The sequence below is a fragment of the Bradyrhizobium sp. 41S5 genome, from assembly GCF_011516665.3.
Taxonomy (GTDB): domain Bacteria; phylum Pseudomonadota; class Alphaproteobacteria; order Rhizobiales; family Xanthobacteraceae; genus Bradyrhizobium; species Bradyrhizobium quebecense.
In genome coordinates, this window is the sequence record NZ_CP083721.1 from 3,010,633 (window position 1) to 3,068,303 (window position 57,671).

The 57,671-nt window shown below is 61.5% G+C and carries 47 protein-coding genes (1 of these 47 running past the window's edge); 43 read left to right on the plus strand and 4 right to left on the minus strand.

What is annotated here, in order from left to right:
- Nucleotides 1-397 precede the first annotated feature (397 nt).
- From HAP47_RS14165 to HAP47_RS14185, 5 genes are all read left to right on the plus strand, one after another.
- On the plus strand, nt 398-1,375 hold the full coding sequence (locus tag HAP47_RS14165; RefSeq protein ID WP_371821810.1) for a Bug family tripartite tricarboxylate transporter substrate binding protein: 978 nt from the start codon (nt 398-400) through the stop codon (nt 1,373-1,375).
- 150 nt (nt 1,376-1,525) lie between these two features.
- Entirely contained in the window at nt 1,526-2,401 is an 876-nt protein-coding gene (locus HAP47_RS14170) for an S-methyl-5'-thioadenosine phosphorylase (protein ID WP_173637715.1), read from the plus strand.
- Nucleotides 2,398-3,498, plus strand: coding sequence for an S-methyl-5-thioribose-1-phosphate isomerase (gene mtnA, locus HAP47_RS14175; protein WP_173637714.1), 1,101 nt, complete (start codon nt 2,398-2,400; stop codon nt 3,496-3,498). Before HAP47_RS14170 ends, mtnA begins: the two co-directional genes overlap by 4 nt.
- Before the next feature lie 76 nt (nt 3,499-3,574).
- Nucleotides 3,575-4,117 (plus strand): tripartite tricarboxylate transporter TctB family protein, encoded by a 543-nt coding sequence (locus tag HAP47_RS14180; protein WP_173637713.1) that lies wholly within the window; start codon nt 3,575-3,577, stop codon nt 4,115-4,117.
- 22 nt (nt 4,118-4,139) lie between these two features.
- Complete coding sequence (locus tag HAP47_RS14185) at nt 4,140-5,651, plus strand: tripartite tricarboxylate transporter permease (protein WP_173637712.1); 1,512 nt, start codon at nt 4,140-4,142, stop codon at nt 5,649-5,651.
- Between the two features lie 4 nt (nt 5,652-5,655).
- On the opposite strand, the gene HAP47_RS14190 is transcribed toward HAP47_RS14185, so the two are convergent.
- Nucleotides 5,656-6,849 (minus strand): CaiB/BaiF CoA transferase family protein, encoded by a 1,194-nt coding sequence (locus HAP47_RS14190; protein WP_173637711.1) that lies wholly within the window; start codon nt 6,847-6,849, stop codon nt 5,656-5,658.
- A gap of 304 nt (nt 6,850-7,153) precedes the next feature.
- Between HAP47_RS14190 and HAP47_RS14195 the strand changes: the two genes are divergently transcribed.
- The 8 genes from HAP47_RS14195 to HAP47_RS14230 all read left to right on the plus strand — a co-directional run bounded on the left by HAP47_RS14195 (nt 7,154) and on the right by HAP47_RS14230 (nt 16,143).
- The gene (locus HAP47_RS14195) at nt 7,154-8,707 is read left to right on the plus strand and encodes a lipopolysaccharide biosynthesis protein (protein WP_173637710.1); all 1,554 of its coding nucleotides are present in this window, start codon (nt 7,154-7,156) and stop codon (nt 8,705-8,707) included.
- A gap of 2 nt (nt 8,708-8,709) precedes the next feature.
- Nucleotides 8,710-10,548 carry an asparagine synthase (glutamine-hydrolyzing) gene (asnB, locus tag HAP47_RS14200; protein ID WP_173637709.1) on the plus strand — a complete coding sequence of 613 codons (1,839 nt, stop codon included), beginning with the start codon at nt 8,710-8,712 and terminating at the stop codon, nt 10,546-10,548.
- A gap of 3 nt (nt 10,549-10,551) precedes the next feature.
- Complete coding sequence (locus HAP47_RS14205) at nt 10,552-11,649, plus strand: glycosyltransferase family protein (protein ID WP_173637708.1); 1,098 nt, start codon at nt 10,552-10,554, stop codon at nt 11,647-11,649.
- Between the two features lie 145 nt (nt 11,650-11,794).
- Nucleotides 11,795-12,637 carry a methyltransferase domain-containing protein gene (locus tag HAP47_RS14210; protein WP_231168877.1) on the plus strand — a complete coding sequence of 281 codons (843 nt, stop codon included), beginning with the start codon at nt 11,795-11,797 and terminating at the stop codon, nt 12,635-12,637.
- Nucleotides 12,634-13,203: an acyltransferase gene (locus tag HAP47_RS14215; protein ID WP_173637706.1), complete on the plus strand. Its 570-nt coding sequence runs from the start codon at nt 12,634-12,636 to the stop codon at nt 13,201-13,203. The genes HAP47_RS14210 and HAP47_RS14215 overlap by 4 nt, the downstream gene beginning before the upstream one ends.
- The gene (locus HAP47_RS14220) at nt 13,193-14,044 is read left to right on the plus strand and encodes a class I SAM-dependent methyltransferase (protein ID WP_173637705.1); all 852 of its coding nucleotides are present in this window, start codon (nt 13,193-13,195) and stop codon (nt 14,042-14,044) included. The genes HAP47_RS14215 and HAP47_RS14220 overlap by 11 nt, the downstream gene beginning before the upstream one ends.
- A 3-nt stretch (nt 14,045-14,047) precedes the next feature.
- Nucleotides 14,048-14,980: an NAD-dependent epimerase/dehydratase family protein gene (locus HAP47_RS14225; RefSeq protein WP_173637704.1), complete on the plus strand. Its 933-nt coding sequence runs from the start codon at nt 14,048-14,050 to the stop codon at nt 14,978-14,980.
- Nucleotides 14,914-16,143 carry a glycosyltransferase family 4 protein gene (locus HAP47_RS14230; protein WP_231168878.1) on the plus strand — a complete coding sequence of 410 codons (1,230 nt, stop codon included), beginning with the start codon at nt 14,914-14,916 and terminating at the stop codon, nt 16,141-16,143. Before HAP47_RS14225 ends, HAP47_RS14230 begins: the two co-directional genes overlap by 67 nt.
- A 42-nt stretch (nt 16,144-16,185) precedes the next feature.
- Here HAP47_RS14230 and HAP47_RS14235 read toward each other — a convergent pair whose 3' ends face one another.
- Nucleotides 16,186-17,331, minus strand: coding sequence for a glycosyltransferase (locus HAP47_RS14235; protein ID WP_173637702.1), 1,146 nt, complete (start codon nt 17,329-17,331; stop codon nt 16,186-16,188).
- Between the two features lie 45 nt (nt 17,332-17,376).
- A complete protein-coding gene (locus tag HAP47_RS14240; protein WP_173637701.1) occupies nt 17,377-18,681 on the minus strand; it encodes a glycosyltransferase in 1,305 nt (434 codons plus the stop codon).
- A 286-nt stretch (nt 18,682-18,967) separates the two neighbouring features.
- Between HAP47_RS14240 and asnB (HAP47_RS14245) the strand changes: the two genes are divergently transcribed.
- The 27 genes from asnB (HAP47_RS14245) to HAP47_RS14375 all read left to right on the plus strand — a co-directional run bounded on the left by asnB (HAP47_RS14245) (nt 18,968) and on the right by HAP47_RS14375 (nt 53,388).
- Complete coding sequence (asnB, locus tag HAP47_RS14245; RefSeq protein ID WP_173637700.1) at nt 18,968-20,782, plus strand: asparagine synthase (glutamine-hydrolyzing); 1,815 nt, start codon at nt 18,968-18,970, stop codon at nt 20,780-20,782.
- A gap of 76 nt (nt 20,783-20,858) precedes the next feature.
- Entirely contained in the window at nt 20,859-22,076 is a 1,218-nt protein-coding gene (locus HAP47_RS14250; protein ID WP_173637699.1) for a glycosyltransferase family 4 protein, read from the plus strand.
- A gap of 135 nt (nt 22,077-22,211) precedes the next feature.
- Nucleotides 22,212-22,850: a winged helix-turn-helix transcriptional regulator gene (locus HAP47_RS14255; protein ID WP_173637698.1), complete on the plus strand. Its 639-nt coding sequence runs from the start codon at nt 22,212-22,214 to the stop codon at nt 22,848-22,850.
- Nucleotides 22,850-23,365, plus strand: coding sequence for a transcription termination/antitermination protein NusG (gene nusG, locus HAP47_RS14260; protein ID WP_173637697.1), 516 nt, complete (start codon nt 22,850-22,852; stop codon nt 23,363-23,365). The genes HAP47_RS14255 and nusG overlap by 1 nt, the downstream gene beginning before the upstream one ends.
- A 117-nt stretch (nt 23,366-23,482) precedes the next feature.
- A complete protein-coding gene (locus tag HAP47_RS14265) occupies nt 23,483-24,421 on the plus strand; it encodes a Gfo/Idh/MocA family oxidoreductase (RefSeq protein WP_173637696.1) in 939 nt (312 codons plus the stop codon).
- Nucleotides 24,418-25,011 (plus strand): acyltransferase, encoded by a 594-nt coding sequence (locus HAP47_RS14270; protein WP_173637695.1) that lies wholly within the window; start codon nt 24,418-24,420, stop codon nt 25,009-25,011. The genes HAP47_RS14265 and HAP47_RS14270 overlap by 4 nt, the downstream gene beginning before the upstream one ends.
- A 5-nt stretch (nt 25,012-25,016) precedes the next feature.
- Nucleotides 25,017-26,012 (plus strand): NAD-dependent epimerase/dehydratase family protein, encoded by a 996-nt coding sequence (locus HAP47_RS14275; RefSeq protein WP_173637694.1) that lies wholly within the window; start codon nt 25,017-25,019, stop codon nt 26,010-26,012.
- 54 nt (nt 26,013-26,066) lie between these two features.
- Nucleotides 26,067-27,938, plus strand: a complete 1,872-nt coding sequence (gene asnB / locus HAP47_RS14280) for an asparagine synthase (glutamine-hydrolyzing) (protein ID WP_173637693.1) — start codon at nt 26,067-26,069, stop codon at nt 27,936-27,938.
- Between the two features lie 27 nt (nt 27,939-27,965).
- A complete protein-coding gene (locus HAP47_RS14285; RefSeq protein ID WP_173637692.1) occupies nt 27,966-28,829 on the plus strand; it encodes an ABC transporter permease in 864 nt (287 codons plus the stop codon).
- Nucleotides 28,813-30,132 carry an ABC transporter ATP-binding protein gene (locus tag HAP47_RS14290; protein WP_173637691.1) on the plus strand — a complete coding sequence of 440 codons (1,320 nt, stop codon included), beginning with the start codon at nt 28,813-28,815 and terminating at the stop codon, nt 30,130-30,132. The genes HAP47_RS14285 and HAP47_RS14290 overlap by 17 nt, the downstream gene beginning before the upstream one ends.
- Nucleotides 30,132-30,959, plus strand: coding sequence for a class I SAM-dependent methyltransferase (locus HAP47_RS14295; protein WP_173637690.1), 828 nt, complete (start codon nt 30,132-30,134; stop codon nt 30,957-30,959). The genes HAP47_RS14290 and HAP47_RS14295 overlap by 1 nt, the downstream gene beginning before the upstream one ends.
- Nucleotides 30,956-33,493, plus strand: coding sequence for a GNAT family N-acetyltransferase (locus HAP47_RS14300; protein ID WP_173637689.1), 2,538 nt, complete (start codon nt 30,956-30,958; stop codon nt 33,491-33,493). The genes HAP47_RS14295 and HAP47_RS14300 overlap by 4 nt, the downstream gene beginning before the upstream one ends.
- Before the next feature lie 2 nt (nt 33,494-33,495).
- Nucleotides 33,496-34,191 (plus strand): metallophosphoesterase family protein, encoded by a 696-nt coding sequence (locus tag HAP47_RS14305; protein ID WP_173637688.1) that lies wholly within the window; start codon nt 33,496-33,498, stop codon nt 34,189-34,191.
- Nucleotides 34,155-35,255 (plus strand): ATP-grasp domain-containing protein, encoded by a 1,101-nt coding sequence (locus HAP47_RS14310; RefSeq protein ID WP_231168879.1) that lies wholly within the window; start codon nt 34,155-34,157, stop codon nt 35,253-35,255. Before HAP47_RS14305 ends, HAP47_RS14310 begins: the two co-directional genes overlap by 37 nt.
- Nucleotides 35,256-35,293: 38 nt before the next feature.
- Entirely contained in the window at nt 35,294-36,448 is a 1,155-nt protein-coding gene (locus HAP47_RS14315; RefSeq protein WP_173637686.1) for a class I SAM-dependent methyltransferase, read from the plus strand.
- 64 nt (nt 36,449-36,512) lie between these two features.
- Nucleotides 36,513-37,643, plus strand: a complete 1,131-nt coding sequence (locus HAP47_RS14320; RefSeq protein WP_173637685.1) for a DegT/DnrJ/EryC1/StrS family aminotransferase — start codon at nt 36,513-36,515, stop codon at nt 37,641-37,643.
- Nucleotides 37,643-39,271 carry a glycosyltransferase gene (locus tag HAP47_RS14325; RefSeq protein WP_173637684.1) on the plus strand — a complete coding sequence of 543 codons (1,629 nt, stop codon included), beginning with the start codon at nt 37,643-37,645 and terminating at the stop codon, nt 39,269-39,271. The genes HAP47_RS14320 and HAP47_RS14325 overlap by 1 nt, the downstream gene beginning before the upstream one ends.
- A 31-nt stretch (nt 39,272-39,302) precedes the next feature.
- On the plus strand, nt 39,303-41,282 hold the full coding sequence (locus tag HAP47_RS14330) for a glycosyltransferase (protein ID WP_176396214.1): 1,980 nt from the start codon (nt 39,303-39,305) through the stop codon (nt 41,280-41,282).
- Nucleotides 41,283-41,331: 49 nt separating this feature from the next.
- Nucleotides 41,332-42,747: a glycosyltransferase family 4 protein gene (locus HAP47_RS14335; RefSeq protein ID WP_173637682.1), complete on the plus strand. Its 1,416-nt coding sequence runs from the start codon at nt 41,332-41,334 to the stop codon at nt 42,745-42,747.
- Between the two features lie 221 nt (nt 42,748-42,968).
- Entirely contained in the window at nt 42,969-44,201 is a 1,233-nt protein-coding gene (locus HAP47_RS14340) for a glycosyltransferase (protein WP_173637681.1), read from the plus strand.
- 22 nt (nt 44,202-44,223) lie between these two features.
- On the plus strand, nt 44,224-45,771 hold the full coding sequence (locus tag HAP47_RS14345; RefSeq protein WP_173637680.1) for a glycosyltransferase family 4 protein: 1,548 nt from the start codon (nt 44,224-44,226) through the stop codon (nt 45,769-45,771).
- 57 nt (nt 45,772-45,828) lie between these two features.
- On the plus strand, nt 45,829-46,962 hold the full coding sequence (locus HAP47_RS14350) for a glycosyltransferase (protein ID WP_173637679.1): 1,134 nt from the start codon (nt 45,829-45,831) through the stop codon (nt 46,960-46,962).
- Nucleotides 46,963-46,968: 6 nt separating this feature from the next.
- Nucleotides 46,969-48,831, plus strand: coding sequence for an asparagine synthase (glutamine-hydrolyzing) (asnB, locus tag HAP47_RS14355; RefSeq protein WP_173637678.1), 1,863 nt, complete (start codon nt 46,969-46,971; stop codon nt 48,829-48,831).
- Entirely contained in the window at nt 48,792-49,979 is a 1,188-nt protein-coding gene (locus tag HAP47_RS14360) for a class I SAM-dependent methyltransferase (protein ID WP_173637677.1), read from the plus strand. Before asnB (HAP47_RS14355) ends, HAP47_RS14360 begins: the two co-directional genes overlap by 40 nt.
- 7 nt (nt 49,980-49,986) lie before the next feature.
- Nucleotides 49,987-50,898 (plus strand): NAD-dependent epimerase/dehydratase family protein, encoded by a 912-nt coding sequence (locus HAP47_RS14365; protein ID WP_173637676.1) that lies wholly within the window; start codon nt 49,987-49,989, stop codon nt 50,896-50,898.
- Nucleotides 50,899-50,906: 8 nt separating this feature from the next.
- Nucleotides 50,907-51,956, plus strand: a complete 1,050-nt coding sequence (gene wecB, locus HAP47_RS14370) for a non-hydrolyzing UDP-N-acetylglucosamine 2-epimerase (protein ID WP_173637675.1) — start codon at nt 50,907-50,909, stop codon at nt 51,954-51,956.
- Nucleotides 51,957-52,083: 127 nt separating this feature from the next.
- A complete protein-coding gene (locus HAP47_RS14375) occupies nt 52,084-53,388 on the plus strand; it encodes a nucleotide sugar dehydrogenase (protein WP_173637674.1) in 1,305 nt (434 codons plus the stop codon).
- 48 nt (nt 53,389-53,436) lie between these two features.
- On the opposite strand, the gene HAP47_RS14380 is transcribed toward HAP47_RS14375, so the two are convergent.
- Nucleotides 53,437-54,798: a hypothetical protein gene (locus tag HAP47_RS14380; protein ID WP_173637673.1), complete on the minus strand. Its 1,362-nt coding sequence runs from the start codon at nt 54,796-54,798 to the stop codon at nt 53,437-53,439.
- Nucleotides 54,799-55,167: 369 nt separating this feature from the next.
- Between HAP47_RS14380 and HAP47_RS14385 the strand changes: the two genes are divergently transcribed.
- The 3 genes in view from HAP47_RS14385 to HAP47_RS14395 are tightly spaced (at most 10 nt apart) and all read left to right on the plus strand, a layout consistent with a single transcriptional unit that may run on beyond the window.
- On the plus strand, nt 55,168-56,229 hold the full coding sequence (locus tag HAP47_RS14385; RefSeq protein ID WP_173637672.1) for a Gfo/Idh/MocA family protein: 1,062 nt from the start codon (nt 55,168-55,170) through the stop codon (nt 56,227-56,229).
- Nucleotides 56,226-56,693, plus strand: a complete 468-nt coding sequence (locus HAP47_RS14390) for an acyltransferase (RefSeq protein WP_173637671.1) — start codon at nt 56,226-56,228, stop codon at nt 56,691-56,693. The genes HAP47_RS14385 and HAP47_RS14390 overlap by 4 nt, the downstream gene beginning before the upstream one ends.
- A gap of 10 nt (nt 56,694-56,703) precedes the next feature.
- Nucleotides 56,704-57,671: the 5' portion of a DegT/DnrJ/EryC1/StrS family aminotransferase gene (locus HAP47_RS14395; protein WP_173637670.1), read on the plus strand. Its footprint extends 130 nt past the window's final position; the window shows 968 of its 1,098 coding nt (coding positions 1-968); its start codon is at nt 56,704-56,706; the stop codon falls past the right edge of the window.

Below are 57,671 nucleotides of genomic sequence, written 5' to 3' on the forward strand. Positions count from 1 at the left end.
TGGCCTGATGGATTCCGGGCTCTCGCTTCGTTGCCCGACTGCGCAAGCTCCCGCAACACAACCGGTGTCGTCCCGGCGAAGGCCGGGACCCATAACCACCGATGCGAATTGTTGAGCGCTACTGCAACGACAAGTCCCATTGGCAACACCCGCCGCGGAGTATGGGTCCCGGCCTTCGCCGGGACGACGATTGGAAAAATCGCGAGTTCAACTTCATCCTGGTCGCCGTGGCGCGTCCGATGGCTCGCAACGACACCCGCCTCATTCCAAAGTCATAGGTCATGCGGCAGTTCGGCGGCTTGCACTCACCTGCTTTCTCAGCACAATGACGCGAACCCGCCACCTCGACGGTTTTGCGAAGCCGAACAAATAGATAGGGAAGAAACACGTGGGACAGATCGTGAAAACCACGGCAGCCATCGCGACCTTGCTGCTGAGCACGCCGGCCTTTGCCGGCTGGGAGCCGAGCAAGCCGGTCGAGATCGTGGTTGCGGCCGGCGCCGGCGGCGCCTCCGACCAGATGGCGCGCATGATGCAGGCGGCGATCCAGAAGAACAATCTGATGAAGCAGCCGATGGTGGTCTCGCTGAAGGGCGGCGCGTCGGGTGCGGAAGCGCTGATGTACATGAAGTCCAGCGAGGGCGATCCCAACAAGGTGCTGATCGCCTATTCGCTGATCTACATGCTGCCACTGTCGGCCAAGATTCCCTTCAACTGGCGCGACCTCACGCCGGTGTCGGTGATCGCGCTCGACCAGTTCGTGCTGTGGGACAATGCGTCGGGCCCCAAGACCGTCAAGGATTTCATCGCGGCCGCCAAGGCCGCGAGCGCGCCGTTCAAGATGGGCGGCACGGGCTCCAAGCGTGAAGATCATGTGCTGACCGTGTTCATGGAGCAGAAGACCGGCGCGAAATTCTCCTATCTGCCGTACAAGTCCGGCGGCGAGGCCGCGACGCAACTGGTCGGCGGCCACACCGAGTCCAACGTCAACAATCCGAGCGAAAACCTCGAAGTCTGGCGCGCCGGACAGGTTCGCGCGCTCTGTGTGTTCGACAAGGAGCGCATCTCCTACAAGACCAAGGTCACCGACACGCAATCCTGGAACGACATCCCGACCTGCAAGGAGGAGGGGCTGGACGTGCAGTATCTGATGCTGCGCGCGATGTTCCTGCCCGGCAAGGTCACGCAGGAGCAGCAGGCATTCTATGCCAACCTGTTCCAGAAGGTGACGCAGACGGCGGAATACAAGGACTACATGGAGAAGCAGGCGCTGAAGCCGATCTTCCTCACCGGCAAGGACATGGTGGAATTCCTCGAGGATGACGACAAGCTCAATGCTTCGCTGATGAACGCGGCGGGCTTTGTCGCGAAGTAGCGGTCGCGGTTTGCTTACCTTCGGGCCGGAATTGGCTTGCAAGCGGCAGTGGCGCAGTGATTATTGCGCCGCAGTATGGTCAAACGTCCGGCGAGCCCGATCGGGCTGGGGCACCCCTCCGTCGTCGTTGCGGGACCGTGAGGAGCGATCATGACCAAAGCCGTTCTCGGTATCATCGGCGGATCCGGCATCTACGATCTGCCGGGCCTGGAAAATGTCCGCGAGGAAACGATCACGAGTCCCTGGGGCGAACCATCCGCGCCGCTGCGTCGTGGCGAGGCGGCGGGACTGCCGATCGTGTTCCTGCCGCGGCACGGCCAGGGACACGCGCTGTCGCCGTCCGACATCAACTATCGCGCCAATATCGACGTGCTGAAGCGGGCCGGGGTCACCGACCTGGTCGCGCTGTCTGCCTGCGGCTCGTTCAAGGAAGAGCTGCCGCCCGGGACGTTTGTGCTGGTCGATCAGTTCGTCGACCGCACGTACAAGCGCGAGAGCTCGTTTTTCGGCAAGGGCTGCGTCGCGCATGTGTCGATGGCGCATCCGGTATCGCCGCTGCTGGCGAAGCATCTCGCCGCCGCTGCCGAGGCCGAGCGCATCGCGTTCGCGCGCGGCGGCACCTATTTCTGCATGGAGGGGCCGCAATTCTCCTCGCTCGCTGAAAGCCTGACCTACAAGGCGCAGGGCTATTCGGTGATCGGCATGACCAACATGCCCGAAGCCAAGCTCGCCCGCGAGGCCGAGATCTGCTACGCCAGCGTCGCGATGGTCACCGATTTCGACTGCTGGCATCCGGCCCATGATGCCGTCACGGTGCAGGATATCATCCGTGTGCTGAATTCGAACGCCGAGAAGGCAAAGGCGCTGGTCGCGCGTCTGGCGCGGGATTTCCCGCGCGAGCACGAGCCGTGTCCGATCGGTTCGGATCGCGCGCTGGATACCGCGCTGATCACCGCGCCTGCGGCGCGCGATCCTCAGTTGTTGGCGAAGCTCGATGCCGTGGCTGGAAGGATGTTGCGCGGATGAAGGTCGATGAACGGCATTTTCGCAGTATCTGGCTCGAGCCCGACGGCTGGTCCGTCGGTGCGATCGACCAGCGGCGGCTGCCCCATGAGTTCAACGTCGCCAAACTCACGACCGCTGACGAAGCAGGCGAGGCCATCAGCTCGATGCTGGTGCGCGGCGCGCCGCTGATCGGCGCCACCGCAGCCTATGGCATGGCGCTTGCGATGCGCGCCGATTCCTCCGATGCGGCGCTCGACCGCGCCGGCAAGATGTTGGCTGCGACCCGGCCGACCGCGATCAATCTGAAGTGGGCGATCGACGAGATGCAACGCGCGCTCGCGCCGCTCGCTGCTTCGGCCCGGGCGGATGCGGCCTATACCCGCGCCCGCGAGATCGCCGATGAGGATGTCGAGATCAACCGCGAGATCGGCCGCCATGGCCTCGGCCTGATCGAAAAAATCGCCGCGACCAAGAAGCCGGGAGAGCCGGTGAACGTGCTGACGCATTGCAATGCCGGCTGGCTCGCAACCGTCGATTGGGGAACGGCGACGTCACCGATCTACCAGGCGCATGATCGAGGCATTGCGGTCCATGTCTGGGTCGACGAGACGCGGCCGCGCAATCAGGGCGCCTCGCTCACCGCGTGGGAACTCGGTCACCACGGCGTGCCGCACACCGTGATTCCCGACAACACCGGCGGCCATCTGATGCAGCATCGCATGGTCGACCTTGCGATCGTCGGGACCGACCGCGTCGCCGCCAATGGCGACGTCTGCAACAAGATAGGGACCTATCTGAAAGCGCTCGCCGCGCACGACAACGACGTGCCGTTCTACGTTGCACTGCCGTCGCCGACCATCGACTTTAGTATCGACGATGGCGTCAGGCAGATTCCGATCGAGCAGCGCGCGGCCAGCGAGGTGACGCACCTCACCGGCCGCACGGCGGATGGACGGATCGAAACCGTGCGCGTGGTTCCGGACGGCTCTTCCGTCGCCAATTTCGGCTTCGACGTCACGCCGGCGCGGCTGGTGACGGGATTGATCACCGAGCGCGGTATACTCGGCGCGAATCGTGCTGCGCTTGCGAGCGCATTTCCCGAACGTTCCGGGCGTTAGCTGAAGGCTGCATTGACGGTGATTGGTTCAGCACGCTATCCCAATCGTTGCCCTCGCAACCCAGACCGTCCAGTCCATGTCCAATACCGAACTTGAGATCGTCGTCGACGATCCGACCGCGCCTGAAGAGAATTCGCCCGCCGTCGTCAGCACCGGCGCCGTCGACGTCGTCGTCTCGCTGCTGCTGCTTGCGCTCGCCTTGGTGCTCGGCTGGGACAATTGGCGCACCGGCGCATCGTGGGATTCGACCGGGCCGCAGCCGGGCTACTTTCCGTTCTACCTCTCGGTGATTCTCGGCACCGCCAGCCTCTATGGTCTCGGCGCTGCCTTCGTCTCGCGCCGGGAAGCAGCCGAGACCTTTGTCACCCGAGCCCAGTTTCGCCGGGTGATGGCGGTGTTCGTGCCGACATTCCTGTTCTGCCTCGCTACCCAATATCTCGGCCTCTACGTCGCGAGCTTTCTCCTGATCGCAGGCTTCATGCGCCTCGTCGGCAAGATCGCGCTGTGGAAGTCGTTGCTCACCGCCTGCGTTTTCACCGCCGCGATGTTCGTGACCTTCGACGTCGCATTCGACGTCATCATGCCGAAGGGGCCGCTCGAAGCGGCCTTCGGCTACTGAGCGATCGACAGGATTTCGGGACATGGAAGCTTTCGGTCTCCTGCTGCATGGCTTTGCCGTCCTTTTGACGTGGAAGACGCTGCTGTTGATGATGGTCGGCCTCGTGCTCGGCATCTTCGTCGGCGTGCTGCCCGGGCTTGGCGGTCCCAACGGCGTTGCGATCCTGCTGCCCTTGACCTTCACGATGGATCCGACATCCGCCATCGTGATGCTGTCCTGCATCTATTGGGGCGCGCTGTTCGGCGGCGCCATCACCTCTATCCTGTTCAACATCCCCGGCGAAGCCTGGTCGGTCGCGACCACGTTCGACGGCTATCCGATGGCGCAGCAGGGCAGGGCGGCTGAAGCGCTGACAGCCGCGTTCACCTCGTCCTTCATCGGCTCGCTGGTCGCGGTGCTGCTGATCACCTTCCTGGCGCCGATGATCTCGTCGTTCGCGCTGAAGTTCGGCCCGCCGGAATTCTTCGCCGTCTATCTTCTGACCTTCTGCTCGTTCGTCGGCCTCGGCCGCGAAGCCAAGCACAAGACCGTGATCTCGATGTCGCTCGGGCTGCTGCTCGCCGGCGTCGGCATGGATACGGTGTCCGGGCAGCTGCGCATGACGTTCGGCTCTGCCGAGCTGTTGCGCGGAATCAACTTCCTCGTTGCGGTGATCGGCCTATTCGGCATCAGCGAAATCCTGCTCACGATGGAGGAGCGCCTGGCGCTGCGCGGACACGCCGCCAGTATCAGCCTGCGCGTCGTGCTGTCGGTGTGGAAGGACCTGCCGAAATATTGGGTGACGCTGCTGCGTTCGTCCGTGATCGGCTGCTGGCTCGGAATCACGCCGGGCGGTGCGATCGCGGCGTCCTTCATGGGCTACAACCTCGCCAAGCGCTTCGCCAAGGATCCGGAGAGTTTTGGCAAGGGCCGCATTGAGGGCGTGTTCGCGCCGGAGACCGCCGCCCACGCCTCGGGCACGGCGGCCTTGCTGCCGATGCTCGCGCTCGGCATTCCCGGCTCTGGGACCGCGGCGATCCTGCTTGGCGGCCTGATGGTGTGGGGCCTCAACCCCGGCCCGCTGCTGTTCGTCGAGCACAAGGATTTCGTCTGGGGCCTGATCGCCTCGATGTATCTCGGCAACGTCGTCGGCCTGGTGCTGGTGCTGACGACGGTGCCGATCTTCGCCTCGATTCTGCGCGTGCCGTTTGCGGCTGTCGCCCCGATGATCGTGGTGTCCTGCGCGATCGGCGCCTACGCCATCCAGAATGCGATGTTCGACATCTGGCTGATGCTGGGCTTCGGCGTCGTTGGCTATGTCTTCAAGAAGATCGGCATCCCGCTTGCGCCATTCACGCTCGCTTTGGTGCTCGGCAGCCGCGCCGAGGACGCGTTCCGGCTCTCGATGATCGGCTCCGGCGGCGACATGAAGGTGTTCTGGTCGAACGGCCTGGTCGGCACCATCACGACCCTGGCGATCGTGCTGCTGTTCTGGCCGGTGATCGATCGGGCCTTTGCCGGCGTCGCGCGTCTGGTGCGGCCGGCAAAGGCGTGAAGCGTCAGACGACCTTGCGCTGGCGCAGCTCGGCGATCTCGTCCTGGCCGAAGCCGAACTCGGCCAGCACTTCCTCGGTTTGCTCGCCGAATTCCGGTGGGCGCGCCGCCATCTTGCTCGGCGTCCGCGACAGCGTGACGGGCTGGCTGACCAGCTGGATGTGCCGGTTCTCATCGTTGGGAACGTGCTGGGCCATGCCGAGATGCTTGACCTGGGCATCCTCGAACATCTGGTCGATCGAGTAGATCGGCCCGCACGGCACACCGGCGGCGTTCAGCTCCTCCACCCAGGTCTCGGTCGATTTCTTCTCGGTCAGCACGTTGATTCGTGCATTCAGCGCATCGCGGTTCTTCGAGCGCGCCGGTGCGGTCGCATAATCGGGGTCGGTAATCAGCTCGGGCGCGCCGATCGCCTGTGCGCAGCGCTCCCAGATCCGCCCGCCTGTCGTGGCGATGTTGATATAGCCGTCGGTGGTCTTGAACACGCCGGTCGGGATCGAGGTCGGATGGTTGTTGCCGGCCTGCTTGGCCACTTCCTTTTCCATCAGCCAGCGCGCCGCCTGGAAATCCAGCATGAAGATCTGCGCCTGCAGCAGCGAGGTCTGCACCCATTGCCCCTCGCCGGACACGTCGCGTTCCAAGAGCGCGGTGAGGATGCCGATCGCGCAGAACAGCCCCGCGGTGAGGTCGGCGACGGGAATGCCGACCCGCATCGGGCCGCCGCCGGGCGCGCCGGTCACCGACATCAGGCCGCCCATGCCCTGCGCGATCTGATCGAAGCCCGGGCGCTTGTGATAGGGGCCGTCCTGGCCGAAGCCGGAGATGCTTCCGTAGACGATCCGCGGATTGATCTTGCGTACGCTCTCATAGTCGATGCCGAGCTTGGCCTTCACGTCGGGCCGAAAGTTCTCGACGATGACGTCGGCCTGTTCGGCGAGCCGCTTGAACACCTCGAGCCCCTTGGGGTCTTTCAGGTTCAGCGTCATGGCGCGCTTGTTGCGATGCAGGTTCTGGAAGTCCGACCCGCCGCGGGGGCCGCCCGGCTGCTCGCCGCCGCCGTCTTCCAGCAGCGCATCGATCTTGATGACGTTGGCACCCCAGTCGGCGAGCTGGCGCACGCAGGTCGGCCCCGACCGGACCCGGGTCAAATCCAGCACGGTGAACCGGGACAGGGCTTGGGATGCGCGGGGAAAGGGCATTGAGACACCTCTTGTTTGGCGGGCCGCTCTGGGGCTACTGCCTATCTGCCATAGACAATTTGGCTGACCTTTCCAACTGTTACCCGGACCACAAACCAGACTGGAAACAAACAGGCATGGTTCCGTTCAGATCGGCCTCCGCCTCGGCCGTCGTTCAGGCTTCCCAACACCTGCTTGCAGGCCCTGCCATCCGCCAACCCTCGACAATCACTGCGCCGGCTGCTAGCCCGTCGCCATCCGAATGAGTTTTGCCCTTATGGAAGAGGCACTTGAGGCGCATCAAGGCGATGGACCGAAAGCTGGCATGGCGGTGAAAAAGGGTCCATCCCATCTGCTCGGCAATTCGGCATGGAACGCGACGGCGTTCGCGGTCGCGGTGCTACTCAACCTCGCGATTCTCCCGTTCGTGATCTTCCGGCTCGGCCTTGCCGCGTTCGGGGTTGCGGGCCTGGTGACTGCCTGCGTCGCGCCTGCGCTGATGTTCAGCAACGCGCTTGGCCTCTCGACGGCGCGCGAACTCGCGCAACGGCTGGAACCGGCCGATCGCGATGAGGCGCGGCGTTTCTTCGCGACCGCCCTTGCGCTCGCCATCGCCGTAGGCGGCCTGATCTCGGCATTGCTGATCCTTGCCGGACCGCCGCTCGCGCGATTGGGATTTCACCTGGGTGGTCCGGCGTCCGACGACCTCGGGCTTGCCTTCGCATTGGCCGGTGCCGGCTGGCTGTTCCAGTGCCTGTTTGCGGTCTTCCTCTCGCTGTTCACAGCGCGCCAGGATTATCGGCGGATCGCGTCGATCGGCATCACCGGCACGGTGGTGACGACGATGTCGATGCTGCTGCTAATCCCATATGCGCCGCGTGCCTCGACCTTCCTTGGCTGTCAGGCCTTGGGCTTCGCGACGAATCTCGCAATGGCCTTCGCCTGGTCGCGGCACGCAATCAGCGACTGGCTGGCGCGGCCCGTGCTCGATCGCAGTGCACTGCGCGCACTCGTGAAACTTGGCGGCTGGCAGGTCGCGGCGCAAAGTGGCGCGCTATTTGCCGGCCAGGCGGACCGCTATCTGCTCGGTGCGCTGCTGCAGCCGCAATTCGTCGGCTTCTACAGCGTCGCGCAGCGGCTGGAGGAGGCGGTCTATATCGGCGTGTTGAAGATCGGCGAGATCTTGTTCCCGTTCTTCAGCACGCTGCAGAAGGAGGACGACGATCGCAAGGTCGACCTGCTGCTTCGCTCCTCCTGGATTCTCAACGTGCTTGCCGCGAGCGCACTTGGCGGCCTGATCCCGGTTGCGGGGGCGCTGCTGTATCGATGGACCGGCGCCGAGGTCGCCGCCGAGGCGCAGCTGGTGCTGGTGGTGCTTGCGATCAGTGGGATATTGGGGTCGAGCGCCAACGTGTTCGCGTTCTACCTGCTGTCGCAAGGGCGCTCCAGCTTCAACGCGTTGATCTCGCTTGTCACCGGCTGCTTCACGCTGGCGACCAGCGCCATTGCGTTGCCGTATTTCGGCTGGCAAGTGGCCGGCTGGAGCTCCTGCGTCGGGATGGTTGCCCAGATGGTCGTCACGGTGCTGCTGCTGCGGCGAACCTTCAGGCTCTCGGCCATGTGGTCACGGATGCTGCATTTCGTCTTGATCCCGCTCGGCACCGGCATCGCCGTTGCACTGGTGCTGCGCGCGCAGCTTGGCCACGTGTCGTTCGACCACGCGCCGTCATGGTGGTATGTGGTGTCGCTCTACGGCGTGTCGGCGGCGGCGATCTTTGTCGCCGCCGTCGCCGTGTCGCAGCTTGGTCCCTATCGCGCCGTCTGCTGGCGTGATCTCCGCATCATCATCGCCCGCTTCTTGCCGTTGAAGGCCGCCTAGACATGTGTGGTATCGCAGGCATCGTCAATCTGCGCGGCGCCGCCGTGGACCCAGCCGACATCTCGCGGCTCACCAGCCTGATCGCGCATCGCGGTCCGTTCGGCGAGGGCACCTGGTTCAACGCCAAGCGAAACGTCGCTTTCGGTCACCGCCGGCTCGCCATCATCGATCCCGGCGAGGGCGGCTATCAGCCGATGGTGTCGGGCGACGGCCGCCATGTGATCGTCTACAACGGCGAGATCTACAACTTCCTTGAATTGCGCCGTGAGCTCGAGGCGAAGGGCGCAGTCTTTCGCAGCCAGTCCGATACCGAAGTGATCCTTGCCGCCTGGCAGGCGTGGGGCGAGGACATGCTGCTGCGCTTCAACGGCATGTGGGCGCTGGCGATCTACGACACCGTCACGGACGATCTGTTCCTGGCGCGCGATCGGTTCGGCATCAAGCCGCTGCTGTACGCGTTGTCAGGCGAGCGGTTCGTGTTCGCGTCCGAGCAGCGGGCGCTGGCGCGGAGCGGACTGGTTGAGACGTCGCTCGATATCGACGTGGCGCGGCGGCTGTTGCTTGACCCGTTCGGGATCGAAGGCAGCGAGCGGACCCTGTTCGCGCAACTGCGTCGTCTGCAGGGCGGCCACTGCATGTGGTTGCGCCAGGGGCGCGTGCAGGTGCGCCGCTGGTGGCGGACCGTGGATCATCTGCCCGCGATTCCTGATACTGAATCCGAACGCGTCGCGCGCTTTCGCGACCTGTTTCAGGATTCCGTCGCCCTGCGGATGCGCAGCGACGTTCCTATCGGCACCTGCCTGTCCGGTGGCTTTGACTCGTCCGCGGTGATCTGTGCGATGGCCGCTCATGAGAAAGCCGGCATGGGACCGCGCGACAGCACGGCCTGGCGGCACGCCTTTGTCGCGACCTTTCCCGGCGCCAGCAATGACGAGCGGCCGATGGCGGTGGAGGCGGCCGCGTGGGCCGACGTGGCGCCGAGCTTTCTCGAGATCGGGCGCTCCGATGCGCTCACCGACCTTGATCGGATCCTTGACGACAACGACGACGTCTATATCGGCCTGCCGAGCGCGCCGTGGCTGATCTATCGCGAACTCCGGCGCCAGAACGTCACCGTCTCGCTTGACGGCCACGGAGCGGACGAATTGATGGGCGCCTACCTGCAGGAGGGGCAGTCGACTGCATTCCGGATCCGGAACGCCGCCGCCGCGCTCACGTCACGATCGCAGCTGGCGCAACGCGGCATCGACTTCCTGCGGGCGCAGATGATCAGGCGCCAGGGGCACTATTTCCTGCGGGGAGGCCTGACGGCGATGCCCGCAGCGCTGCCGCTGGTCGCCGAGGATGACGAGTTGCCGAACGCGTGGGGCGCGCTGAACCGGCGTCTCTATCGCATGTTCCACTCGACCACGCTGCCCACCATTCTACGCAATTTCGACCGGCTCTCGATGGCGCACGGGATCGAGGTGCGCATGCCGTTCATGGACTGGCGGCTGGTGACCTACACGATGGCGCTGCCGGAAACGAGCAAGTCGGCCGGCGGCATGACCAAGGTGGTCGCGCGGCAGGCGATGGCGAACCTGATGCCCGAGAGCATCCGCACCGCGCGCCGCAAGGTCGGCTTCAACTCGCCGATGCCGGAATGGCTGAACGGGCCATTGGCGGGCTGGACTAATGAGCTGCTCAATCGGAATGTCTCGGCGTTTGCCGAATTCGTCGACGAAGTGCCGCTTCGAAAGACGGTCGGCCGTTTGACGGCATCGCAGAGCTGGGATTGGGAATCCGTCGGCCGGATCTGGCCATACCTGAACATGAAATGGATGTTGGCAAGGTCCGTATAACCAATGCGTCTGTTCCAGAATAGCGGTCTCTATCCGTCTTACCTGCCGCGGCTGAACCAGCTTGCGGCAAAAGCGTCAACCTTCGCGGCGCGTCGCGACGTGTTCCTGCATGATCGCTTCGGCGCGGCACATTTTCTCGAGCCCGTGCTCGACGGTGCGCCTGAAGCCTTCTTCACCAATGGCGACGACGAAGTGCTGCAGCGCCAGTGGGCGCGCGAGCAGGGCATGAAGGGGACGCCGACGCTCGAAGCCATTCTGCTCGCGCAGATCGAGCATCACAGGACCGACGTGTTCTACAATCTCGATCCGGTGCGTTATCCGAGTTCGTTCATCGCCAGGCTTCCGGGCTGCGTGAAGAAGACGTTGTGCTGGCGCGCGGCGCCTTCCGGCAATGCCGACCTGACCGCCTACGGCGCGGTGCTCGGAAACTTCCCGTCGATCCTCGAGGCCTGGCGTAGCAAAGGCTGCCGGGCGGAGCTGTTCTTCCCCGCGATCGATCCTGTCATGGAGCAGTACGGCGACGGCGAACGGCCGATCGATGTGGCGTTTGTCGGTGGATATTCGCGGCATCACAGCGCGCGGGGCAGGACGCTCGAACAGGTCGCGGCACTGGCCGCTGAACGCAAGATCGTGTTCTGCCTCGATGCGTCACGGCTGACACGGCTTGCCGAAAGCGCGGTCGGTCGATTGTTGCCGCTGCAGAAGCACCGCAGGCCCGACGTCATCGCGCGAATAGCGCGGCTGCCGCTGTTCGGCAGGGACCTCTACGAGCTGTTCGGATCCGCCAAGATCGTGCTCAACGGCGCAATCGACATGGCCGGCAACGACCGCGGCAACATGCGCTGCTTCGAGGCGATGGGCTGCGGGTCGCTGCTCGTGTCGGATTCCGGCAACTATCCGGAGGCGATGGAGGAGGGTGTCACGATGCGCACCTACGACGCGCCAGAACGGGCAGCCGAGGCGATTTCGAGCAGCCTGCAGGATTGGCCGCAATGGGCCGCCATCGCCTCGTCGGGCAGGAGGCGCGTGCAGCAGACCTACAGCAAGGCCTCGCAATGGGCCCAGTTTATCGATCTCGTGGCGCGGATCGAGCCGTGCTAGAGGGCTTTTCGAGCGGAGTCGATACCGTTTCGCGTAGAGAAAGTGCGCCGAAACCAGAACCTGGAGCTCCGTTCCGATTCCATCGGAGCCGAAAAGGCTCTAGACGGTGCACAGTGCCGGCCGGTGGGCGGGCGATCGGGCCGAGATGATGTCTGCAAGTGACTTGATCCATCGACTGAAATGGGTGGCCGACGGGCTTGCCGTGCCGCTGTTCAGGTTGCGGCCGCGGCCGTTCGGGCCGGGCTATCAGACGGTCAAGCGCGATACGATCACCGCGGCCATCGACGCCGGCTTGCTTCAGGCAGGAAAGGAGCTTCCGCCGGGCTACGGCGTCGCCATGGACGAGCGCGTGGTGGAATATCCCTGGGTCTATGGCCGATTGAACAATGTCGGCAAGATGCTGGACGCGGGGTCGACCTTCAACCACGACTTCCTGCTGCAGCGTCCGCCGTTGCGCGGCGCGGATCTCACCATCATGACGCTGGCGCCGGAGAGGCGGTGCTATTGGCATGACGGCTACTCCTATGTGTTCGGCGACCTCCGGAAGACGATGTTCGGCGATCAGGTCTTCGACACCGTCGCCAGCATTTCGACGATCGAGCACATCGGCCTCGATAATCAGATGCTGTACACCGGCGACCCGCGCGACGCCGAGACCGATCGGGACGGCTTTGTTCCGGCGGTGCAGGAGTTCAAGCGCATTCTCAAGCCCGGCGGCACCTGCCTGATCTCGGTGCCGTTCGGCAAGCGCGAGAATCTCGGTTGGTATCAGGTGTTCGATCTTGCGATGATCGAGCGGATCATCGAGGCATTCGGCGCGGTGTCTCACCATGTCGACTATTTCGGTTATTCGCGACAAGGCTGGTCGCGGCAGAGCGCCGAGGCGCTCGCCGACGCCACCGTTTTCGACATCCACACCGGCAAGGGGCAGGGCAACGACCTTGCGGCGTCGTCGCGCGCCGTCGCGTGCCTGCAGTTGACGGCATGAATCTCGATTATTGGATCCAGCGTCTGCTCGGTCGCGCGACGTGCCGCTTGCAGCCGGACGCGGCGCTGGGCCGCCATGCCAGGATCAGAAACATCCGTGGCGATTCCGACAAGATCGTCGTCGGTCGCAACAGCCGCATCCTCGGCGAGCTCCTGACCTTCGCGCATGATGGGGAGATCAAGATCGGCGAGTGGTGCTACGTCGGCGAGGGAACCCGGATCTGGTCGGCGGCCTCGATCGAGATCGGCAACCGCGTTCTGATCTCGCATTCGGCAAATGTTTTCGACAATCTCACGCATCCGCTCCGGGCGACGGAGCGGCACCGTCAGGTCCAGCAGATTTTTACGCGCGGACATCCGAACGATATTTCGCTTGACGAGAGCCCGGTGAAGATCTGCGACGACGCCTGGGTTGGCGCGGGCGCGATGGTCTTGCGCGGTGTGACGGTTGGGCAAGGCGCTATCGTCGCGGCCGGCGCGGTCGTGACCCGGGATGTCGCGCCGTTTTCGATCGTGGCGGGCAATCCGGCCGTGCTGGTAAGGGAGCTTGGCCCCGATGAACGGTGAACGCAAGTTTACCACCTGGGAGGATGCGGTGGTCTGGCTGCGCAATCAGCCTGACCAGCGCCAGCTCGTGCTCGACGCGTTTTACGACGATCCGCTGGTTGGCGCTGCCGAGCGCTATTTCCAGAGCTCCGAGTGGCAAGCGGTTGCCACGCTGCTCGCCGGCCGGTCAGGTACCGCACTCGACGTTGGAGCCGGTCGCGGCATCGCGAGCTACGCGCTCGCCCGAACCGGCTTCGCCGTGACGGCGCTCGAACCGGACCCGAGCGCGATCGTGGGAGGGGCGGCGATCCGAGGCTTGGCGCAACAGACGCAATTGCCGATTCAGGTGGTCGAAGAGTTTTCCGAGCGGCTGCCGTTCGCCGATGCGACGTTCGATCTCGTCTTCGCCCGCGCCGTATTGCACCATACGCGCGATCTCGATGGGGCGTGCCGGGAGATGTTTCGCGTGCTGCGGCCCGGCGGCATGCTGATCGCGGCGCGCGAGCATGTCATCAGCAAGGAGGCGGATCTTCCGCAGTTCCTTGCGCAGCATCCGCTGCATCATCTCTACGGCGGCGAACATGCCTTCCTGCTCGATCGCTACACCGGCGCGCTGACCAAGGCGGGGTTTTCCGCGGTCGACACGCTGGCGCCGCTGCAAAGCCCGATCAACCTGTTTCCCTATACGTCGGAGACCCTGAAAGCCGCGATCGTGACCAAGTTGTCGCAAAAGATTCCGGTTGCTCCGCTATGGCGAACTGCGCTTGCCTCACCCCGGCTGTTCGGCTCGCTGCTGTTGATGGCCGAACGTTTCGATCATCGACCGGGCCGGCTCTACTCCTTTGTCTGTCACAAGGCTTGAGCGATGATCGTCTGGGTTACTGGCGCGAATGGGTTCATCGGCCGCCATCTCGTGCATGCGTTGGCGGGGGCAGGCCATGCGGTGCACGGCGTCGGACACGGCGCGCTTGACGCAACGGAAGCCCGGCGGCTCGGCTTGCAGAGCTGGATCAACGGCGAGATCGACGCGGCCAATCTCAACGCGCTCGCGGCTGCGCACGGGCTGCCGACGCGTGTCTTTCATCTGGCTGGCGGATCGTCCGTCGGCGTCTCGATCGAACGGCCGTTCGAGGATTTTTCGCGCACTGTCGCGAGCACCGCGCGGCTGCTCGAATGGCTGCGCGGATCCGCGCCAGACTGTGCGGTGATCGCGGCGTCGAGTGCGGCTGTCTATGGCGCCGATCATTTCGGCCCGATTGCTGAAAGCGCGATCGTAACTCCGATGTCGCCGTATGGGCAACATAAGCTGATGATGGAGCAATTGTGCGCGAGTTACGCGCGGTCGTTCGGGTTGCGTTGCACGGTCGTGCGGCTGTTCTCTGTCTATGGGCCCAACCTGCGCAAACAATTGCTCTGGGACATCTGTTCGCGGCTCAACGCCAGGGAACAGGTGCTCACGCTCGGTGGGACCGGCAACGAGATACGTGACTGGACCGACGTTCGCGACGTCGCGAGGCTGCTTGCAAGCGTCGCGGAAACCTCGTCGTCACGGGAGGCCTTCCGGGTCATCAATGGCGGTTCGGGTCGGGGGACCAGCGTTGCCGACATCGCCGCGGGTCTCATCGGACAGTGGGGCAGCAAGACGGTTGTGCGGCACTCGGGTGTAAGCCGCCCCGGTGATCCCATGAGCCTGTTGGCCGATGCTGCGATGCTGTGCCAGATCGGCTTCGATTGGCGCATTCCGCTCGATCAGGGCCTCGCCGATTACGTGGCCTGGTTCAAGGGGCAGGCTTCGTGACGTCCCGCCCATTGCGGTTCGCGTTCAATCACATTTCGCGACGGATATGGGCCGGCGGCTACAATTATCAGCGCAATCTGTTCGCGGCGCTCGACCGGTTTCTCCCCGGCGAGTTCGCCCCGGTCGTCTTTGCCGGGATACGGGCCGACGAGAGTGAGCTAGCCGAGCTCGATGCGATACCGGGTGTCGAGATCGTCCGATCGGAGGCGTTCGATGGGCAGCCAGGTCTCGCTGCGGCACTCGCGCTTGGTCTGGATCGCGGAGCTGCGGCGGCGTTTCGCTCCGCGCACGTGGATGTTGCTGTCGAATCCGCGCGTTTCTTCGGCTGGCGGCTGGCGATCCCTGCAGTGGCGTGGTTTCCGGATCTGCAGCACCATTCTCTGCCTCAGCTGTTTCCGCGGACGGCACGCTGGCGCCGCGAGATTGGCTTTCGCGCTCAGATCGCGTCAGGGCGGACCATCATGCTGAGCAGCGAGAGCGCCTTCCGCGATTTCAGGGCATATTACCCACACGCCAGCAACCGGGTCAGCGTCGTTCGTTTCGCGACCCAGCCGCCGGCCGCGTTCCTGGACATCGACCCGTCAGAGGTCGTCGCGGCGTACAATCTGCCGACGAACTACTTCTACCTACCCAATCAGTTCTATCGCCACAAGAACCATCAGCTTGTCGTCGAAGCCTTGGCGATCCTGAAGCGTCGTGGGGTCGAGGTGGTTGTGTGTGCATCCGGCAGCACCGAAGATCGGCGTGAGCCGGGCTACTATGATCTGGTTAACTCCGAGATCCGGAAGCGCGGCCTCGATACGCACTTTCGTCACCTCGGCGTGATCCCATTGCCGCATGTCTACGCGCTGCTGCGGGCTTCCACAGCCCTGCTCAACCCGTCGCGCTTCGAGGGCTGGAGCACGACGGTCGAGGAGGCGAAGTCGTTCGGCGTTCCGATGATCCTGTCCGACATCGATGTGCACCGGGAGCAGACCGCCGGCGCTGCGCGCTATTTCGGCGTCGATGATCCGGTCGCGCTGGCGGATCATCTGATGCAGGCTTCGCAGGAGGCTCGCGGGCTCGTGGTTAGAAATGTTGTCCTGCACCAGGATGACAACGTCAGGGCGTTTGCGGCGAGTTTCGCGGCGACGATGCGCCGGGCGGCCGCACAGGATGTCTGAACCCGTCTAAGTTGGAAGCAAACGTTGAGCGAAACGCCGGCCTCATTTCGCCTGCGGGACCAGCTCGAAGTCGGAGTTGGGGCTTTCGTAGGCCCTCAGCATGGCCTTCGCAATGAGCTCCGGGTTGTGCCATCGTTCGACATAGAGCCGTGATGCCTGGCCACGCGTGAGCCATTCAGATCGGCGATCGAGAATGGCGGCAATGTCCTCGACAAGGTTTCCGGGGTTAAGTCTGTAAGCGGGCAGCTCGCGCCTGATGGCATCCGGAACGAACATCATGTCTTCGTCCCGGATGTAGCATGCGACCGGCTTTCCCATCGCCATCATCTCGACCGCGAAGCCCCCGTACCAGCCTGCCAGCACCTGGTCGATTGCGAGGTCTGCCGACCGGTAAATCTCCAGCGCCTGCTCGTGACTCGTCTTTTCGACAAGGATGAGGTCGAAGTCGTACCGTGACCGCAATTGTTCGAGGGCCTCCAGGATCATCGGTGTACCCTTGATCCGTCCGGCAGTCGGGGCATGAACGATCTTGAGCCGCCCCTGTTCGGAAGGCGGCACAACGTCGAACTTCTCGATCTCGACATTTGAATATGGGAGAAACTGGCCGTTCGGTACGACGTGTCCGAGTTCCGGATTCAGATAGAAGACTCGATCGAACAGCGGCAGAACCTTTTCGATCAGAAAGTGCCGTCGATGGTCGAGAGCGTCCGTGCATCTTTGATACAGCTCGCAGTGTTGCGGGGCGCACATCGTCCATTCGTTCCGCTTGTTTCCTTCGTTCGCCAACCGGACATCACAACCCTGCAGGGTCATGAACAGCTTGCTGTCGAACAGCCGGGCGGCGTGCAGGTCGGCGGTCGCTAGTCTGTTGATGATGTCCGTTATCAGCGATGGCCGAGAGAGCACTGATCCCGGCGCGGAGAGGGGAAAACCCGGCGACAGAAAGGTCTGTCCAAAATAGTAATGAAGAACATCGTAATGCCACTGGTTCCTCAGACCGAACGCCGCGCTGCGAATGGCCGTCTCAAGAAATCCGGCATCCTTTGCCGATAGCATCCGGTCTGCCGGATATCCGAGCCACGTGTCGTTGCGAACGACCACGTCGCTGGATGCTCCCAGCCGCCGCTCGGCGCGGGACAGCACCCAGGGCTGATTTCCGACATTGACTGGTCCGTGCAGGATCCTCATGTGCGCGTATTCAGATGGGCTGACGGGCGCGAAGTCCGCACGTGGCTACGAGGCATGATCATCGCTCTCCAGCTCGCCGACATGCCTCGTCAGGCTTGCCCGCAGATCCTCGGGCAGATCAGCGGTTTCACAATAAAGCCGTCCGAGCCTCGCTGCGACCGCTTGCAAGCTGTAATGCGCTTCTACATAGCGGCGCCCCGCCTGGCCGATATCGCTCAGGTCATACTCACCCCTCAAGCATCGCTTCAGCACATCATAGATTTCGTCGGGACGCGTGTTGATGATCGGGCAGGTTGCCGGATCGACCATCATTCGGTCGTCGCGCAGAAAGCACAGAACGGGTTTGGCCATGGCCATCGCCTCCAGGGCCGTATAGCCGTGAAAGCCCGCGACGAATTGATCCGCAACAATGTGCGAGGCGCCGAAAAGCTCGATGACCTTCTTGTTGGGAACTCCCTGCACGGAAACCAGCTCGATCTTCTCGCCCTCCTTCACCAGCCGATCGATCGCCTCGATCAGAAGCCTGGTTCCCTTGAAGTGCCCGTGGTTCGGCGCATGTGCCACTCTCAGCACGTCGCCGGCTTTGTAGGCCGGCGGCCGCGCGACGAGCTTGCTTGCGTCAATCGGCCAGTAGTGCATGTCCCGGCAGCCGGGCACATACGTCACCATATCCCCCATCGCGATCTGCGCGGTCGCACGGCCCTTGAGGCGGTTGATCGATGAGGCGTGCATCTCCGTCGTGCAGACGCAGAACTTGCCCGGAGCCGGGCATTCTTCGCACAAGTTGGGATGACCGAGTTTGAGCGTTGATTCCCGTGCTCGGACGTCGGCGCCGTAGGCGTAGGTATACAATCGTTTTCCCGACCGGAACAGGAGGTCGAGTTCCTCAGGATTGATGCCATAGCGTCCATCGCTCAGCATCAGGCCGCGATCATAGAAGTAGTTGAAGAAATCGTAGCGCAGCAGGGCCCACGCCAGAACCATGCGACGAAACAGGCCGAGACCTCTGCGGCTGCGCAGCAGTCGAAGGAAGCCCTCGAACAGGATGAGGTTGATGTCGAATGATCTCGTCACATAGTACGTGTTGAACACCAGCGACGAGGAGCGAAATCCCAGCATTCGATCGCAGCGTGCGAGAAGCGGCAAAGTGAGGATCGGGGTGGCGGCCCACAACGTACGCACTTTTCCCTTCGCAAGACGCTTCTCGGTGGCGCGCCGCGCCGCGCGAACAAGCACGCGCGTAACGAAATCCACGATGGCAGATTGGGCCGGCCGGGAAGATGCAACGTCGTCGGCGGGAAGCGGTGCTTCCGTCAGGGACGTCGGTCCGATGGGTTCGATCTTGTTCACTCAGGGATCCGATGGATGCCAGCTCAACATCAGCCAGCAGCTTCTAGCACAGGTTTGGTCCGAAGCGGCCATGCGATGCAGGCCCGGAGAGGCGGTGCAGAATTGGCGGCGGCCCTCGCTATCTCAGGTTTCAGCCGCGTATGAAAACAGCTTCGACTGGTCCGGGAACGTTGACGTTCAATACACGAACAGGTTAAGACAGCCGCGGTTTGTTCCAAATGCGCGCATATTCTGACGCGGCGGTTATACCGAGCTCCGCCATCGAATCAATCTGGATAGGCATTTCGTGTGCGGCATATTTGGCCTAATAGATAAGACCGGGCCCGTCGATGCCCGCCAAGTGGGACAGATGACCGATCTCGTTGCCCACCGCGGTCCGGATGGGCGTGGGGTGAGGATCAACGGCAACGTCGGGATCGGACACCGGCGGCTGGCGATCATCGATCTGACCGATGACGGCGCACAGCCGATGCGCGACAGACAGCTTCCCATCTGGATCACCTACAACGGCGAGATCTACAATTACGTTGAGCTCCGCGCGGAGCTTGAGGCTCTCGGATACACCTTTCATACGGCCTCGGATACCGAGGTCCTGCTCACAGCCTATGTTTGCTGGGGTACGGCGTGCCTCGAACGCTTCAACGGCATGTGGTCGTTTGCGATTCACGACGAGCGCGATAACACGCTGTTCTGCGCCCGCGACAGGTTTGGCGTGAAGCCGTTCTACTACGTCAATACGGCGACGCAGTTCGCGTTTGGCTCCGAGATCCGCCAGCTTCTTCCGCTGATCGAGCGCCCGATCGCGGATGATAATCTGATCAACGATTTCCTCGTTTGCGGCATGACCGACCATACCAGCCGGACCTTCTTCAAGGGCGTCGAGAAGTTGCCTCCCGGGCATCGGATGCGCGTCGATGTGTCGACGGGGCGGGTCGAAATCGAGCGCTACTATTCACTAGCGCCTGGGTTGGCCGTGTCTGATGAAGGCGGCGCGGCGAAATCGTTGCGGGAACTGCTCGATGACGCGACGCGTCTGCGGCTGCGTTCGGATGTTCGGGTCGGAACCTGCTTGTCGGGTGGGTTGGACAGTTCGAGTGTCGCGACGCTGGCTGCGCGGCGCTATGCGCCAGGCTCGAGCGAGCGCTTCTTTGCCATAACGGCCGTGAGCGAGCAGGCGTCCAACAATGAAGAGGCGTACGCGGCGGAGGTTGCAGAAAAGGCAGAGTTGAACTGGCTGCGCACCAAGCCGTCCTATCAGGACTTTGCATCGACGGCGGAGACCTTGCTCGACGTCCAGGAGGAGCCGTTCGCGGGTCCTTCGATCATGATGCAGTATGCGGTGATGAAGGCCGCGCGATCGAACGGCGTTATCGTGCTGCTGGACGGTCAGGGCGGTGACGAAACGTTGCTGGGGTACCATCGCTACTATGCGGCGTGGCTGCTCGACCATCTTCGCAGCGGTGGCGTCCGTGGATTCCTGTCCGCCTTCGGCGCCGCCACGCGGGCGGGTATTCCGCGCCGGCGGTTGCTGATGTATTTGTTCGGTGCCGGTTCGGCGGGGCTGCGCGCTGCCTATTACCGCTTGCGTTACACTTTCCTCAGAAATCCCGACTTGCCGGAGCCGCTTCGCCGCTTTGCGTCGAAGACGAGGGATGCGCAGGCCATGCAAGTGCTGGAGATTACCGAGACCAATTTGCCGATGCTGCTGCGCTTCGAGGACAAGAACTCCATGCGGTTCGGCATCGAAACGCGACTTCCGTTCCTCGACTATCGCTTCGTCGAATTTGCGCTGGCGCTTCCCACACGCATCAAGCTGAACAAGGGATGGGCAAAATGGCCGCTTCGCGCAGCCATGAGCGATCTGCTGCCGGCCAGCATCACCTGGCGGAGGGACAAGATCGGTTTTGCTGCTCCCGACCGGATCTGGCTCACGCGACACTCCGCCGCGATGTATGACAAGGTGATCGCAAGCGAGCTCTTGGCCCGCTATGTCGACATGCCGAAGCTCAAGACGAAATTTCACCGGCTCGATCTTGGAATGCGCTGGAGGCTTTATTGCGTTGCGCTCTGGGGTGAGCGCTTTCGGGTCGAAGCGCCATGAGGCCTAATGATTCCTGGATGTCGTCGTCGCTGTCGATAATCGCCGGCTTGTCGGCCGCTGCTCTCCGGGCGGCCCGATGAACATCTGGCTATTGCATCCGTTCGCAGGCGGGCCGGGCCTCGGCCGTCACTGGCGTCCGTTTTGGCTCGCAGATGCCTGGGAAAAGATGGGGCATCGGGTCGTGGTGGTCAGTGCCGGCTTCCATCACCTGCACAGGGAGCCGCGCGCTCCGGGGCCGCAGCGGATCAACGGTGTCGACTTCTGGTTCCTCGATACCCCGCGCTATGATGGCGGCAATCTGGGGCGGCTGCGCAACAATCTGAGCTTTGCGCCGGCCCTTCGTTCGGCGACATCCGCGATCGCCGCGCAATTCGGCGAGCCGGATCTGATGATCGCGTCCAGCCCGCATCTGTTCTTCATTTCGGCGGCGCGTCAGATCGCGCGGCGCTTCGGTGCCAGGTTCTGGTTGGAGGTTCGTGATCTCTGGCCGGAGAGCATCGTGGCGCTTGGAATGACCCCGACCTGGCACCCCCTCGTGAGATTGCTCGGCTGGAAGGAGCGGTCCGCCTATCGCGCCGCGGATCGCGTGATCTGTCTTTTGGCCGGTGCGGAAGCCCATATGCGGGCGCGCGGCTTGAGCGCCGGCAAGTTCATCTGGATACCCAACGGGGTGTCCGACGGCGAGATCCAGAGCGCGCTGACGATCGAAACTCTCGGTCATCCGTTGATCGACCGCATCAATCAGCTGAAGCAGCAGGGCAGGCGGGTTGTCCTCTATGCCGGCGGCATGGGACCGCCAAACGCAGTGGAGGTCGTTCTCGACGCCGCCGCTGTCCTCGGCAGCACAAGCCCCGAGATCAGTTTCGTTCTGATCGGTTCAGGCACTTCGCTCGCCGCACTGAAGCAGCGGGCAGCTGCGCTTGCCAACGTGGAATTTCACGATGAAGTCGAGCGCTCGGTCGTGCACGGCATGCTGCACGCGTCCGATTGCGCGGTCGTCGCCTTCCACAAGAACGCGCTCTATCACCATGGCATCAGCCCCAACAAGCTATTCGACTACTGCCTCTTCGCGCCGCGCAGCGTCATTGCCTGCGAAGCGCAGGCGCTCGCCGGGCTCGAGGATTTGGTGACTGCGCGATGCGCGCCGGACGACCCCGGCGCACTCGCCGCGTCCCTGCGCGCCGCGCTCGACGGTCCGGCGCGTTCGCGGGCCGAACGCGTCGCCATTGCGCAGCGGTACAGCTATTCGGCGCTTGCCGCGCGGTATCTGGCCGAGGCCGGGGATCCGGCCTAGGTGTGGCTGCGGCGACACATGCGTCTTAGGTAAATTTATTTGTTATCAATAGCTTACGATGTTCATGGCGTGAACGAATTCGCTTGACGTTCATCCGGTGAACGCGCTATCAGCCACTCCGTGGGGATAGGCGTGATGGCGGGCATTCTACCGACAGATGAGAATGACAGCGACCGGCTGGTGCTCGGTCTGCTCACCTCGCTAGAAGCCGATGGTGCGCAGTCGCAGCGGCGGATCGCGGCCGATCTCGGCGTCGCGCTCGGCCTGGTCAACGCCTACCTGAAGCGGGCGATCAAGAAGGGCTTCGTCAAGGTCGGGCAGGCGCCAGCGCGGCGATACGCCTACTACCTCACGCCGCAAGGCTTCTCCGAGAAATCGCGACTGACTGTCCAGTTCCTGTCGGACTCGTTTTCGCTCTTCCGCAAGGCGAAGGAGGAATATGGCAGGCTGTTTGAGCGTGCTCAGGCGCTCGGCTTCAGGCGGGTGGTGCTCGCCGGACAGTCCGACCTCTGCGAAATCGCGATCCTGTGCGCGGTCGATGGGCCCATCTCTGTCCTTGCGATCGTCGATCCTGATGCAACCGCGACCCGGTTCATCGGTGTCAAGGTCGTTTCCTCCTATGCGCTGGTGGACGAGCCGTTTGATGCGGTCGTCGTGACGCATCTGACGGCCGCGCGCAGTGTATTCGATCAGGCGGTCAGCAATTTCGGCGCGGAGAAGGTCCTTGCACCGGATCTGCTGGGCCTGCGTCCAAAGCAATCGTTGGGGGCGTGATGGCCATGGAGCACGGTTCACGCTGGTACGTCGTTCAGACGCAGGTCAATGCCGAAGCAAAGGCGGCCGCCAACCTCGAGCGGCAGGGATTTTCGATCTATTTTCCCCGTTACCTGAAACGCCGCAGCCATGCCAGGAAGGTGGAGACTGTGCCGCGTCCGTTGTTTCCGCGCTATCTCTTTGTCGGGATCGACCTCGCGTCGCAGCGGTGGCGAGCCATTCAATCGACGCTCGGCGTGTCACACCTCGTGTGTGTCGGGGACCGGCCCGCGGTGGTGGAAGATCGCGTCATCGATGCCTTGAAGGGGCGCGAGGACGACGCCGGCTTCATCACGCTTGCGCGCAGGCCGGCGTTCTCGCCCGGGGATAAAGTGCGAATTGTCGAAGGCGCGTTCGTCGACAGTCTTGCGCTCGTTGAAGACGCCAGCGATCAGCATCGCGTTGCGGTTCTCTTGAACCTGTTGGGCCGCAAGGTCCGTGTTCTTGTCGGGACGGACCTGATCGCTGCGGCGTAACTGCGTCTGCCTCCGGGCAGGCGTAACGGACATGTTTGGCTTGGGTGTGATGTTCGATTCACCCCGAGTGCGGTAGCTTGCCTGAAGCAGGCAGAAACGTTCGAGAGAGAGGGGCCCATGACGACTTACGCATTGATCGGCGCTGCCGGCTACATCGCGCCGCGGCACATGCGGGCGATGGCCGAGACCGGCGGCAATCTGGCCGTGGCGTACGATCCCAACGATTCCGTGGGCATCATGGACAGCCATTTTCCCGATGCCGAGTTCTTCACCCAGTTCGAGTTGTTCGATCGCTACGTCGACCAGTTGCGCAGGGGCGGCCGAAAGATCGACTACATGTCGATCTGCTCGCCGAACTATCTGCACGACGCGCATTGCCGGTTTGCGCTACGCTCGGGAGTGGATGCCATCTGCGAGAAGCCGCTGGTCCTCAATCCCGGCGACATCGACGAACTGGCCGCCATCGAGCAGGACACCGGCCGCCGCATCTCGACCATTCTGCAATTGCGGCTGCATCCGGCGATCATCGCCCTGCGCGATCGCTTCGCGAACTCGCGCAAGCGTCACAAGGTCGAGCTGACCTACATAACCTCGCGCGGGCGCTGGTATCACACCTCCTGGAAGGGAGCAGACGCGAAGTCGGGTGGCGTCGCGACCAATATCGGGGTGCACTTCTTCGACATGCTGAGCTTCGTGTTCGGCCCCGCCAGCCGCAACGAGGCGCACCTGCGCGAGGCGGAGAGGGCGGCCGGCTCTCTGGAGTGCGAACGCGCGGACGTCAGCTGGTTTCTGTCGCTGGACCGCAACGATCTGCCCGACAGCGTGAAAGGCAAGAAGACAACCTATCGCTCGATCACCGTCGACGGCGAGGAGGTCGAATTCTCGGAAGGATTCACTGATCTCCACACGCGGAGCTATGAGGAGATCGTCGCCGGGCGCGGATTCAGGCTGGACGAAGTCCGCCCCTCGATCGATATCGTCTCCACGTTTCGCCATGCGCCGATCGTCAGAAGCAACGGCGTTCACGCTTTTGCCCAGAAGGCGATGCACAAATGAGCGAGATGCGCGAGGATCCGCGCTTTCCAGGCGTCCTGATCCATCAATCGAGCTACGTTGACGATGGGGCGGTGCTCGGGCGCGGCACCAAGATCTGGCACTTCTGCCACATTCTGGCGCGGACGGTGATCGGCGAGGACTGCTCGATCGGGCAGAACGTGATGATCGGTCCGAACGTCAAGATCGGAAACGGCTGCAAGATCCAGAACAACGTCTCGATCTATGATGGCGTCGAACTTGACGACGACGTGTTCTGCGGCCCGAGTTGCGTCTTCACGAACGTGAACAATCCGCGCGCCGGCGTGTCGCGGAAGGACGAGTTTCGCAAGACGCCGATCGGACGCGGCGCCAGCATTGGCGCCAACGCGACCATCATCTGCGGACATTCGCTGGGCGAGTACTGCTTCATCGGAGCCGGTGCCGTCGTCACGAAGAATGTCGCCGCATTTTCGTTGATGGCAGGCAATCCGGCCCGCCGAATTGGTTGGATGAGTAGAGCAGGCGAGCGGCTGGGTAGCGATCTGGTCTGCCCACGCACTCACCGTCGTTATGAGCTTCATCATGAAGCACTGGTTGAAATCGAGGGTTGAAGAAAATGGACATTCGCGGAAAGAAGGTTGTCGTTATCGGGGGCGCCGGGCTGATCGGGTCGCATGCGGTCGATCAGCTGACGCAGACTGATGTCGGCGAGATCGTCATTTACGACAACTTCGTGCGCGGCACGCATGAGAACCTTGCGGGCGCGCTGCGTGACCCGCGCGTCAAGATTTTCGAGGCCGGCGGCGATATCACACAGGTCGACATCCTCGATGCGGCGCTGAAGGGAGCCGACGGGGTGTTTCAATTCGCTGCGCTCTGGCTGCTACAGTGTCACGAATTCCCGCGAACGGCTTTTGACGTCAACGTCAACGGAATGTTCAACGTCCTGGACGGATGTGTGCGCAACGGTGTGAAGCGGCTGGTCTGGTCGTCGTCGGCCTCCGTCTATGGCGATGCCGTCGAGGAGCCGATGACGGAAGACCATCCGTTCAACAACAAGAATTTCTATGGTGCGACCAAGATCTGCGGCGAAGCGATGGCCCGTGCCTACCACTTCCGCTATGGCCTCGACTATGTCGGCCTCCGGTACATGAACGTGTACGGACCGCGTCAGGATTATCGGGGAGCATATATCGCCGTGATTATGAAGATGCTCGACGCGATCGACAAGGGAGAGGGGCCGACGATTCTGGGGGACGGCTCGGAGGCATTCGATTTTGTCGCGGTGGAGGATTGCGCGCGCGCCAATCTGTGCGCCATGGGCGCGAGTGCGACGGATCGCTTCTACAATGTCGGTACAGGACACCGGACCTCGCTGAAGCAGATCGCCGAAAAGCTTCTGAACCTCACCGGCTCCAATCAGCCCATCAACTATGCGCCGCGGAGCCAGGCCACGCTGGTGCGCAATCGGATCGGATCGCCGAAGCGGGCGCAGGAGGAGATCGGCTTCGCCGCCGCGATCGACCTGGACGAAGGGTTGCGGCGGCTGATCGACTGGCGCAGGAGCCATATCGATCAGGTCGATCAGCGTCGTGCCAAGGCTCAAATCTGAAGGCTCAGATCTGAGCTCGCATCTGACATCATTGAATAGATCGGCCAGAATCACATGTGTGGCATAGCCGGAATTCTGCACCGCGACGGGCGGCCCGCTTCAATCACCACGTTGACGGCAATGACCGATATCATTGCTCATCGCGGGCCGGACGGCGAGGGCCATTACTGCAACGGTCCCGTTGGGCTCGGTCATCGCCGGCTGTCGATCATTGATCTGACCGACGCCGCCCGGCAGCCGATGGAGATGCGCGACGGCCGCTTTGTGCTGACCTACAATGGGGAGATCTACAACTTCAAGGAATTGAAGGTCGAGCTTTCCGCGAGGGGCCACGTCTTCAACTCTTCCGGCGACAGCGAGGTGTTGCTGCACGCCTTCGCCGAGTGGGGTCTTGGTGCGCTTCTCAAGTTCAACGGCATGTTCGCGTTTGCGATCTGGGACAATCACGAGCGGAAGCTCACGTTGGCCCGGGATCGCTTCGGCGTGAAGCCGCTCTACTATGCCGAACTTGGGCAGACATTCGTGTTCGCCTCCGAGCATAAAGCTTTTCGGGCATTTCCGGAGTACAAGCCGCGCGTCGACATCAGGGGGCTGTCGGAGTATCTCAGCTTTCAGAACTTTTTCGCTGAGCGGACACTGTTTGCCGGCGTGAAGTTGTTGCCGGCCGGCTGCTATCTGCAGATTTCGCAGGACAGCAGGGCCGTCGAGCCGGTGCAGTACTGGGATTTTCATTTCGAGGAGCCCGAGTACGCCCTCGATGAGAATGAGGCGACCGACGAGCTCGATCGCCTGTTCAGGCAGGCGGTCAACCGGCAGCTCGTCAGCGACGTCGAGGTCGGGTGCTATCTTTCCGGCGGCATGGATTCAGGCTCCATCACCGCGCTGGCATCGAGCCAACTGCCGTTCATGCGGACGTTTACGGTTGGCTTCGATCTCAACTCGGCCTCGGGCGTCGAACTCGGATACGACGAGCGGACGAAGGCCGAGCATATGTCGTACCTGTTCAAGACCGAGCACTATGAGATGGTCTTGAAGGCCGGCGACATGGAGCGGGCATTGCCTCAGCTTGCATGGCATCTGGAAGAGCCTCGCGTCGGCCAGTCCTATCCGAATTTCTATGCGGCAAAACTTGCATCCAAATTTGGCAAGGTGGTCCTGACCGGGACCGGGGGAGACGAACTCTTCGGCGGATACCCCTGGCGTTACTACCGCGCCGTCGTTAACGATGACTTCGATCATTATATCGAGAAGTACTTCGGATTCTGGCAGCGCATGGTTCCGAGCGGAACGATGCCGAAGCTATTGGGGCCGGTATGGGATGAGGCCAGGCAGACTTCGCCGATCGATATCTTCAGGGGAGTGTTCAAGGAGCACGCCTCGGAGCTGCGGCGGCCCGAGGACTACGTCAATCACTCGCTCTACTTCGAGGCCAAGACGTTCCTGAACGGGCTGCTTATCGTCGAGGACAAGCTGGCTATGGCGCATGGACTCGAGAGCCGAGTGCCGTTTCTCGACAATGATCTCGTCGATTTCGCAATGAAGCTTCCCGCCAAGATGAAACTCGGCAACCTGACCGAGGTCATTCGCCTCAACGAAAACGAGCCCGGCGGAAAGGCGCAGCGCTATTACGAACGCACCAAGGACGGCAAGTTGATTTTGCGGAAGATGATGAGCCGGCATATCCCCGACGAAGTGGCGGAGCGCGAGAAGCAGGGCTTTTCTGCGCCGGATGCCAGCTGGTTCAAGGGGGAGAGCATCGAGTATGTCAAACGGAGGCTCTTCAGCAACACTGCCCGCATCTACGACCTGGTCGACCGAAAGACCGTTCGTTCGCTGGTCGACGAACATCTGGAAGGACGGGAAAACAGGCGGCTGCTGATCTGGTCTTTGCTCAATCTCGAGCAGATCATGGAAAGCAGCTTTTAGGCACGCACAAATGGGAGCGCGCTGAAGATGAACGGTCTCTTCCCGGCGGCAAGATGGGTGCGGGTTGGCCTGTCGCCATACCGCAACTCTCAGGCCCTATGGACCACGATCAGCCAGATCCGGCGATATCCCGATCTCTTGCGGGAGATGGTCGATCGTGACCTGAGCGCTGCGCATGCGCGCCACGGGTTTGGCGCCTTGTGGGTGTTCATTCATCCACTCGTCGTGGTCGGAACATACCTGCTCATCTTCGGCTTCGTGCTGGGCAGCAAGCTGTCGATCAGCGCAGATTTTCCCGGTGATTTCTCTGCCTACATCCTGGCAAGTCTGGTTCCGTGGCTGATGATGCAGGCTGCGCTGGTTCGCGGGCCCGGAGCGCTGATAGGGAGCGCAAGTCTCGTCAAGCAGGTCGTGTTTCCGATCGAGCTGCTTCCGATCGCGGCAACCATTGCTGCAACGATCCCTCATCTGCCGGCGCTTGCGCTCGTCATTCTCTACAAGGCTCATGTGGGGGGGCTCAGCTGGATGCTCCTGCTGCTGCCGGCCGTATTTGCGGTTCATGCAATTCTGGCGATCGGATTGAGCTTCGCCCTTGCTGCAGTCACTCCCTTCTTTCGCGATCTGCGCGAGATCGTCACCGTCTTCACCTCGATCGCGATGTATCTGATGCCGACGGTGTACCTGCCAGACTGGATGCCGCGCGCCCTTCGTCCATTGATCTATTCGAATCCGTTCAGTTACCTCGTCTGGGTCTACCAGGACGTCCTCTTCTTCGGTTCGTTCAAGCATCCGTACGCCTGGGCGGTTACCCTCGTGTTCGCGCTGCTGAGTCTGGGGCTCGGATACCGCATGTTTGAAAAGCTGAAACCGTACTATGGCAATGCTCTCTGACAATCGAGACGCCGGCGAACTGATCCCGCTTGCCGGGTCACTGGAGCCGCAGTGCGCCATTCGCGTCACTGACCTGGGAAAGGCCTATCGGCTCTATCAGCAGCCGTTGGACTTCCTGAAGGAGATCATCACCGGAAAGCCCCGGCACCATGAGCATTGGGCGGTCCAGAATGTTTCCTTCGAAGTGTTGCGCGGGCGCGTGGTCGGCATCATCGGGCCGAACGGCGCGGGAAAAAGTACCCTCCTGAAGATCATTGCCGGACTGCTGGATGCCACAACCGGGCGAGTTGAAGTGGCCGGAAAGCTGTCCGCGATCCTGGAATTGGGGACCGGTTTTCATCCGGATGTGTCGGGTCGCGACAACATCGTGCTGGGCGGCATGTGCCTGGGTATGACGAGAGCCGAAATCGAGGCGAAGGTTCCCTGGATCATCGATTTCAGCGAGCTTGCCGAGGTGATCGATCAGCCGTTCCGGACCTACTCGAGCGGTATGCAGGCGAGACTCACCTTCGCCACGGCGATCAGCGTCGATCCGGAATTATTCATCGTCGACGAGGCTCTCGCTGCTGGCGATACCGCATTTGTCAACAAGTGCATGAAGCGGGTTCGTCAGATCTGCGAAAGCGGCGCCACCGTTCTGTTCGTTTCGCACTCGAGCGGGTTGATCAGTGAGCTGTGCGACGAGGCGATCTGGATCGACAAGGGGCGGGTGCTGATGCACGGAAATGCGCAGCGCGTCAGCAAGGCCTATGAGCAGAGTGTTTGGGATATCGAGGAAGCGCGCAATCTCCGGGAAACCAAGAAGCTGAGCGAGTCGGTCGAGAGCACGGCCGAAACCGGAAAATACGAGCTTGGCGGCGACACCCTGCAGATCACGGCTGTCGAGGTGATCGACGTCGAAGGCAAGCCGATCGGCGTTGTCAAGAACGGGCAGCCACTTCGAATCCGGGTGTCGTGGTCGGGCTTCTCCGAGCACAAGCAGATCTACGCAAGTCTGCGGATCGATACCGCACGCCTTCAGGCGGTGACCGGAATCGAGGGATACGACGGCGGCCTGTTTCTCGATGGCGACGATGGCCTGCCGGAACGCGGAAGCGTCATCTACGAGGTGCCCGAGCTCGCTCTTGGCGAGGGGCAATATTACATCTCCGCCGCTCTGTGCCGGCACATGCTGCCGAAGGGGGCGGAAGCCATCCTGCATTATGTCGAGAAGGCCGCGCAGTTCTCGGTGTCGCGCGATTCACTGTGGCATTTCAATTATCTCTACGATCCGAAATTCACCTGCAGTATCGAGCGAAGCTGATGACGATGACGGATGGTGATTGGCAGGAGAAGCTCGAGGCGTTCTTTGAGCTTCGCGCACGGCAGATATCGGAGAAGCCGACGCTGGACGACCTCTGTTATGTCGCCGGCAGAAATCCATTTCTCTGGACCGACAAGGACCTGCTTTCCGATCTGAAATCGCACATGTTGAGCCAGATGCAGCTCGACCAGAACTGCAAGGTTCTGGAGGTGGGATGCGCCGCCGGCCTTCTTGCGTTGCTCGTTGCGCCGAACGTGGGCAAATACGTGGGCGTCGATCTGGCGGAGACCCCGCTCGGCGTTGCGCGACGGCTTGAGCTTCCCAATGCCGACTTCCGCCAGGCGGCCGGGGAGAATTTGCAATTCGGTGACCGCGAGTTTGACGCCGCCTTTTGCTACGATGTGTTCTCGAACTTTCCGAAGTTTCAGACCGGCGAATTGATCATTCGAGAGATGCTTCGGGTCGTGCGCCCTGGCGGACGCGTGCTCGTCGGCTCTGTGCCCGACCGGAGCAAGCTTGAACAGTCTCAGCAGATCGCAGCGCAACTGGCGGCCGGATTCGGCGCACAGCTAGCCGCCCGCCCGCCGCTGGAAACCATGGTCAAGCAACGGAAGCTCAATTCCTTGGCCAAGGTTGCAAGCTATCTTGGATTTGCCAAAGACGCGGCCGCCGCGCAGATCAAACCGGAAATCGTATCGTATGACTTCCTCAAGGAGGACTTCATCGATCTCGGGAAGCGCCTTCGGGTCGAGACAGAGATAGTCGATATCCACCCGCGCAATCCCTATCTCGGCACCCGCTTCAACGTCATTTTTGTCGCGAAATGAGAATCGTCGGATTTCACGACGTCGATCGTGGCCGCTGGAACGCGCTGGCGGCGTCGTCGCCCGAGGCCTGGCTGAACCATGATACGGCGTGGGTCTCGATCGAAGAGCGCTTCTTTGTCGATGCGAACCTGTCATTTGCCCTGATCGAGAACGACGAAATCGTCGGTATCCAGCCGTTGTACCTGAGCGACGGGACAAGTACGCCGTTCGGTGAGCGCCTTCTGCATTCGGGAATCCATCGTCATACCGGCTTGGCAACGAGCGGGCAGATCGACCGCGGTACCAGGAAAGCCGTCCGCACGGCGGCCATGGACGAGATATTCCGACTGGCCACACTGTACGATGTCGATCGGATCCAGCTTAATTCGCACAATCTCGCACCGAGCAATCAGGCGGGTTCGCGCGAGGAAATTCCGTTTTGGGTGAGAGATTTTGGTTTCCAGTTGGGAATAGCGTTTGGTCCAAATGGAATGAGCCCTTTTCCGGGTCTCTCGACGGTCAATGCCGATCAACTGATCGATCTTGACCAGTCCGAAGACGATTTGTTCTCGAATTTGGACGAAGGGTGCCGAAGGGCCGTTCGGAAGGCGCTCAAGGCAGGTCTCGAGTTCGAAGTCGCTACCGATCGATCAGCTCTGAAGGACTACCTGGAAATAGCCGAAGAGTCGGCCGTCAGGACGGGAGAGGCGCTGCCGCCGGTTTCCTACTATGAGGCGGTCCTTGATGGCTTTTTCGCACAGGGCCGGGCGCATCTGCTCTTCGTGCGTGAACGAGACACCCGGTTGGCCGGATTGATCGTGCTCAGCGACAAGACGGCCGTGCACTTCATGGCCGGAGCCGCCCGTTCCGATGCCCTGAAACTCCGACCCAACGACTTGCTTCATTGGAACGCGATGTTGTGGGCCAAGAGAGCCGGATTCCGAACTTATCGCCTGGGACCGTGGTTCCCGGAAGTGCCGCGGGACTGGCCGATTTCGAAAGTGTCGTACTTCAAGACGAAGTTCGGATCGATGTCGTTGCCGATCATTCAGGGTAGCGTGTTTCGTCGCCCGGAAAGATACCGTCGGGAGCTGCACGCGTTCGAAGAGAACCTCAAGGACGTGGGCTATCGCGCAGCGGAGTCTTTCGTGTCCGCGCGAGCCGGTAGTGAATTTGTTGCCCACCTTCTGCGCGTTTTCGGATTCCCTGGTGCCTCGGCGTCGCCGGACGCCGGGCCTCTGGTTCTGTATCGTCCTCGGAGCGAGGACGTTAGCCGAGTGTCGGACTTTCTTGGTCGCGGCGGTACCGTCGTTGCCGTATTGCCGGCCGTTGGGTTTGCGAAGGCATTCGCTGTCAGGTCGGAAGCAAGGGCTGTCAATTCTGCGAGGGTCTTGCAGGCCGAAATGGCGGGGCAGAAGCCCTGGAAAAGGCTGCGGACACTTCACTCGTATATGCGATTTGTGGCGGCGGAAGGCGCGCCCGTTGTCACCGATGACGAGGGGCGGGCGGCTTGGCTCGGCTTACGCACTCCTGCGGGCGGGTCGATGATATTCGCCGGCACCGATTTCGTTTCGGACCTCGTTCGGTATCGGCAGGGCGATCCCGCGGCCGCCAACAAGCGGCCCACCGAGCCGTTGTGGGGCATCGCTGGCGAGCGGCCAAACTATCTCTTTGAAGGCCACCTTGCCGGTGAGGATCCGCGCGAGCGTCACGCGGACTGGTGGTGCGAAGTGCTGTCGGACGCGCTGACGCGCCTGTGCGGCGAGACCAGGCTTCCGATGTTGCCGAATGGGGCGCCGGGTGCGATCGTCATCACGGGCGATGACGATCAAGCCGGGCTCGGTCGGTATGCTCAGCAACTGAAAGCACTCGGCTCGCTGCCGGTTACATATTTCCTTCATCCCCTTACCAAGCATACTCCGGAGACGTTGGCGCAACTCAAGTCGCGCGGGCGCGTCGAACTTGGCTTGCATCCCGATGCGCTCGAAGAGCCGCAAAAATATGCCGATCTCTTCTCGGAACAGGCGAACTGGTTCAAGCAGCTGACGGGAGAGGACACGCGGACTGTACGGAATCATGGATTTCTGAACGACGGGTATTGGAAACATGCCGAGCCGTGGAATGCGCACGGTGTGAAAGGTAGCTCCAACCTGCCCGGGCTTGACGGTCGCATGCTCAACGGCTCGCTGTTACCTGCAAGACTCTTGCTCGATGACAAGCTCACCGATCACTGGAGCATTCTGACCGCCATCGGCGACGGGATCGTGTTCGTGCACGGCTGGAATGACGATCAATCGGCGGATTGCATTTTTGGACTTGCGGACGATATTCGCAAGAGCGGCGTCCCCGGCGTGATCGTCGTCAATTTGCATCCGGAGAATATCGACAAGACCCGCGGGATGCATCACGCGGTTCGCAAGGTCGTCGACGACGGATTCGTTCCATGGACGATGAGCGAATGCCTCGCGTGGTTCGAGAGCCGTCCCGAGCAGCGGCAGGCTGACGTTCGGCCGGCCTTCTCCTGGGCCCGTCTTTTGGGCCGACGGAGCACCTGAGTATGCGCCTCGGCATTCTGTCCGACGCTCACGGGAATATCGAAGCGTTCGAGCTGGCGCTGGCCGTCTTGGCAGACGCGAAAGCCGATGCGATCTACTTTCTCGGGGATTCGGTGGGGTACATCCCGGAAAAAGCAGTTGTCAGCGCGCTTCGGGCAGGCGGCATCCAGGTGGTGAGAGGAAATCACGATGACATGCTGGTCCGGCAGACGACGACCGCGGACCGTGAGGCGATCTATCTGCATCGCGAGACGTTTGCGCTGCTGAGCGACGATGAGCGTGACTTTGTCAGCAGCTGGCCGTCGAAATTGACCGTCCGCGATGAGCGTGGGACGATCCTGTTTGTTCACGGCAGCCCCAAGGATCCGTTGGGAGGCTACGTGTATCCGGACAGCAGCCTGTCGGACTATGCGGAGGTCGACGCAGATGTCGTCTTCATGGGACATACACATCATCCCTTTGTGCGGCAGCACGCGGACAAGCTGTTTGTCAATGTCGGGAGTTGCGGCCTTCCGCGAGGAAGTGATCTTCGGGGATCGGTCTGTATCTTCGATCAAGGCGAGCGGACCGCAGAGATCATCCGCTTCGATATCTCAGGTCCCTGCCGTCGTGTCCTGTCGCGCTACCCGCTAGCGCCTCCGGTCGCTTCCCTCCTTGAGAGGTGCGCCGATTTCAAAGCGAGCGAGGTGCAATATTGAAGAGTAGACGCGCAAAAGTTCTGCTGACAGGGATCGGCGGGGGCGGTCACGGTGAACAAATACTCAAGGCTCTCCGCTTGGGCGAGCTCGAGTACGACATCGTAGGCACGGACGTGAGCGATCTGTGCGCAAACCGAAACCTCGTCAATAAGTTTGTGCAATTGCCGCGGGCGAGCCACCCCGCGTATCTGGATGAGCTTCGATCACTGGCCCTATCGGAAAAATGTGTTGCCGTCTTTCATGGATCAGAACCCGAGATGGCTGTTCTGAGCCGGGCGCGATCCGCACTCGAGGCTGACGGCCTGTACGTACCCGTAAATCCGCCCGCGGTTCTTGAGATTTGCCAGGACAAGACGAAAACGATGGCTCACCTGGCCTCGTGCGGATTCTCGACGCCGAACTTCATGGAAGTGCGCGAACTGTCGGATCTCGACCAATGGGAGACACTGCCGGCAATCCTCAAGCCGTCTGTCGGCGGCGGTGGGTCGGCGAATGTCTTCATCGTTCAATCGCGCGAAGAGCTGTTGGCCTTCGCGCGTTATCTGCTTGCGACCTGTGAAGCCTTCATTATCCAGGAATACATCGGAACCTCGGACGACGAATATACGGTCGGCGTGCTGTTCGGTGCGGATGGTACCCTCCTCAATTCGATTGCGATCAGGCGAGTCATCAACAACGCCCTGACGATCCGTACCCAGGTCCCCAACCGGTCGGGCCGTCCCGATCTCGGGTCGCGGCTCGTGATATCGACCGGCATTTCTCAGGGACATATTGCCGACTGGCCCGACGTGCGAAGCGCGTGCGAGAAGATTGCCGGCTCGCTCTCGCCGAGAGCTCCGATCAACGTGCAATGCCGTGTCGTGGACGGTGCCGTGATCCCGTTCGAGATCAATCCCCGATTTTCGGGAACGACCTCGCTGAGGGCAATGGCTGGATACAACGAACCGGACATTCTCGTCCGAAGAGATGTCTACGGAGAGAATATCCCGGTCCGGTTTCCATACAAGGAAATGACAATCCTGCGGGGTTTGCAGGAGCACCCGCTTGGCCAATTGGCGATCTGAACTCGACAGACGGCAGCGGATCAACAAGGAGTGAGCTTATGACAGCGCAATGTCCGGTGTGCGAATCGACGCACCTAAGCGATATCTACCCGTCCTTTTCCGGGACCTGCATCACATCCGACATGATGGTGCTTCGAGAGGCATCCCTCGACAATCGGCTGTGCAAGCAATGCGGCCTCATATTCAACGCCGGCGGGACGAGGGGGCGGGCCGAAGCCTTCTACAAGGACAGCTACAATCTGATGATGAAGAGCCCGGACGCTGCAATCCAGAGCTTCTCGGGTCCGGCTCCCATCTCTCAAGCGGAGCGCACGCACCAGATTCTGAGGGAAATGACCAGTCTGCCGACCGGCGGATCGGTGCTGGAGATAGGCGCCGGAAAGGGCGACTTCCTGGGGCACTTCCTTGAAGAATCTGGCGACTGGCGCGCGGCGGCATTCGAGCCGAGCTCGGCATTCGACGTGCTGCAGAAGAGATTTCCCGCCGCTCGGCTTCGACGCTGCGACTACAAGGATTTTGACGCCGAAGCGGCAAGCTTCGATCTCATCGTCGCCCTGGGCGTCCTGGAGCATGTCGAGAATCCACTCGACATGTTGAAGTGGGCGCATAGGCACCTCAAGGAGGCCGGCCTCTTCTACATTCGCGTTCCCAACTTTGCGAAGAATCCGAACGATCTGTTTTGCGCAGACCACCTTTCGAAGCTTACCCTGCATTCATTGGAATCGCTGGCGCACGTCGCCGGATTTGATGTGGTCTCTTCAAAAGAGGCAGGTGTGCCGATCTTTGTTCTGCTAAGGAAGATTGACGCTCCGAAACCGCATGCGGTGAACGTGGCAGAGCTCAATCAGCACACGGTCGATCAGAACGCGACCGTGGCCAGGAGCGCGATGGATGCGATCGATCGGTGTCGCAAGGCCGCTGATGCGTCCGGAGAGCCATTCGCCATTTTCGGCCTCGGGTCGTCGGGCTTGTTTGCACCGTTCTACCTTGGCTTCGACGCCGGGAAGATCGCGGCCTATCTCGATGAAAATCGTTCCACGTGGGGAAGCGGCTTGAACGGACGTCCGGTGGGCGGTCTCGACAAGATCAAGGAATTGGGGATCCGGCACGTGGCGTTGGCGATCAGTCCGGTTTATTTCGATCAAGTGAAGGCGAAGCTGGCACCTTACGGAGTGGAAGTGTATTCGGCCTAAGGTCAGGTCAAAGACCTGTCCGTCAGCGCACCGCCGGATTCCAGGCATCGAGAGTAGCGATCCAATGAACATCACAGAACCGAGTTTCGACGAAGCTGAAATTGCGTTGCTGCGAGAGTGCCTCGACTCGAAATGGGTTACGCAGGGGCCGCTCACAGAACGGTTCGAGCGGCTCATTGCAGAGAAGCAAGACGTCAAGCATACCCTTGCGTGCACGTCTTGCACCGCCGCGCTGCATCTGGCGACCATGGCCCTGAAACTTGGGCCAGGAGACGAAGTGATTGTTCCCGCTTTCACGTGGGTAACAAGCGCGCACTCGGCTGAATACGTCGGTGCCAAGCCTGTCTTCGTCGATGTCGATCTGTCGACCTACAATATCGATCCCGAGAAGCTAAAGGCAGCTATCACGCCGCGCACGAAGGCCATCGTTGCGGTCCACCTGTTCGGTCTCGCCGCCCCGATGGATGAGATCAAGGCCATTGCGGAACCACGCGGCATCGCCATCATCGAGGACGCTGCCTGCGCGATTGGCACCACGTACAAGGGCAAGCCCGTCGGTGCGATTGGCGATATCGGTTGCTTTTCCTTTCACCCGCGCAAGGCTGTTACGACAGGAGAGGGCGGGGCGGTAACGACCAATCGCGATGATCTTGCTGCGCGCGTGCGCTCGCAACGCAATCATGGTGCCACCGGAGCGCCGGATCCTTCGATCGAGCCTCCCGGTCCCTGGACGATGGCCACGTTTGGCAATCTCGGCTTTAATCTTCGGCTCTCCGATATCCAGGCAGCGGTCGGAGTTGCTCAGATGGGGAAACTCGATCGATTGCTTGTCGAGCGCCGCCGGCTGGGCCGTCGTTACTCCGATCTGCTCAGTGATGTAAATTCGATTGGCCTTCCGTCAGGTGGAGACGTCGACGGGCATACCTATCAGTCCTATGTGATCCGCGTGCTCGATGGTGGGCGCAAGCACCGAAATGACATCATGCGGGCTCTTGCTCAGGAGAACATCCAGACACGGCCCGGTACTCATGCCGTTCACCGGTTGGAGTACTATTCAAAGAAGTATGGGCTGACAGCGGGACAGTTTCCGAATGCCGCGTCCGCGGAAGATACGACGATAACGCTGCCGATTTTTCCTGGCATGACCGAGGACGATCAGCGGAAGGTCGTGCAGATCGTGCGGGCGATGGGTTGATGGCGCTCTCTCAGGAAGAGACGGAGGCGCTGCGGAAGTCGCTGGTGGAGTGCAACCTGCCTCTGGAAGAGCGGTGGAGGCGCGCCGGTGAAGCGTCTCCGCCCAGGGACGAATGGCATAGTTTCGACCGGACGCCCTGGAACCACCCTTGGATGAAGCCGGAGAACATTCGGCACTTTGCCGATTTTAGCGCAGCCAAACTGTCCGAGCTCGGGGCGTTGCTCGGAGCCAACGGAGGCAGGGACAAATCGCAGCAGAGGAGCTGGCTGAGAGGCAAGGTTGACCGTCTGATCGGCGGTTCAAGGGAAGTGGGGCAGCGGTTTGCCTTCGTGGGTAATATGGCGAACGTCAACTACATCCGCGCCCGGCCGCTTCGGCAGCGCAACGTTCCGGTCGATCTTGTCCTGCATCCGCACGATGACTTCATCTTTGCGCAGCCGGGTTGGGAGGAATTCGACGGCGAGGTTACGGATCTCGGCGCAGACCCGAAGAAGGCGCTGCTCGAAAAGGCGTTGCCTTCATGGGTCCATCGCCATCAGTCGGAACCCAATTGGGAGCATATCCCGTTTCAGCTCGACAAATTCGCCGCAACCCCCGCACAAATCCTGCTGTGGCCGGAATACATGCAGTACTTTCCGACGCTGGCGGCATTGTCGTGCTATGATGCGCTGCTCGTCTCCCAGTTTCCGTATCTTGGGTACTTCTCCGGCAGGCCGTATCTGTTCGGTCAAATCGGCGGAGACATCTGGTTTGAAGCATCACGCAACGATTCGTTCGGGATACTGACGCGCCGCGCCATCGCGGCGTCTGCTGCCGTGCTTGTTTCAAATCCGATCACTCTGGCACATGCGCGTCGATACGGTCTGAGCAACGTGCTCTATGTCCCGTGGCCACTGAGCGAGGACGACTACAGTCCTGGCGATGCGGATGACATCCGCGCCGACTGGCGACAGCAGATCGGCGGCGAGTTCTTCGTGTTCACCTCGATGCGAATGGATCGCCACTGGAAAGGCGCCGAGCACGCCTTGGAGGGCTTCGCCCGCTTCGCCTCCCGCGCGCCATCGGCGAGGCTGGTGGTTCTTGGCTGGGGCGAGGATATCGAGTTTGCCCGCAGCCGGATGACCCAGTTGGGACTTCAGGATCGCGTGCTTTTCCTGCCCACGGTCGGCAAGAGGAGGCTCGTGCGATATCTTCGGGCCGCTGATCTGGTCATCGAGCAATTCGTTCTGGGCTACTATGGAGCTTCGGCCCTCGAGGCCATGGCCTGTGGCAAGCCGGTCATCATGCGGATCGAACGTGAGCAATATGACGCGCTCATCGATGTCGGGGCTCCGCCGGTTCTTGATGCCGAAAGTGGAACGGACGTCGAGCGGCATCTCTACAGCCTTTACGAAGATAGAGCGAAGTGCCGAAAGGCCGGGGAACAGGCCCGGGAGTGGTTCATCAGGGCGCAGTCATCCGAGAGGTGGGCCAAAACCTACACTGTGTTGCTGGAAGCGCTGGCTGCGGGCATTCCCCTGTCCTTCTCGGGTTCGCCATTGCTGGAGCCACTCTCCGCAGACGAGCAGCGGTATCACGCAAGTCAGCTTTCCTCTGCTCCGCCCTTCCCAAATTACGTCGATCCCTAGGAATGTCTGTCGGCCGACGACGCTCAGTTTGATGCCGAAGATTCCACTCTTCCCAAGCAACTCGATCAGCAACGCCGAATCGCACCTGATGACTCCGCAAGAAGTTCAACAGCAGAACAGGAGAAGTCTTGGCCTGATTGGCGAGTTCCAAAAGCAGGCCGGTCGTCCTCTTCGCATCCTGCACATCGGCAATATCGCCAACAACGCATACAACAACGCATGCATTCAGCGACAGTTTGGCATCGAGGCTGACGTGCTATGCTACAACTACTACCACATCATGGGGTGCCCGGAGTGGGAGGACGGCGCAATCCAGGAGGGCGCTTCCGCCCTTGGGCAAGATCATTTCAAGCCGGACTGGTGGGCGACAAGCCTGCGTGGATGGAAACGGCCGGGCTGGTTTGTGCAGGGACCATCTGGCCTGTGCATTGAATATTTGCGTGCCAGGAATGCGCGCTGGAGATCGACCAGCTATTTGAAGTGGCTGGAGCTCGAACTGGCAGCGTTCCAGGACGCCAGATCCGCTGATCCCGGCAAGTCGCCGGCCAGGTATATTCCAGCACGGCTGAAGTTCATGCTCTGGCTCAAACAGGCGAGCGGGCAAGCCGAACCTGGAAATGGGCGGCGTCTCACGTTCTACAGGATATGGCTGGGGTCAGCCGTCGCGAACGGTATCCTTGGTCGCGACGACACCCAATATGGTCGCTCGGAGCCGACCCGGCTGGACCGGATTTCGGCTGCCGCCTGGCTGAGGATGACGCGGCGGGGCTCTCAGGTCGACATCGAGTCGCGTGCCGCACTCGCCGCATATCGAGAGGATGTTCGGAGGCTGCGGGCGGCCGGGGTTCGGGGTCTGACGAAACATTGGCTGGAGCGCGCCGCTTCGCCGGCGCGGACGCTCGTTGAGCGCTCGCTGTCGCTGCTGGAGCGGATACTGCGCAGGCTATTTCCCGTCACGGAAACGGGTTGCGTCGCTCGATCCATGTCTGATCCGGTCACACGGGCAAAAGAGATCGAGACGATGCTCGACGAGATCAGGCAGGATCCGGCCGAACTTGACGGACAATCCCTCAGCTATCGCGAAGAGTACATCACCAATCATCCGAGACCTTTCGAGGCGATCCTTTCCCATTATGACGTCATTCAGGGGTACGCCATCGACGGGCTGATACCCATGATCAACGGCGTCAAGAATTTCTGCTGCTACGAGCACGGCACACTTCGCGAGATTCCTTTCGAGAACAATCTGACCGGCTTGATATGCCGCTTCTCGTTTCAGCGCGCTCCGGCGGTGTTTGTCACGAATTCCGACGTGCTGCCTTCGGTGGAGCGGCTGGGGTTGAAGCCGGAGCGGGTGTTCTATCTGCCGCATGCATTCGACGACCGAAAACTGGCTGAGTTTCGCGCTGCGCATCCCGAGCTTGCCCCGCCGAAAAGCGGCCCCGTCATTTTCTTCAGTCCGACGCGTCATCATTGGAAACGTGGAAACACGTCGTGGCAGAAGGGCAACGACGTCGTCATTCGCGCAGCCGCGGAGATTGCAAGAGAACGAAGCGACTTCAAGCTTGTATTCGTCGAATGGGGCCAAGAGGTTGCGGACAGCAAGGAGTTGATCGAGGAATTAGGCCTGACGAAGCTGGTTGAGTGGATACCGACCATGTCGAAGCGGGAGCTGTGGCAGCGCTACTGCGTATCGCATGCAGTCGTTGACCAATTCGTTGTTCCAGCTCTCGGCGGCGTCGGATTCGAGACGATGGCGTTGGGCGTCCGGCTGATTTCCGCGATCGACCGGCAACAGACAGCCTTGTTTTTCGGTGAGGAGCCGCCGTGTCTCGCGGCTAATAGCGTTGGCGAATGCGCCGCGCGGATGCGGGAGGTCATCGAAGATCCTCTTGATTCCCGAGGCCAGGGTCGGGCTGCTTCTCAGTGGATGACGACCTTCCATTCGGCGGAAAGAATCGTTGCTCTCCAGTGCAAGGCGTATAGCAACCTGTTGGTAGGCCAGTGGTGAGGACGCCTCATCCCATGCCGTTCCTGATTTTTGGCGATCCTGTAGCGTGATGTTCAAGCAGATTTCATCGTTCATAAAGCGGTGCCCGCCGCTTTTCCGCGCCCTGCGGCCGGGAGTTTATTTCTTTTTTCGCGTGCGGAATGCCTTGATCGCACGGTTTGCGATTTTTCGCGCGTGGCTCGCGCACGCTCGTTTCCCGAGGATGCAGGACGTCGGTGAAGCCACGTCGCAAAACAGACGGATTGGAAGATCCGCCTCCGGTCGCGAAGTGGTGATGCTTGTCGTTTCCGATTTGCGCGTGGACTCGAGAGTTGAGAGGGAAGCTCGAGCGCTTGCTGCCGCCGGATATGACGTGACGGTGATCTGTCCCGAGCCTTCGAAGGGGGTGGGGATATCCTTCAATCTCGATTGGGGACCGCGCGTTCATATTGAGTACGCCGACTGGACGGCGGCGACGTTCATGAACGAGCAGCCGGGTTACCTTGCGGATCAACTTTACTGGGGAGCAGTGAAGAGGAAGCCGTTTGCGTTCCATGCGCATGATCTCTCCACCGCCTATGCTGCAATGGCGGCCGCAAAGTACCGAGGCGCGCACCTCGTGGTCGACTTCCACGAGTGGTTTTCGGAGAATGTTCATTGGAACACGAAGCAGTCCGCCTGGGCGCCGTACCCTGCCGAGTGGAAGCGGGCGCTTCAGGAGCTGGAAGTTCGTTGTCTTAACGAGGCGTCAGCCACGATCACTGTGTGTGACTCAATTGCGGATACAATGGAGGCCGAGCTCGGCGGCCGCCGTCCCGTCGTGGTCCGCAACATTCCCGATATCGCGGTGACGCCGTCGCGCGAGTATCCGCCGCTGAAGCGGCAGCTGGGGCTGCCGGACTCGACGTTCGTTCTGCTGTGGCAGGGAGGGACTGGCCCAACGCGCTTGATCGAGCCGATTATTGAAGCCCTTGCCTACGCACCTGATTGTATCTTCGTCATTCGGGGGCCTTCTCTGGATCTGTTTGGCCCCGACTATCTGGCATTGGCGCGGCGCACCGGCGTGGAGGGCAGGCTTGTGCTTGCTCCGCCGGTGCCGTCGAAGGACGTCGTCGCGGCCGCCCGAGGAGCGGATGCGGGGATCTGGACGTTGCCGGCTTTGTGCCGCAACTTCACCTTTGCGCTCCCCAACAAGATTTTTGAATACCTGGCCGCCGATCTTCCCGTGCTCGTTGCGCACTACCCCGAGGCAAAGCGTCTTGTCATGGAGAACGAGGTCGGGTTGACGTTCGATCCCTACGATCCGCGTTCCATCGCGGAGTCGATCAACCGCCTCGTCCAGGATAAGCAACTCCGAGCGGCCCTCACCGCCAGCACGCGGAAGACGCTCGCAAGGCTGGATGCAAAGTCGGAGTGGCGGAAGGTTGTTTCGCTCTACGACAGCCTTTCTCCAGGAAAGCCGCCGCAACGCGGATCCATGCAATGAAAGACCGACTGAGATCACTCGCGCGGCTTGTGTTGCCGTGGAGCGTTCGAAGGTGGATGCTCACAACCTGGTCGATTGCGAGATCGCCGGGTCGGGGGACAATAGTCCGCCACAAGTTGCAGGCGCTGCCGAAAAATCTCCTAGGCCTGGTCGCTACGGCACTATCGATTGTCATTCTAAGACTCGCGATTTGCGTCGCTCCGGCACTTGGAGCCGTGCGGTTGCGGCGCGGGCAGCCCAGGAGCTTGTGGGGTGTAACGCCGATCCTGACCCTGCAACTCAAAGCCAGGGCAGATCGAGAACTTGGCTTTCGATCGACCTCGCTTGTCTACGTAACCTACGTCATAACGTCCCGCTTCGACCTGAATCTCCAACGGCCTTACGTTCTGGCACTGAAATTTGGCCTGGGGCTCGCGTTCCAGCGTGTGGTGCTCGCATGGGCCCTGGTTCGGTATGACGTGTTTCACTTCTTCGCGGACCGCGGCTTGCTCGATTCGACGGAGCGTTTGCAGATCAATTCCGAGGAGCTTGCCGCTCTGCGGAGGCCCGGCAAGCGGGTCTATGTCTATGCGTATGGTGCCGATGTTCGTACCAGGCTTGCGACCTTGGCCCTCGGCAAATGGAATTTCTGCGTCGACTGTACGGAGCCACCCAAATATTGCGCGTGTCACGACGCAGAGGCTCAACATTATGTTTCCGAATTGACCAAGTCCGTAACGGCCCTGGTCTCGCTCGGCGACATGCTGACCTACATGCCTACGGCAAAACATATCAACTACTGGCCGTTGGATCTGGATCGGTTCAGTGTGGTTCTCCCGGATACGCCGCCATCCGGTCCTCTTCGTATCGCTCATGCGCCAAATCACACGCACTTCAAGGGCTCAAAATACCTGGAGCGGACGATAGACAGGCTGAAGGCGCAGGGATACGACATCGAGTATTGCAAGATACAAGGCGTTCCCAACAGTGAGGTTCTCGCGCTTTTCGCCCAATCTGACATCGTGGCGGATCAGTTTATCGGCGGTGCTTACGGCTACACCGCGCTTGAGGCGATGGCGCTTGGCAAGCCGGTCCTGAGCTTCGTTAGAAGCGCGGATCTGGTCGAAGCGCCGGAGGAATGTCCGATCATCAACGCAACGCCGGATGAACTTGAGCAGGCATTGCTGTGGGTCATCCGCAATCGGGATAGCCTTCGCACGATAGGCGAGCAGGGCCGGCGCTACGTCGAGCGATGGCACGGCATATCGGCGATCGCTGCGCGGCTTGGACAGCTCTATCGGGATACGGCAAACTTTCCGCCTGGTGTCGTCGATCGCATTCGGTGCCAGCAGGAGCAGGAAGAAGCCCGGCGCAACGCCATTCCCCTCGTGAGGAATTGGCAGCATCCATTCCAGATCGCGAGGCAGCCCGCTTCAGAAGGTCTCAGTGCGCTCGCCGGGACGACTCCCCGATGATCGGACCGCTAGGGTATCTCAGGTGACATCGGTCGACACATCAGGCGCAATCATGCGCTCGCGGCAGCCACAGGGGCCGGATTGGCATCGGCGTTTCCAGGAACAGCATGGGCGAGCGCTGCGCGTACTGCACCTCGGCAACATCGCGAACAACGCGTTCAACAATGCCAGGATCCAGCGCCAGCACGGCATCGACGCTTATGTCATCGCCTACGAAAACTACCACATCATGGCTTCCCCGGAATGGGAGGAGGCGACGTTCGAGGGAGACCTCGGCGATCCATTCTTTCCGGATTGGACCAGGGTCGATCTCGGAGGCTACCAGCGGCCGAAATGGTTTGCCTCTGGACCTCTGAATTTGTGTTGCTCAATGATTGCCGCTGAGGTCGGCGAGCAGCCGGACCTCGCCGAGGAATTCCGACGCTCGCTGGATCGAGCCCGGCAGTCGGTGTGTTCGCAGAGAGCGTCTGCCCGCGTGATCCGTCTTGGCCAGAAAATAAGACGGAGGATTCGTCGATCCCCCGCAATGGCGCGCGACATCTTCATGCGACGCGTTCTGGCAAGGGATGACCCGGAGCAGCAGCGGCTTGTTGATGTCTGGCGGCAAGGGCGTGCGCCGGGGTCTCCGCCAAGCGCCGCGGACTTTGGCAGCTACAGGGCGCGGCTCGCGCCGCTTATGGGCCTGCTGGACCGGTTTGACGTCATCCAGGCCTACGCAACCGACGGTGCCTGGCCGCTGCTCGCTCAGCGCCCCTATTTCGGATATGAGCATGGAACGTTGAGAGCAATCCCGTTTCAGGACGACGGCATCGGGCGGCTCACCGCCACGGTGTTCCTCGGAGCTGACCACGTCTTCGTCACCAACATCGATTGCGTGGCCGCCGCACGACGGCTTGGCGTGCCACCGGATCGGATTACGCCGCTTCCGCATGCGTTCGACGATACGAAGCTCGTTGAATTCGGGGCCAGAAACAGCGCGATCAGGCCGCCCGACGACCGGGTCATCGTTTTTCATCCGACTCGACAGGACTGGCGGGACGCGGACCCCAGCCTGGTGAAGGGTAATGACCGGCTGATCCGTGCCTTCGCGCGCGTTGCGCAGCAAGCGCCTGCGCTGCGACTTGCGATGATCGCCTGGGGACGCGACCTTGACGCCTCGCGGGGGCTCATAAGAAGTCTGGGGCTCGATGATAAGGTGCAGTGGCTTGCGCCGATGCGCAAACCGGAGTTGTGGAGGACGTATCTCCGCAGCCACGCCGTGCTGGATCAGTTCGTTCTTCCATCATTCGGTGGAATTACCTTTGAGGCCCTGGCGCTGGGCAGGCGCGTCATCACGAACGTGGATGCGGGGGCGGCCAGGGATTTCTTTTCCGAAGCGCCTCCCATCCTGTCGGCATCGACCGAGAGTGAGATCGCCGAGGCGCTTCGCAAGATCGTCGCGGATCGGGACGACCGGCATGGACTCGGCGCCGCCGGAGCAGCCTGGATCCAGAAGTATCATTCCGCGGCGAGAATCGTCGAGTTGCAGTTGGCAGCGTATCGACGGCACATCGAATCCGTTCGGGCCTGAACCACCATCGCGATGCATGGCAGCGACGCGCACAGATCGTCACATTCGCTCAGCAAGATGAAAATTCTTCACGGCCCCTTCAATATCGGTAATCAGCCCTGGTCACTCTCGCGTGCCGAGCGCCGGCGCGGAAACAGGAGCGACCTGGTCGTTCGAAGCGGGACCTGGTTTCGATACCCGGCCGACAAGGTTCTGTATGACGACACGGCAACCGACTTTCAGAAAGTGGCCCGGAGCGCGTGGTTCGGGTTGTCGGCGCTCCTGCGCTACGACGTGCTCCACTACTATTTTGGAACGACGTTCCTGTATCCAGGCTATGCGTTCGAGGGCGTCGGCCGGATGGGGCCGCTGCTGAATCGGCTCGTGACGATCGATCTCAAGCTGGCCAGGGGGTTGGGCAAGAAGCGGTTCATGACCTTGCAGGGATGCGACGCAAGGCTTGCGGGCGAGGGCAATCGGCGAAACGAGTGGACCATGTGCGCCAGCGGGCGTTGCTCGGCCTATGAAGCTTGCATCACGTCGCTCGATGCGCGCCGGTCCCGCCTGATCGATCGCGTGCTTCCGCTGTTTGACCGCGTGTTCTATCTCAATCCGGAACTGGGGCACGTCGTCCCGGGAGGGCAGTTCCTGCCTTACGCCAACGTGGAGATCGGTCATTTCTCGCCCGAGTATCCCCGCGCTGAAGGCAGGCCGAGAATTGTCCATGCGCCGAGTGATGCGAGTATCAAGGGCACTCAGATGATACTCGATGCGTTGGAGCGTCTGAAGTCCCGGTTCGACTTCGAGCTGATCCTGGTTGAAAAGAAAACGCATGAGGAGGCGATGGCCATCTACAGGTCCGCCGATCTTGCCATTGACCAGGTGCTTGCGGGTTGGTACGGCGGCTTTGCCGTCGAGATGATGGCCATGGGAAAGCCGGTGGTATGTTATGTCAGGCAAAGCGACCTGCAGTTCGTCCCGCCGGCCATGCGGGATGATCTTGCGATCCTGAACGTCGATCCCGGACGGCTCACGGAAGATCTTGCGGCTATTCTTGAGCGTCGCGCCGAGTGGACTGAACTGGGGAAGCGGGCGCGTCGCTATGTCGAGCGATGGCATGATCCTGATCATATTGCGGGGGCGATGATCGCAGCCTATCGCAGCCCTGACAGCAAGTTCGTGCTGGCGCCGGCGGGCGTCGAAGTCGAGTAGATTCAGATGTGTGGCATTGCTGGCATTCTGCATTTTGGCGCCTGTCCGGACGCGAACGCCCGGATCCGGAATATGGCGGCCAGTATCGAACACCGTGGCCCTGATGACAGCGGCTTCCATGCATCGCCAGACGTCGCATTGGGCTTCCGCCGGCTTGCGATCGTCGACCTGGCCACCGGCAACCAGCCGATGAGCAACGAGGATGCAACCGTATGGGTCGTCTTCAACGGAGAGATCTACAATCACCGCGAGCTGAGAAAAGAGCTCGAGGCCGCCGGGCATGTTTTTGCGACCGACCATTCGGACACCGAGGTTCTGGTCCACGGCTGGGAGCAGTGGAAGGACAGGTTGTTCAACAAGCTGAACGGCATGTTCGCCTGCGCCATCTGGGACGAAAACCAGCGTGAGCTGGTGATCGCCCGCGACCGATACGGGATCAAGCCGGTCTACGTCACGGAGTTGCCCGGCCAAGGACTCGTGTTTGGCTCGGAAGTGCGTGCGCTGTACGCCAGCGGATTGGTGAACAAGCAGTTCGATGCGTCAGCGACGTTGGAGTACTTCACGCTGATGAACAATTGGGGAGGGCGCACGCCATTCCGGGGCATCCGTCTTCTCAAGCCTGGTACGTTCGAACGATTTACGGCGAATGGGAGTTCGAGCGGCACCTATTGGGCTGCCTCGTACCATCGCAAATACGCGCCTGGTCTGGCGCGGGCTTCAGGCGAATTCGGCGAAATATTGCAGGCGGCGCTGCGCAGGCAGTTGGCTGCGGATGTGCCGGTCATGGCGTATCTGTCGGGCGGCATCGACAGTTCGGCGATCACGGCAGGTGCGCATCAGATCGATCCGGTCGTGCGCGCGTATTCGTGTATCTTCGATCTTGAGAATGTCGGTGTCGACAAATTCGTCGACGAGCGCGAGTTCTCCCGGGAGGTCGCCAAGCAGCTCGACATCGAACGTGTCGAGCTCATGGTGCCGCAGGATGCCTTGGCCCGTCATCTCGATGCGACGGTTGGCGCAATTGAATATCCTCGCATGGGAATGGCCTATGTGAACTATCTGATCGCGCAACGCGTCGCTCAGGACGCAAAGGTCGTGCTGTCGGGTACGGGCGGTGACGAAGTCACCGGAGGGTATGTCGGCAGATACGCCATCGTGCCGAGGGCGGCTCCGGCCTCCCTGATGCATCGTGTCATGCAGCGTTTTCGCGCCGCGGCGGGAGATCCGACGGCCTCACGGGATGCCTTTGCCCTCTACCGCGCAAGCCTCAACGTCCCGGTATCTGCCGACAAGATCGGCGATGCCTTTACGCCGGAATTTCTGCGAGCCGCAGGAGGTTTCGATCCGCTCGCGGCGATCGGAGATGCGATCGGGTCGGTTCCGTCGCGGGATCCCTGGGACGCCGTCATGCACGTCGACCTGACCACCTATCTTCCAGGCCTTTTGTCGCTGGAAGACAAGCTGTCCATGGCGCATTCCCTTGAGACCAGGGTGCCGCTTCTGGATAACGAACTGGTCGACTATCTGCTCGGCGTGGACTGGGGCCTGCTGTCCGACGGCACCACGGGCAAGATCCTGTTTCGCGAGGCCGTCCGGCCGCTGGTCCCGGACGCAATTTACCGGAAGCCGAAGATGGGATTTGGTCCTCCGGACGCGTCTTGGTACAGAGGGATTCTGCGCTCATGGATCGAGGAGCAACTCTCGGAATCCCGCATTAGGCAGCGAGGCGTATTCCAACACGACTTCGTACGTCGGATTCTGGACGAGCATTTCGAGCAAAAGGCAAACCATGTCGCGTTGATCTGGTGTTTGCTCAGCTTCGAGTCCTGGTGCAAGCAACATGGTGCCTATGGCGGCGCCCTCCATTAGTTGCAGTTGTAGGAGCTAGATTTATGCGAACCGTTGCGTCTTCACGTCTCCGTCCGAACGGAATGGAGCTTCAGCTTGAGGCTTTCACGCAACAGGAAGGCCAGGTCATCGAAGGCGTGCTGCGGACGCCCGATGCATCGCTGTGGTATCCGATCCTGCACGGGGTTCCCTGCTTCCTGAGCGGCCCGATGCAGCCCGACCTGACCGATTTCTGCTCGCGGTACGGCTTGCCGAAGCCGGCAACCGCGCAGAGCCGGCCGGAAGCCCATGAGCAGGCCAAGACAAATCAGACCTTCTCGGACAAGTGGCGCCGCTTCAAGCAGTATGGGCTACAACCCGAGCACAAGGAATTCCTGTTCGGTTGGTATTGCAAGAAGCTAGGGCTGCCCGATCTGGATGCCTTGAAGGCTTTCTACCGGTCCAAGCAGCGCGTGCTCGAGGTCGGTCCAGGGTCGGGCTTCAACACAAGGTTCATCGCTGAGAACTCCCCGGGCGAGGTGTTCGCGCTCGACGTGTCTGATGCGGCGTTGACGACGTTCGAGAATACCCGCGATCTCGAGAACTGCTCGGTCGTCCAGGCCGACTTGATGGAAGCTCCGTTCCCCGACGACACGTTCGACTTCATCATCGCAGACGGAGTGCTGCATCACACGCCCGACACCAGAGCGGCGGTGGAGGCCCTGTACCGAAAGGTCAGGCCCGGCGGCCAGTTCTTCTTCTACGTCTATCGGAAGATGGGAGCTGTGCGCGTCTTCGCCGACGACCATGTCCGCCAGAATTTCATGCCGCTTTCCGCGGAGGAATGCTACGCGGCGTGCGAAGGGATCACGGAACTGGGCCGGGAGCTATCGCGGCTGAACGCCACGATCACGCTTGAGAAGCCTATACCGGTGCTCGGGATTCCTGCAGGAACGCACAACGTTCAGCGATTGCTGTACTATAATTTCCTGAAATGCTTCTGGAACGAGGCGTTCGACTATGAAACAAACAACATGGTCAACTTCGATTGGTATCATCCTCACAACGCCTGGCAGCACAGTGATGACGAGGTTGCGGGCTGGATGAAGGAGCTCGGAGTCAAGGACTATGCCTTCAATGACTCCAATCCGAACGGGATTTCGGTCTTGCTGACGAAGCCAACGGTCTGACACGGGCATGCGGATATTATTGACGGGCTGTAGCGGTTTCGTCGGCTCTGCTCTCGGCCCCCGGTTGGTGGCCGAGGGGCACGAGCTTTTCTGCGTCTGCCGGCCGGGAACGTCGGTCGCCTTCGGAACGACCGTGGTTTGGGATGGAGCGGCTTCGATCGAAGCTTCCAGCTTCCCCAAAACGATCGATGTTGTTGTTCATGCCGCTCAGTCGCGGCGCTACCGCGATTTCCCCGTGGATTCGCGCGAGATGTTTGACGTCAACGTCGGCATGACGATGCGGCTGCTGGATTGGGCGGCCCGGGCGGCGGTCAAGCATTTTTGCCTGCTTTCGTCGGGGGCGGTCTACGAGCCGTTCGCGGCAGTGCTGAGAGAGGATGCCGGCCTGGCGCCCCCCGGCTTCCTCGGCGCGACCAAGTTTGCTTCTGAAGTCGTTGCGAAGCCGTTCTCCAGCATTTTTTCCCTGAGCATTCTGCGGTTGTTCTTTCCGTACGGCCCTAGCCAGCGCGATCGACTCATTCCGCAACTGGTACGCAGGATCCAGGACGGTGGGGCGATCCAGCTCTCTGGCGGCACGGAGGGGATTCGCCTCGCTCCCACATTCATCGACGACATCGTCGAGGTCATCCTTGCGAGCATTGCGTCGTTCTGGACGGATACGCTCAACGTGGCCGCCCCCGAGACGCTCTCAATCCGGCAGATCTCGAACACGATAGGTCAGCAGCTCGGCCTCGAACCGAAGTTCGAGATCGTGAACCCGAACACCCCTGCCGTGGATATTGTTCCTGATCTGAGCCGCCTTGCATCTCGTTTGGACTTGCGGCGATTTGTGCAGTTCAGGGAAGGGATTCAAAAGACGATCTCGGCGAGCCCTGTCGACGCATCGGATCATCGTCTGGCTGAATCGCAACACCGTTAGTAGAGTCCATGACGCTGAAGATTCTGACCATAGTTGGTGCCCGACCGCAGTTCATCAAAGCCGCGGCCGTCAGTCGCGCGATCCGGGAGACCGACGGGCTCTCGGAAGTGATGGTGCATACCGGCCAGCATTTCGATCCGAACATGTCCGACGTCTTCTTCGAAGAGCTCGACATTCCCAAGCCGCGACATCATCTCGATATCAATGGCGGCAGCCATGGCGATATGACCGGACGCATGCTGATGGCGATCGAGCCGATCCTGCTCGAGGAAAAGCCCGATTGGGTCGTCGTCTACGGCGACACCAATTCGACGCTGGCCGGTGCTCTCGCCGCGTCGAAGTTGCACATTCCGGTCGCGCATGTCGAGGCGGGACTTCGATCATTCAACCGCCGCATGCCGGAGGAGATCAACCGGGTCGTGACAGACCATCTCTCCGCTCTGCAGCTCTGTCCGACGACGACCGCGGTCACCAATCTCGCCGCTGAAGGCGTGACGGCCGGCGTACATCACGTCGGGGACGTGATGTACGATGCGACCCTGTTCGTGACCGACAAGGCAGAGAAGAGCTCGGCGATATTGACCAATCTCGGGTTGGCCTCGAAGACATATGCGCTCGCGACGATCCATCGCGCCGAGAACACCGGCGATCGGCAGCAACTTCTCGCGGTCGTGCAGTTCTTGCAGGATCAGTCGCGCAAGTTTCCGGTTGTCCTCCCGCTGCACCCACGAACCCGACAGGCTGCGTTGGCGATGGGGGTCGATCTGGACGGCTTGAAGGTCATCGATCCAGTGGGTTACCTCGATATGGCGAAGCTTCTGCACAACGCCCTCGAAGTCTATACGGACTCGGGAGGGGTACAGAAGGAGGCCTATTTCCATCGTGTGCCGTGCATCACGTTGCGTGACGAGACCGAGTGGACGGAGACCATCGCGCACGGGTGGAACCGGCTCTGGAAGCAGTCGTCGCAAGCGGTTCGGCGCGATATCGACGAATATGGGACTGGTCGCGCCGCCTACCATGTTGCGCGCCTGTTGAGCTCAGGCGGTCCGCGCTAGCCTTGCCGTCGGGAGAGGCCTCCAGCGCGGCTTCCAGGGTTGTGGCTTTGCCGCTATGGCGCTATCAGAGGCCCAGTTAGATGGTTTTCAGGCCGATTATCCGTAACAACCCCGTACGAGTGATGAAATGAATTCCGAATTGATCGCGAAGCTCAACGAGAGAACGGCCAAGATCGGCATCGTCGGTTTGGGCTATGTCGGCCTGCCTCTGATGCTTCGCTATTGCGAGGTCGGCTACAAGGTGATCGGCTTTGATATCGACCAGACCAAGGTCGACGCGCTTCGCGCCGGCCGCTCCTATATCGAGCATATCTCGAGCGCCAGCATCAAGAATGCGACGGAGCTTGGGTTCGAGCCGACGACCGATTTCTCGCGCGCCCGCGAGGTCGATGCGCTTATCCTTTGCGTTCCGACGCCGCTCAATAAGTATCGCGAGCCCGATCTCAGCTTCGTGCTGAACACCACGGAGTCGCTGCTGCCGTATCTCCACCAGGGAATGGTGTTGTCGCTCGAAAGCACGACCTATCCCGGTACGACGGAGGAGGAGCTGAAGCCGCGCATCGAAAAGTGCGGCTTCACCGTCGGCAAGGACGTATTTCTCGTCTTCTCGCCGGAACGCGAAGATCCCGGCAACCAGAATTTCACGACGCGTTCCATCCCGAAGGTCTGCGGCGGCTGCACGCCGGCATGTCTCGAGGCCGGCGTCGCGCTCTATAGTCAGGTGATCGACAAGGTCGTCCCGGTGAGCTCGACGCAGGCCGCCGAACTGACCAAGCTCCTGGAGAATATCCACCGCTCGGTGAACATCGGTCTCGTCAATGAGATGAAGATGGTTGCCGACAAGATGGGGATCGACATTCACGAGGTGATCCGCGCGGCGGCAACCAAGCCGTTCGGGTTCGTTCCGTACTACCCTGGTCCCGGCATCGGCGGTCATTGCATTCCGATCGACCCGTTCTACCTGACTTGGAAGGCGCGGGAATTCGGCATGCACACGCGCTTCATCGAACTCGCCGGAGAGATCAATTCCTCGATGCCGGACTACGTAGTGTCGAAGATCTCGCTGGCTCTCAATCAGAGGCACAAGTCGATCAGCGGCAGCTCGATCCTGGTTCTCGGCATCGCCTACAAGAAGAATGTCGACGACGTTCGCGAATCTCCGTCGGTGGCGTTGATGGAGCGGCTTCGTGATCTCGGCGCCAAGGTGTCCTACAGCGATCCGCACGTCCCCTCGTTCCCGAAGATGCGGGCGCATTCGTTCGATCTGTCGAGTGTCGCGCTCACCGAGGACAATCTGCGGCAATTCGATTGCGTCCTGCTTGCCACCGACCACGACAAGTTCGATTATCAACTGCTCGGCGCGCATGCGCCGCTGCTGGTCGATTGTCGCGGAAAGTTTCCTCAGCCGGCGGACAATATCATTCGCGCCTAGGCGATCTCGCAGGCGCGCTCCGGCTGCCATTCGCCCAGAACCGAAGCACTAGGCGGCCTCAGCACCTGGTCGATGGTCGCTCACTGCGACTGTCGACGCTGCCGTCTGGTCGAAGGCCGACCGCGGTGCAATGTACCAGAGCAGGAAGAGCAGCCCGGTGCCGTTCGTGAGCAGGGCTGTCGAAAGCGGCACGTTGAGAAGAACTTGCGGAAGAAGTCCGGCGGATAGCAGCACGAATTGCGGCGGCAACCCGGACGAGAGGCGATTGCCGAGAGCAATGATCAGGCCGCAGCCCAGCGCGGACACCGGGGCGAGCACGAGGCCGACCGAAGCGACGCCTTCGGTGGCAAACAGCGAAGCATTGAAAGCACCGAGATCGTAGGACCTGGCCATGACGGCCCATATCGGCTCGTCGTAGGCGCACGCGACCACGAGCTTCAACGCATTGATCTGGCAGAAATGGGTCAGCGGATGTGCCGAGAAGTAGTTGTTGTAGATCTCGAGGGCGAGCGACGGGATCGCAACCATCCTGGTGTTGACGGTGCCGAAATAGATCAGTCCGGGCTTGAGCGGAAACAGGTCGGTCTTGACCAGAACGAACAGGATCGTGCCAATCAGCACAGGCAGGAAAAACGACAGGATCGTTGCAACCCTGACCTCGGCCAGCTTGCAGACGAGCGCGAGAAAAAGCAGCCAGACCGGCGCAAACAGCGCCATCTTGGTCAGCATGATTGGGTAGATCAGGAGCATCAGTACGAGCGCGATCCCTGCTTGCCAGAACCGCTTGCTGGTGACGAAGCAGGCAAAGGCGAGCGGCAACAGGGCGTTTGAGACGATCCAGACCGCATATCGCAGGATGCCCGGCAACGCGACCTCCGCGCGATATTTGTACATCTCGTTGAGATCGACCAGCTTGAGGTTGTAGAGGGCTCCGATGCCGATGATCGCGGCCGAGGCGATCAGGATGACGCAAGGCATCATGTAGAAGGCGCGTGCCGGCATGACGACAGCCTGCCGCATCGGCGAGTTGATAAACAGCGTTGGGACAAGGAAGGCGAACGCCGACAGCACGATCGAGATGAGCGCCAGGCGGTGATCGTAGTCGAGCAGTGAGAACTCGATCAGCCAGAGATATCCCAGGACCATGATGTAGAAGTAGAAGCCGACGAGATAGCCGAAGCTGAAGCGGCTGATTGCGAACAGGAAGACGACGGGACTGAACACCAGAACGTTCAGGATTGCAGATGTCAGGTGCGATTTGTCGAAGCCGATGACGCCCGGAAAGGAATCTGTGATCGTGATGCAGTACAGCGAAATGCAGCAAATCGCGACGTGGGCATAGGCGAGCAGGGCAAGTTTGGCTTGGCGCCAGCCCAAATCCGGCCCGAGCTGCATGACGCGATGGTTCATTCTCATTTGCCGCCGTACCGGGCTCCGCGTTTGGCCTGTCTCGTTGGTGATCGTCGTATTCGGCCAGGCTGGGTACGAATAATCGCCACACGATGACGCCTCCTGGGTCCAACGACATGGCACGGCGCCGCTGGAACGACAAGGATAGGCTGGCGCTTCATGCCGCTTTTCCTGCCCGGTGATGCAGGGGCGGCGTTGCCTTGAGCAACAAATCCGCCGCGGGTCGTGCTGTCCGATCGGGGCAAGGCCTTGCCTTATCCCGAGTTTTCTGGGTAATGGACGCTATGCTGCGGCTCGCAAGGCCGCTTGTTCCCTCGGCTCTTCGACTGGCTGCAATGGCTGGTCACGAGACAAGACAGGGCCTGTTGCATGATCAGATTTGGCCTGCTCGGGTGCGGGCGTATCGCCAAGCGCCATTCCGATCTCCTGGGTGGCAATCACATCGCGGGAGCGAGCCTGGTTGCAGTCTGCGATCCGCTTCGTGCGCGTGCCGATGCGATTGCCGGGAAGTTCGCCGTTCCCGCCCATTACGACATGGACGAGTTCCTGGCGCGCAAGGATATCGACGCCGTTGCCGTGCTGACGCCTAGCGGGCTGCATCCGGCGCATGTGATCGCCTGCGCCCGGGCCGGCAAGCACGTCGTGGTCGAGAAGCCGATGGCGCTGCGGTTGCAGGATGCCGACGACATGATCCGGGCCTGCGACGAGGCCGGCATCAAGATGTTCATCGTCAAGCAGAACCGCTTCAACGTGCCGGTCGTCAAGGCGCGCGAGGCGCTCGATGCCGGGCGCTTCGGCAAGCTCATCCTGGGGACGGTCCGGGTGCGCTGGTGCCGCGACCAGGCCTATTACGACCAGGACGATTGGCGCGGCACCTGGGCCTATGACGGCGGCGTGCTGACCAATCAGGCGAGCCACCATGTCGATATGCTGGAGTGGTTCTTCGGCGACGTGGTGAGCGTGCATGCGCGCGCGACGACGGCGCTCGCCAACATCGAAACCGAGGACACCGCCGTCGCGACGCTGAAGTTCCGCAACGGCGCACTCGGGATCATCGAGGCGACCACCGCGGCGCGGCCGACCGATCTCGAAGGCTCGCTGTCGATCCTGGGCGAAAAGGGCACGGTCGAGATCTCCGGTTTCGCGGTCAACCAGATCCGGCACTGGCGCTTTGTCAATGAGCTGCCGTCGGACAAGGACGTCGTGGAGAAGTTCTCGGTCAACCCGCCCAACGTCTACGGCTTCGGCCATCAGGCTTACTATCATCATGTGGTCGATTGCCTGGAGAACCAGCGCGCGGCGCTGGTCGACGGGCTCGAGGGCCGCAAGAGCCTGGAGCTGATCTCGGCCCTCTATGAGTCGATCGAAACCGGAGAGGAAGTTGCGCTGCGCTTCACGCCGCGGTTGAGCCGGCTGGGTGTCGTTTCGTGAATCGGCCGGAAGTGCATCAGGCCAGCGTGCGCGATGTCGCGTTCGGCGAACGCGTCAAGATCGTCGAGCCCTGCAATCTCTATGGCTGCAAGCTGGGCGACGACTGCTTCATCGGGCCCTTCACCGAAATCCAGAAGGGCGTGGTGGTCGGAGCACGCAGCCGCGTGCAATCGCATGCCTTCGTCTGCGAGCTCGTCACCATCGGCGAGGACTGCTTCGTCGGGCACGGCGTGATGTTCGTCAACGACACGTTCTCCACCGGCGGCCCGGCGCGAGGCCGCAAGGAGCTGTGGCGCGAGACGGTGATCGGCAATCGGGTGTCGATCGGCTCCAACGCCACGATCATGCCGGTCAGGATCGCCGACGACGTCGTCATCGGCGCAGGGTCTGTCGTGACCAAGGACATCACGATATCAGGCACCTACGCCGGCAATCCGGCGCGCCGGCTGCTGGCGAGCCAATAGGGGAATATCGATGCCGGTGCCGTTTGCCGACCTGCAACTGCAATACCAGTCCATCAAGGGCGAGATCGATGCCGCGATCGCCGGCGTGATCCGCGACAACGCCTTCATCCGCGGCAGCTATGTCGACGCCTTCGAGCGCGAATTCGCCGCGGCCGCGGAGGTCGCTCACTGCGTATCCTGCGCCAACGGCACCGATGCGCTTTACCTCGCCATGCGCGCGCTGAAGGTGAAGCCGGGCGACGAGGTGATCACGACGGCGCATTCCTGGATATCGACGGCGGCGATGATCACCCATTCCGGCGCCACCGTCGTGTTCTGCGACACCGACGACGCGACGTTCACGATCGATCCGGCTGCGATCGAGGCCGCGATCACGCCGCGCACGGTCGGCATCATCCCGGTGCATCTGTACGGCCAGCCAGCGGACATGGACACCATCATGGCGATCGCGCGGAAGCACAAGCTCTGGGTGATCGAGGATTGCGCTCAGGCCCATCTCGCGCGCTACAAGGGCCGCATGGTCGGAACGTTCGGCGAGGCCGCGACCTATTCATTCTATCCCGGCAAGAATCTCGGCGCGATGGGTGATGCCGGGGCGGTCGTCACCAATGATGCTGCGCTCGCCCAGCAGATGGCGATGCTGGCGCGCCATGGCGGGCTGGTGAAGCACCAGCACCACATCGAGGGTGTCAACAGCCGGCTCGACGGCATGCAGGCTGCGATCCTCTCGGCCAAGCTGCCGCATCTCACCGCATGGACCGAAGCCCGGCAGGCTGCAGCCGAGGTCTACGACGCCGGCCTCAACCAGATCGAGGATGTCGTGGTGCCCGAAGTGGCGCCGGCGCGCAGCCACGTCTACCACCTCTACACGATCCGGCATCCGCGCCGCGATGCGCTCGCCGCGCATCTGAACGCCAATGGCGTGCAGACCGCGATCAACTACCCCACCGCGCTGCCGTTCCTGCCGGCCTATGCTCG

Excerpts from the sequence above, each read along its gene's own strand:
- HAP47_RS14170 (WP_173637715.1), top strand. The coding sequence starts at position 1,526 with ATGACCAAAGCCGTTCTCGGTATCATCGGCGGATCCGGCATCTACGAT.
- mtnA (WP_173637714.1), top strand. The coding sequence starts at position 2,398 with ATGAAGGTCGATGAACGGCATTTTCGCAGTATCTGGCTCGAGCCCGAC.
- HAP47_RS14180 (WP_173637713.1), top strand. The coding sequence starts at position 3,575 with ATGTCCAATACCGAACTTGAGATCGTCGTCGACGATCCGACCGCGCCT.
- HAP47_RS14185 (WP_173637712.1), top strand. The coding sequence starts at position 4,140 with ATGGAAGCTTTCGGTCTCCTGCTGCATGGCTTTGCCGTCCTTTTGACG.
- HAP47_RS14190 (WP_173637711.1), bottom strand. The coding sequence starts at position 6,849 with ATGCCCTTTCCCCGCGCATCCCAAGCCCTGTCCCGGTTCACCGTGCTG.
- HAP47_RS14195 (WP_173637710.1), top strand. The coding sequence starts at position 7,154 with ATGGCGGTGAAAAAGGGTCCATCCCATCTGCTCGGCAATTCGGCATGG.
- asnB (WP_173637709.1), top strand. The coding sequence starts at position 8,710 with ATGTGTGGTATCGCAGGCATCGTCAATCTGCGCGGCGCCGCCGTGGAC.
- HAP47_RS14205 (WP_173637708.1), top strand. The coding sequence starts at position 10,552 with ATGCGTCTGTTCCAGAATAGCGGTCTCTATCCGTCTTACCTGCCGCGG.
- HAP47_RS14210 (WP_231168877.1), top strand. The coding sequence starts at position 11,795 with ATGATGTCTGCAAGTGACTTGATCCATCGACTGAAATGGGTGGCCGAC.
- HAP47_RS14215 (WP_173637706.1), top strand. The coding sequence starts at position 12,634 with ATGAATCTCGATTATTGGATCCAGCGTCTGCTCGGTCGCGCGACGTGC.
- HAP47_RS14220 (WP_173637705.1), top strand. The coding sequence starts at position 13,193 with ATGAACGGTGAACGCAAGTTTACCACCTGGGAGGATGCGGTGGTCTGG.
- HAP47_RS14225 (WP_173637704.1), top strand. The coding sequence starts at position 14,048 with ATGATCGTCTGGGTTACTGGCGCGAATGGGTTCATCGGCCGCCATCTC.
- HAP47_RS14235 (WP_173637702.1), bottom strand. The coding sequence starts at position 17,331 with ATGAGGATCCTGCACGGACCAGTCAATGTCGGAAATCAGCCCTGGGTG.
- HAP47_RS14250 (WP_173637699.1), top strand. The coding sequence starts at position 20,859 with ATGAACATCTGGCTATTGCATCCGTTCGCAGGCGGGCCGGGCCTCGGC.
- HAP47_RS14255 (WP_173637698.1), top strand. The coding sequence starts at position 22,212 with ATGGCGGGCATTCTACCGACAGATGAGAATGACAGCGACCGGCTGGTG.
- nusG (WP_173637697.1), top strand. The coding sequence starts at position 22,850 with ATGGCCATGGAGCACGGTTCACGCTGGTACGTCGTTCAGACGCAGGTC.
- HAP47_RS14265 (WP_173637696.1), top strand. The coding sequence starts at position 23,483 with ATGACGACTTACGCATTGATCGGCGCTGCCGGCTACATCGCGCCGCGG.
- HAP47_RS14270 (WP_173637695.1), top strand. The coding sequence starts at position 24,418 with ATGAGCGAGATGCGCGAGGATCCGCGCTTTCCAGGCGTCCTGATCCAT.
- HAP47_RS14275 (WP_173637694.1), top strand. The coding sequence starts at position 25,017 with ATGGACATTCGCGGAAAGAAGGTTGTCGTTATCGGGGGCGCCGGGCTG.
- asnB (WP_173637693.1), top strand. The coding sequence starts at position 26,067 with ATGTGTGGCATAGCCGGAATTCTGCACCGCGACGGGCGGCCCGCTTCA.
- HAP47_RS14285 (WP_173637692.1), top strand. The coding sequence starts at position 27,966 with ATGAACGGTCTCTTCCCGGCGGCAAGATGGGTGCGGGTTGGCCTGTCG.
- HAP47_RS14290 (WP_173637691.1), top strand. The coding sequence starts at position 28,813 with ATGGCAATGCTCTCTGACAATCGAGACGCCGGCGAACTGATCCCGCTT.
- HAP47_RS14295 (WP_173637690.1), top strand. The coding sequence starts at position 30,132 with ATGACGATGACGGATGGTGATTGGCAGGAGAAGCTCGAGGCGTTCTTT.
- HAP47_RS14300 (WP_173637689.1), top strand. The coding sequence starts at position 30,956 with ATGAGAATCGTCGGATTTCACGACGTCGATCGTGGCCGCTGGAACGCG.
- HAP47_RS14305 (WP_173637688.1), top strand. The coding sequence starts at position 33,496 with ATGCGCCTCGGCATTCTGTCCGACGCTCACGGGAATATCGAAGCGTTC.
- HAP47_RS14315 (WP_173637686.1), top strand. The coding sequence starts at position 35,294 with ATGACAGCGCAATGTCCGGTGTGCGAATCGACGCACCTAAGCGATATC.
- HAP47_RS14320 (WP_173637685.1), top strand. The coding sequence starts at position 36,513 with ATGAACATCACAGAACCGAGTTTCGACGAAGCTGAAATTGCGTTGCTG.
- HAP47_RS14325 (WP_173637684.1), top strand. The coding sequence starts at position 37,643 with ATGGCGCTCTCTCAGGAAGAGACGGAGGCGCTGCGGAAGTCGCTGGTG.
- HAP47_RS14330 (WP_176396214.1), top strand. The coding sequence starts at position 39,303 with ATGCCGAAGATTCCACTCTTCCCAAGCAACTCGATCAGCAACGCCGAA.
- HAP47_RS14335 (WP_173637682.1), top strand. The coding sequence starts at position 41,332 with ATGTTCAAGCAGATTTCATCGTTCATAAAGCGGTGCCCGCCGCTTTTC.
- HAP47_RS14350 (WP_173637679.1), top strand. The coding sequence starts at position 45,829 with ATGAAAATTCTTCACGGCCCCTTCAATATCGGTAATCAGCCCTGGTCA.
- asnB (WP_173637678.1), top strand. The coding sequence starts at position 46,969 with ATGTGTGGCATTGCTGGCATTCTGCATTTTGGCGCCTGTCCGGACGCG.
- HAP47_RS14365 (WP_173637676.1), top strand. The coding sequence starts at position 49,987 with ATGCGGATATTATTGACGGGCTGTAGCGGTTTCGTCGGCTCTGCTCTC.
- wecB (WP_173637675.1), top strand. The coding sequence starts at position 50,907 with ATGACGCTGAAGATTCTGACCATAGTTGGTGCCCGACCGCAGTTCATC.
- HAP47_RS14375 (WP_173637674.1), top strand. The coding sequence starts at position 52,084 with ATGAATTCCGAATTGATCGCGAAGCTCAACGAGAGAACGGCCAAGATC.
- HAP47_RS14380 (WP_173637673.1), bottom strand. The coding sequence starts at position 54,798 with ATGAACCATCGCGTCATGCAGCTCGGGCCGGATTTGGGCTGGCGCCAA.
- HAP47_RS14385 (WP_173637672.1), top strand. The coding sequence starts at position 55,168 with ATGATCAGATTTGGCCTGCTCGGGTGCGGGCGTATCGCCAAGCGCCAT.